The organism is Microbacterium sp. bgisy203 (genome assembly GCF_965345155.1).
Classification (GTDB): domain Bacteria; phylum Actinomycetota; class Actinomycetes; order Actinomycetales; family Microbacteriaceae; genus Microbacterium.
This window is the reverse complement of sequence record NZ_CBDRLZ010000001.1, coordinates 620,914-677,673: the sequence shown is the minus strand read 5'-3', so window position 1 is coordinate 677,673 and position 56,760 is coordinate 620,914. Positions and strand designations below refer to the sequence as shown.

Annotated in this window: 52 protein-coding genes (2 of these 52 cut by a window edge); 27 read left to right on the top strand and 25 right to left on the bottom strand. The window is 70.7% G+C overall.

Annotation, left to right across the window (positions count from 1 at the left end; translation table 11 throughout):
• Positions 1-356, bottom strand: the beginning of a protein-coding gene (locus ACRVYW_RS03260; RefSeq protein WP_431801624.1) for a sugar ABC transporter substrate-binding protein. The gene continues 898 nt to the left of window position 1, outside the view; 356 of the gene's 1,254 nt are visible here — the first part of the coding sequence; the start codon lies at positions 354-356; its stop codon lies beyond the left edge, outside the window.
• A 184-nt stretch (positions 357-540) separates the two neighbouring features.
• Between ACRVYW_RS03260 and ACRVYW_RS03255 the strand changes: the two genes are divergently transcribed.
• Positions 541-1,542 (top strand): LacI family DNA-binding transcriptional regulator, encoded by a 1,002-nt coding sequence (locus tag ACRVYW_RS03255; protein WP_431801622.1) that lies wholly within the window; start codon positions 541-543, stop codon positions 1,540-1,542.
• A 10-nt stretch (positions 1,543-1,552) separates the two neighbouring features.
• Here the strand turns inward: ACRVYW_RS03255 and ACRVYW_RS03250 are convergent, their stop codons facing one another.
• Positions 1,553-2,338: an IclR family transcriptional regulator gene (locus tag ACRVYW_RS03250; protein ID WP_431801620.1), complete on the bottom strand. Its 786-nt coding sequence runs from the start codon at positions 2,336-2,338 to the stop codon at positions 1,553-1,555.
• A 52-nt stretch (positions 2,339-2,390) separates the two neighbouring features.
• Between ACRVYW_RS03250 and hutH the strand changes: the two genes are divergently transcribed.
• The 4 genes from hutH (at position 2,391) to ACRVYW_RS03230 (ending at position 7,528) form a co-directional block, all read left to right on the top strand.
• The gene (hutH, locus tag ACRVYW_RS03245; protein WP_431801618.1) at positions 2,391-4,013 is read left to right on the top strand and encodes a histidine ammonia-lyase; all 1,623 of its coding nucleotides are present in this window, start codon (positions 2,391-2,393) and stop codon (positions 4,011-4,013) included.
• Positions 4,010-5,713 carry a urocanate hydratase gene (hutU, locus tag ACRVYW_RS03240; protein ID WP_431801617.1) on the top strand — a complete coding sequence of 568 codons (1,704 nt, stop codon included), beginning with the start codon at positions 4,010-4,012 and terminating at the stop codon, positions 5,711-5,713. Before hutH ends, hutU begins: the two co-directional genes overlap by 4 nt.
• On the top strand, positions 5,710-6,981 hold the full coding sequence (gene hutI, locus ACRVYW_RS03235; RefSeq protein WP_431801615.1) for an imidazolonepropionase: 1,272 nt from the start codon (positions 5,710-5,712) through the stop codon (positions 6,979-6,981). Before hutU ends, hutI begins: the two co-directional genes overlap by 4 nt.
• A 100-nt stretch (positions 6,982-7,081) precedes the next feature.
• Positions 7,082-7,528, top strand: coding sequence for a hypothetical protein (locus tag ACRVYW_RS03230; RefSeq protein WP_431801613.1), 447 nt, complete (start codon positions 7,082-7,084; stop codon positions 7,526-7,528).
• Positions 7,529-7,565: 37 nt separating this feature from the next.
• On the opposite strand, the gene ACRVYW_RS03225 is transcribed toward ACRVYW_RS03230, so the two are convergent.
• From ACRVYW_RS03225 to ACRVYW_RS03210, 4 genes are read right to left on the bottom strand one after another with little or no spacing between them, the layout of a single operon-like run.
• Positions 7,566-8,033, bottom strand: coding sequence for a SixA phosphatase family protein (locus tag ACRVYW_RS03225; protein WP_431801611.1), 468 nt, complete (start codon positions 8,031-8,033; stop codon positions 7,566-7,568).
• A complete protein-coding gene (locus ACRVYW_RS03220; RefSeq protein WP_431801609.1) occupies positions 8,030-9,004 on the bottom strand; it encodes an arginase family protein in 975 nt (324 codons plus the stop codon). Before ACRVYW_RS03220 ends, ACRVYW_RS03225 begins: the two co-directional genes overlap by 4 nt.
• Positions 9,001-9,348: a gamma-glutamylcyclotransferase family protein gene (locus ACRVYW_RS03215; protein ID WP_431801607.1), complete on the bottom strand. Its 348-nt coding sequence runs from the start codon at positions 9,346-9,348 to the stop codon at positions 9,001-9,003. Before ACRVYW_RS03215 ends, ACRVYW_RS03220 begins: the two co-directional genes overlap by 4 nt.
• Positions 9,349-9,399: 51 nt before the next feature.
• The gene (locus ACRVYW_RS03210) at positions 9,400-10,671 is read right to left on the bottom strand and encodes a DUF445 domain-containing protein (RefSeq protein ID WP_431801605.1); all 1,272 of its coding nucleotides are present in this window, start codon (positions 10,669-10,671) and stop codon (positions 9,400-9,402) included.
• A gap of 32 nt (positions 10,672-10,703) precedes the next feature.
• Here ACRVYW_RS03210 and ACRVYW_RS03205 point away from each other — a divergent pair, with 32 nt between their 5' ends.
• Positions 10,704-10,976 carry a metal-sensitive transcriptional regulator gene (locus ACRVYW_RS03205; RefSeq protein ID WP_431801603.1) on the top strand — a complete coding sequence of 91 codons (273 nt, stop codon included), beginning with the start codon at positions 10,704-10,706 and terminating at the stop codon, positions 10,974-10,976.
• Positions 10,977-11,339: 363 nt separating this feature from the next.
• Here ACRVYW_RS03205 and ACRVYW_RS03200 read toward each other — a convergent pair whose 3' ends face one another.
• A complete protein-coding gene (locus ACRVYW_RS03200; RefSeq protein WP_431801601.1) occupies positions 11,340-12,503 on the bottom strand; it encodes an acyl-CoA dehydrogenase family protein in 1,164 nt (387 codons plus the stop codon).
• Between the two features lie 48 nt (positions 12,504-12,551).
• Here ACRVYW_RS03200 and ACRVYW_RS03195 point away from each other — a divergent pair, with 48 nt between their 5' ends.
• Positions 12,552-12,956: a pilus assembly protein CpaE gene (locus ACRVYW_RS03195; protein ID WP_431801599.1), complete on the top strand. Its 405-nt coding sequence runs from the start codon at positions 12,552-12,554 to the stop codon at positions 12,954-12,956.
• Positions 12,957-12,966: 10 nt separating this feature from the next.
• Here the strand turns inward: ACRVYW_RS03195 and ACRVYW_RS03190 are convergent, their stop codons facing one another.
• Both ACRVYW_RS03190 and ACRVYW_RS03185 read right to left on the bottom strand, forming a co-directional pair.
• Positions 12,967-13,722, bottom strand: a complete 756-nt coding sequence (locus ACRVYW_RS03190; RefSeq protein ID WP_431801597.1) for an alpha/beta fold hydrolase — start codon at positions 13,720-13,722, stop codon at positions 12,967-12,969.
• Positions 13,723-13,756: 34 nt separating this feature from the next.
• On the bottom strand, positions 13,757-14,998 hold the full coding sequence (locus ACRVYW_RS03185; RefSeq protein ID WP_431801595.1) for an MFS transporter: 1,242 nt from the start codon (positions 14,996-14,998) through the stop codon (positions 13,757-13,759).
• A gap of 429 nt (positions 14,999-15,427) precedes the next feature.
• Here ACRVYW_RS03185 and nrdH point away from each other — a divergent pair, with 429 nt between their 5' ends.
• The 7 genes from nrdH (at position 15,428) to ACRVYW_RS03150 (ending at position 20,741) form a co-directional block, all read left to right on the top strand.
• The gene (gene nrdH / locus ACRVYW_RS03180; protein ID WP_005052310.1) at positions 15,428-15,661 is read left to right on the top strand and encodes a glutaredoxin-like protein NrdH; all 234 of its coding nucleotides are present in this window, start codon (positions 15,428-15,430) and stop codon (positions 15,659-15,661) included.
• A 1-nt stretch (position 15,662) separates the two neighbouring features.
• Positions 15,663-16,094 (top strand): class Ib ribonucleoside-diphosphate reductase assembly flavoprotein NrdI, encoded by a 432-nt coding sequence (gene nrdI / locus ACRVYW_RS03175; RefSeq protein WP_431801593.1) that lies wholly within the window; start codon positions 15,663-15,665, stop codon positions 16,092-16,094.
• Positions 16,076-18,232: a class 1b ribonucleoside-diphosphate reductase subunit alpha gene (gene nrdE, locus ACRVYW_RS03170; RefSeq protein ID WP_431801591.1), complete on the top strand. Its 2,157-nt coding sequence runs from the start codon at positions 16,076-16,078 to the stop codon at positions 18,230-18,232. The genes nrdI and nrdE overlap by 19 nt, the downstream gene beginning before the upstream one ends.
• A gap of 70 nt (positions 18,233-18,302) precedes the next feature.
• Positions 18,303-19,283: a class 1b ribonucleoside-diphosphate reductase subunit beta gene (nrdF, locus tag ACRVYW_RS03165; RefSeq protein WP_431801589.1), complete on the top strand. Its 981-nt coding sequence runs from the start codon at positions 18,303-18,305 to the stop codon at positions 19,281-19,283.
• A 116-nt stretch (positions 19,284-19,399) separates the two neighbouring features.
• Positions 19,400-19,864, top strand: a complete 465-nt coding sequence (locus ACRVYW_RS03160; RefSeq protein ID WP_431801587.1) for a DUF3817 domain-containing protein — start codon at positions 19,400-19,402, stop codon at positions 19,862-19,864.
• Positions 19,865-19,944: 80 nt separating this feature from the next.
• Positions 19,945-20,355, top strand: coding sequence for a MarR family winged helix-turn-helix transcriptional regulator (locus tag ACRVYW_RS03155; RefSeq protein ID WP_431801585.1), 411 nt, complete (start codon positions 19,945-19,947; stop codon positions 20,353-20,355).
• Positions 20,355-20,741 (top strand): DoxX family protein, encoded by a 387-nt coding sequence (locus ACRVYW_RS03150; RefSeq protein ID WP_431801583.1) that lies wholly within the window; start codon positions 20,355-20,357, stop codon positions 20,739-20,741. The genes ACRVYW_RS03155 and ACRVYW_RS03150 overlap by 1 nt, the downstream gene beginning before the upstream one ends.
• 22 nt (positions 20,742-20,763) lie before the next feature.
• Here the strand turns inward: ACRVYW_RS03150 and ACRVYW_RS03145 are convergent, their stop codons facing one another.
• Entirely contained in the window at positions 20,764-21,903 is a 1,140-nt protein-coding gene (locus ACRVYW_RS03145; RefSeq protein ID WP_431801581.1) for a class I SAM-dependent methyltransferase, read from the bottom strand.
• Positions 21,897-23,225 (bottom strand): DUF4921 family protein, encoded by a 1,329-nt coding sequence (locus ACRVYW_RS03140; protein WP_431801579.1) that lies wholly within the window; start codon positions 23,223-23,225, stop codon positions 21,897-21,899. The genes ACRVYW_RS03145 and ACRVYW_RS03140 overlap by 7 nt, the downstream gene beginning before the upstream one ends.
• 73 nt (positions 23,226-23,298) lie before the next feature.
• Between ACRVYW_RS03140 and ACRVYW_RS03135 the strand changes: the two genes are divergently transcribed.
• Both ACRVYW_RS03135 and ACRVYW_RS03130 read left to right on the top strand, forming a co-directional pair.
• A complete protein-coding gene (locus ACRVYW_RS03135) occupies positions 23,299-24,648 on the top strand; it encodes a DUF222 domain-containing protein (RefSeq protein ID WP_431801577.1) in 1,350 nt (449 codons plus the stop codon).
• 250 nt (positions 24,649-24,898) lie between these two features.
• Positions 24,899-25,279, top strand: a complete 381-nt coding sequence (locus ACRVYW_RS03130; protein WP_431801575.1) for a DoxX family protein — start codon at positions 24,899-24,901, stop codon at positions 25,277-25,279.
• 54 nt (positions 25,280-25,333) lie between these two features.
• On the opposite strand, the gene ACRVYW_RS03125 is transcribed toward ACRVYW_RS03130, so the two are convergent.
• The 4 genes from ACRVYW_RS03125 to ACRVYW_RS03110 form a co-directional block, all read right to left on the bottom strand.
• Positions 25,334-25,684 carry a helix-turn-helix domain-containing protein gene (locus ACRVYW_RS03125; RefSeq protein WP_431801573.1) on the bottom strand — a complete coding sequence of 117 codons (351 nt, stop codon included), beginning with the start codon at positions 25,682-25,684 and terminating at the stop codon, positions 25,334-25,336.
• Between the two features lie 129 nt (positions 25,685-25,813).
• Entirely contained in the window at positions 25,814-27,217 is a 1,404-nt protein-coding gene (locus ACRVYW_RS03120) for an MFS transporter (RefSeq protein ID WP_431801571.1), read from the bottom strand.
• 151 nt (positions 27,218-27,368) lie between these two features.
• The gene (locus tag ACRVYW_RS03115) at positions 27,369-28,265 is read right to left on the bottom strand and encodes an NYN domain-containing protein (protein WP_431801569.1); all 897 of its coding nucleotides are present in this window, start codon (positions 28,263-28,265) and stop codon (positions 27,369-27,371) included.
• Positions 28,266-28,267: 2 nt separating this feature from the next.
• The gene (locus ACRVYW_RS03110) at positions 28,268-29,278 is read right to left on the bottom strand and encodes a Gfo/Idh/MocA family protein (RefSeq protein WP_431801567.1); all 1,011 of its coding nucleotides are present in this window, start codon (positions 29,276-29,278) and stop codon (positions 28,268-28,270) included.
• A gap of 72 nt (positions 29,279-29,350) precedes the next feature.
• Here ACRVYW_RS03110 and ACRVYW_RS03105 point away from each other — a divergent pair, with 72 nt between their 5' ends.
• A complete protein-coding gene (locus tag ACRVYW_RS03105; protein ID WP_431801565.1) occupies positions 29,351-30,700 on the top strand; it encodes a M20/M25/M40 family metallo-hydrolase in 1,350 nt (449 codons plus the stop codon).
• Between the two features lie 34 nt (positions 30,701-30,734).
• On the opposite strand, the gene ACRVYW_RS03100 is transcribed toward ACRVYW_RS03105, so the two are convergent.
• From ACRVYW_RS03100 to ACRVYW_RS03090, 3 genes are all read right to left on the bottom strand, one after another.
• Complete coding sequence (locus tag ACRVYW_RS03100) at positions 30,735-31,676, bottom strand: quinone oxidoreductase family protein (protein WP_431801563.1); 942 nt, start codon at positions 31,674-31,676, stop codon at positions 30,735-30,737.
• A 64-nt stretch (positions 31,677-31,740) separates the two neighbouring features.
• On the bottom strand, positions 31,741-35,667 hold the full coding sequence (gene hrpA / locus ACRVYW_RS03095) for an ATP-dependent RNA helicase HrpA (RefSeq protein WP_431801561.1): 3,927 nt from the start codon (positions 35,665-35,667) through the stop codon (positions 31,741-31,743).
• A gap of 39 nt (positions 35,668-35,706) precedes the next feature.
• On the bottom strand, positions 35,707-37,356 hold the full coding sequence (locus tag ACRVYW_RS03090; protein ID WP_431801559.1) for a dolichyl-phosphate-mannose--protein mannosyltransferase: 1,650 nt from the start codon (positions 37,354-37,356) through the stop codon (positions 35,707-35,709).
• A 23-nt stretch (positions 37,357-37,379) separates the two neighbouring features.
• Between ACRVYW_RS03090 and rsmI the strand changes: the two genes are divergently transcribed.
• Positions 37,380-38,195 (top strand): 16S rRNA (cytidine(1402)-2'-O)-methyltransferase, encoded by an 816-nt coding sequence (gene rsmI / locus ACRVYW_RS03085; protein ID WP_431801557.1) that lies wholly within the window; start codon positions 37,380-37,382, stop codon positions 38,193-38,195.
• A gap of 31 nt (positions 38,196-38,226) precedes the next feature.
• Here the strand turns inward: rsmI and ACRVYW_RS03080 are convergent, their stop codons facing one another.
• The 5 genes from ACRVYW_RS03080 to ACRVYW_RS03060 form a co-directional block, all read right to left on the bottom strand.
• Complete coding sequence (locus ACRVYW_RS03080; RefSeq protein WP_431801555.1) at positions 38,227-40,191, bottom strand: glycoside hydrolase family 13 protein; 1,965 nt, start codon at positions 40,189-40,191, stop codon at positions 38,227-38,229.
• 110 nt (positions 40,192-40,301) lie between these two features.
• On the bottom strand, positions 40,302-41,771 hold the full coding sequence (locus tag ACRVYW_RS03075) for an alpha-amylase (RefSeq protein ID WP_431801553.1): 1,470 nt from the start codon (positions 41,769-41,771) through the stop codon (positions 40,302-40,304).
• Between the two features lie 34 nt (positions 41,772-41,805).
• Positions 41,806-42,753 carry a sugar ABC transporter permease gene (locus ACRVYW_RS03070; RefSeq protein WP_431801551.1) on the bottom strand — a complete coding sequence of 316 codons (948 nt, stop codon included), beginning with the start codon at positions 42,751-42,753 and terminating at the stop codon, positions 41,806-41,808.
• Positions 42,754-42,778: 25 nt separating this feature from the next.
• Positions 42,779-44,407 (bottom strand): ABC transporter permease subunit, encoded by a 1,629-nt coding sequence (locus ACRVYW_RS03065; protein ID WP_431801549.1) that lies wholly within the window; start codon positions 44,405-44,407, stop codon positions 42,779-42,781.
• Between the two features lie 93 nt (positions 44,408-44,500).
• On the bottom strand, positions 44,501-45,745 hold the full coding sequence (locus tag ACRVYW_RS03060) for a sugar ABC transporter substrate-binding protein (protein WP_431801547.1): 1,245 nt from the start codon (positions 45,743-45,745) through the stop codon (positions 44,501-44,503).
• Between the two features lie 202 nt (positions 45,746-45,947).
• On the opposite strand from ACRVYW_RS03060, the gene ACRVYW_RS03055 reads away from it, so the two are divergent.
• The 5 genes from ACRVYW_RS03055 (at position 45,948) to ACRVYW_RS03035 (ending at position 50,988) form a co-directional block, all read left to right on the top strand.
• Positions 45,948-46,961: a LacI family DNA-binding transcriptional regulator gene (locus tag ACRVYW_RS03055; RefSeq protein ID WP_431801545.1), complete on the top strand. Its 1,014-nt coding sequence runs from the start codon at positions 45,948-45,950 to the stop codon at positions 46,959-46,961.
• Between the two features lie 511 nt (positions 46,962-47,472).
• A complete protein-coding gene (locus ACRVYW_RS03050; RefSeq protein WP_431801543.1) occupies positions 47,473-48,006 on the top strand; it encodes an ArsR/SmtB family transcription factor in 534 nt (177 codons plus the stop codon).
• The gene (metG, locus tag ACRVYW_RS03045; protein ID WP_431801541.1) at positions 48,003-49,565 is read left to right on the top strand and encodes a methionine--tRNA ligase; all 1,563 of its coding nucleotides are present in this window, start codon (positions 48,003-48,005) and stop codon (positions 49,563-49,565) included. Before ACRVYW_RS03050 ends, metG begins: the two co-directional genes overlap by 4 nt.
• An 8-nt stretch (positions 49,566-49,573) precedes the next feature.
• A complete protein-coding gene (locus ACRVYW_RS03040) occupies positions 49,574-50,473 on the top strand; it encodes a TatD family hydrolase (protein ID WP_431801539.1) in 900 nt (299 codons plus the stop codon).
• Between the two features lie 2 nt (positions 50,474-50,475).
• A complete protein-coding gene (locus ACRVYW_RS03035) occupies positions 50,476-50,988 on the top strand; it encodes an NUDIX hydrolase (RefSeq protein WP_431801537.1) in 513 nt (170 codons plus the stop codon).
• Between the two features lie 71 nt (positions 50,989-51,059).
• Here ACRVYW_RS03035 and ACRVYW_RS03030 read toward each other — a convergent pair whose 3' ends face one another.
• Together ACRVYW_RS03030 and ACRVYW_RS03025 are read right to left on the bottom strand one after the other, a co-directional pair.
• Complete coding sequence (locus tag ACRVYW_RS03030) at positions 51,060-52,052, bottom strand: LacI family DNA-binding transcriptional regulator (RefSeq protein ID WP_431801535.1); 993 nt, start codon at positions 52,050-52,052, stop codon at positions 51,060-51,062.
• Between the two features lie 13 nt (positions 52,053-52,065).
• The gene (locus tag ACRVYW_RS03025) at positions 52,066-53,355 is read right to left on the bottom strand and encodes a glutamyl-tRNA reductase (protein ID WP_431801533.1); all 1,290 of its coding nucleotides are present in this window, start codon (positions 53,353-53,355) and stop codon (positions 52,066-52,068) included.
• Positions 53,356-53,500: 145 nt separating this feature from the next.
• On the opposite strand from ACRVYW_RS03025, the gene hemE reads away from it, so the two are divergent.
• The 4 genes in view from hemE to ACRVYW_RS03005 are tightly spaced (at most 10 nt apart) and all read left to right on the top strand, a layout consistent with a single transcriptional unit that may run on beyond the window.
• Positions 53,501-54,583, top strand: a complete 1,083-nt coding sequence (hemE, locus tag ACRVYW_RS03020; RefSeq protein ID WP_431801766.1) for a uroporphyrinogen decarboxylase — start codon at positions 53,501-53,503, stop codon at positions 54,581-54,583.
• Positions 54,580-56,028 (top strand): protoporphyrinogen/coproporphyrinogen oxidase, encoded by a 1,449-nt coding sequence (locus ACRVYW_RS03015; RefSeq protein WP_431801531.1) that lies wholly within the window; start codon positions 54,580-54,582, stop codon positions 56,026-56,028. Before hemE ends, ACRVYW_RS03015 begins: the two co-directional genes overlap by 4 nt.
• 10 nt (positions 56,029-56,038) lie before the next feature.
• Positions 56,039-56,728 (top strand): hydrogen peroxide-dependent heme synthase, encoded by a 690-nt coding sequence (hemQ, locus tag ACRVYW_RS03010; protein ID WP_431801529.1) that lies wholly within the window; start codon positions 56,039-56,041, stop codon positions 56,726-56,728.
• Positions 56,728-56,760, top strand: partial view of a ferrochelatase gene (locus ACRVYW_RS03005; protein WP_431801527.1) — the start only. The gene runs 1,215 nt beyond the window's last position; 33 of the gene's 1,248 nt are visible here — the first part of the coding sequence; it begins with the start codon at positions 56,728-56,730; the stop codon falls past the right edge of the window. The genes hemQ and ACRVYW_RS03005 overlap by 1 nt, the downstream gene beginning before the upstream one ends.

The following is a 56,760-nucleotide window of genomic DNA, read 5'->3' as shown; positions in this document are numbered from 1 at the left end:
GACCCGTTGTCGGCGTAGCCGGCCAGCGCCTCGGTCGACAGGTAGAAGAGGTCGGGCGGAGAACCCGCCGCGAATCCCTGGGAGAGCTGCTGGGTGAGGTCGGTCGCGGCGACCACCTTCGCGTCGACGCCGGAATCCTTCGACCAGGCGGCGACGGCGTCGGTGACGGCCTTCGTCTCGGCATCCCCGCTGGAGCCGATCATGATCGTCAGGGCGTCGTCGGACGAGGTGAGCTCTCCGCTGGCGCCCCCCGATCCCGAGTCGTCGAACCCCGATCCGCATCCGGTGAGGACCAGCGCGGCGGATGCCGCGAGCCCTCCCGCCGCGAGCAGCGTGCGTGCTGTGTGTCGCTTCATCGCATCTCCTTCGATCCTGCGAAGCCGGAGAGGGAACCGGCCCCGTCGTGACGTGACACCCCGTGGGCAGTTTCCATCGCTGGATCCGCCGCAAGAATTTGATCGTTCAAATTCGTGGGTTGGAAGATAACGTAGACGTCGACGCGAAGTGCGTCAAGACGGCGCAGGTCAAGATCAGGACACGATGAACCGGGCAGCGACGATCGAGGACGTCGCCCGCGAGGCGGGCGTCTCTCGGCAGACGGTGAGCAATGTGCTCAACGCACCGGACGTCGTGCGCGCGCAGACGCGCGAACGCGTGCAGGCGGCTATCGATCTGCTCGGCTACTCGCCGCACGTTGCGGCCCGGCGCCTGCGCACGCGCCGCAGTTCGACGATCGGCGTGCACCTGGATCCGTATGCCGGGGGCATCTCCGGTGTCGTGCTCGACCGCTTCGTGCACGCGCTCACCGAGCGCGCCGGCGAGCGGGGCCTGCGGGTCGCCCTGTATGCGGCGCGAACTCCCGAGGAGGAGATCCGCCGCATGGCCGACCTCCGCGACGGTGCGGAGGTCGACGCGATCGTCATCACCGGCACGTTCGCGGGTGACCCGCGCACGCGCTGGCTCCTCGACCATCGCGTCCCGTTCGTCTCCTTCGGGCGCCCCTGGGGCGAGGACGACTACGCGGAGCCCGCGCACCTGTGGGTCGACGTCGACGGGGCGGCGGGCACGGAGCAGGCCACGCGGCACGCCGTCGCCTCCGCGGGACCCCGCGTCGGCTTCCTCGGGTGGCCGGAAGGGTCGGGGACCGGTGACGACCGTGAGACCGGATGGCGGCGCTCGCTGCCGCGCGGCGCGGACGCCGTGCGCCTCGTCGCCCCGGAGAGCGTGGCGACGGCCCGTGAGGTGGTCGCCGACGCGCTCGCGCATCACGACCTCGACGCGCTCGTGTGCGCGAGTGACTCGCTCGCCGTCGGCGCGCACCTGGCCGCCGTGACGAGCGGGCGCACCGACCTCGAGGTCATCGGGTTCGACAACACCCCCGCCGCCGAGGCCCTCGGCCTTTCGAGCGTCGAGCAGCGCCCCGAGGATGTCGCATCGGGAGCGCTCGACCTCCTGATGGGCGCGGGGAGCGTCATCGCTCCGCGCGCGGCGGAGCCGGGCGGCGCGCACGTGCTCGTCGAGCCGCGCCTCGTCGTGCGCTGAGGATCGATCGTCAGCGGATCCGGCGGGCGAGTTCCGCGGCGGCGTCGGCGACGAGCGGCCTGATCGCCTCGGCCCGTGCCTCGTCGTCGGGCCACGTCACGGCGATCGCCGCCGCGGGCCACCCGGCGTGGTCGCGGACGGCGACGCCCACCGACCGGAAGCCGAGGGTGACCTCGCCGTCCTCGCTCGCGTACCCCTCCGCCCGCACGACGCGCAGCAGCTCGCGCAGCTCGGCGGGTCGGCGGGGGCCACGCCCGGTGCGGTCGGCGAACGCCGCGGCATCCGGATACAGCGCCCGCACCTGCGCGCGGGGGAGCGCGGCAAGCATCGCGCGCCCCGTCGCGGTGAGGTGCGCGGGAAGGCGGACGCCCACGTCGCTGACGAGGGCCGGGCGGCGCGGCGCCCGCTCCTCGACGATGTACACGACGTCGCGGCCGCTCATGACCGCGAGGTGCGCGCTCTGCCCGGTCGCGTCGGCGAGCGCGGCGACGAGCGGCCGGCCGAGACGCGCGAGGGGCTGTTGGCGCGTGTAGCCGCCGGCGAGCTCGAACGCCGCGGTGCCGAGCCCCCAGCGCCGGGCGTCGGTCAGGTGCACGACGAACCCGTGCGCCGCCATCGCGGAGAGCAGGTGGTAGACGCTCGAACGCGGGATGCCGAGCTGCTCCGCGATCGTCCGCGCCGCGACGGGACCCCGCTGACGCCCGAGGAACGACAGGATCCGGAGCGTCTGGTCGGCGGCGGGAACCTGCGGGGCGCCGGCCTCCTGCGGAAGATCGCTGTCTGGTATCACAGACACATACTGCCAGGGATGCCTGTGCGCAGCGGGCCGTGCGCGCTGGAATCGGATCATGACGACCGTTCCCGACACCGCACGCGACACCGCGTCCGACTCTGCGCGCACACGCCGCACCGCCCCCGTCCGCCTGGGCGAGCGTCCCCTGACGCCCGCCGAGGTCGTCGCCGTCGCGCGACACGGGGCGACTGTCGAGATCGCGGATGCCGCGCACGAGCGGGTCGCCGCGACGCGCGCCCTCATCGAGCGTCTCGCCGACGATCCGCAGCCGCACTACGGCATCTCGACGGGGTTCGGCGCGCTCGCGACGACGTTCATCGCGCCCGAACGGCGCCGCCAGCTGCAGGCATCCCTCATCCGCTCGCACGCCGCCGGCACCGGCGCGGAGGTCGAGCGCGAGGTCGTTCGCGCCCTCATGCTCCTGCGCCTGCAGACGCTGGCGACCGGCCACACGGGCGTGCGACCGGTCGTCGTCGACACCTACGCCGCGATGCTCAACGCCGGGATCACCCCCGTCGTCCGCGAGTACGGCTCGCTCGGGTGCTCGGGCGACCTCGCACCGCTCTCGCACGTCGCGCTCGCCGCGCTCGGGGAAGGCGACGTGCGCGACGGCTCGGGCGAGCTCCTCCCGGCATCCCTCGCCCTCGCGGAGGCCGGGATCGCGCCGCTCGTCCTCGAGGAGAAGGAAGGTCTCGCCCTCATCAACGGGACCGACGGCATGCTGGGCATGCTCCTGCTCGCCCTCCACGACCTCACGGTCCTTCTCGACACCGCCGACGTCGCGGCGGCGCTGTCGGTCGAGAGCCAGCTGGGGACGGATGCCGTGTTCGCCGCCGACCTCATGGCGCTTCGTCCCCAGATCGGGCAGGCCGACTCGGCCGCGCGCCTGCGGGCTCTGCTCGCCGGCTCGGAGATCACGGCGAGCCACCGCGACCCGGCCGTCTGCACGCGCGTGCAGGATGCCTACTCGCTCCGCTGCACGCCGCAGGTGCACGGCGCCGCGCGCGACACCCACGCCCACGCCGCGCTCATCGCCGCGCGGGAGCTCGCCGCGGCGGTCGACAATCCCGTCGTCACCTCCGACGGGCGGGTCGAATCCAACGGCAACTTCCACGGCGCGTCCGTCGCGTACGTCCTCGACTTCCTCGCGATCGCGGTCGCCGATGTCGCCTCGATCTCGGAGCGGCGCACCGACCGGGCGCTCGATCGCACCCGCAGCCACGGGCTGCCGCCGTTCCTCGCCGACGAGGTCGGGGTCGATTCGGGGCTCATGATCGCGCAGTACGCCGCGGCGGGGATCGTCTCCGAGCTCAAGCGCCTGGCTGTGCCGGCCTCGGTCGATTCGATCCCGTCATCGGCGATGCAGGAGGATCACGTCTCGATGGGTTGGGCAGCGGCCCGGAAGCTCCGCCGCGGTGTCGACGGCCTCGCGCGCGTGCTCGCGATCGAAATCGTGACGGGATGCCGCGCGCTGGAGCTCCGCGCCCCGCTCGCGCCCGCGTCCGCGACGGCGGCCGTCCGTGACCTCGTCCGCGCCGCCGGCGTCGACGGGCCCGGTCCCGACCGGTTCGTGAGCCCGAACATCGAGACGGTGACCGCTCTGGTGCTCGCGGGGGAGATCGCGTGCGCCGCGGCATCCGCGACGGCGTCGGAGGACGCACGAGGAGGACGGCGATGAGGGAACCGATTCGGGCGCCGCGCGGCGCCCAGCGCACCGCGAAGAGCTGGGGGGCCGAAGCCGCCAAGCGCATGCTGATGAACAACCTCGACCCCGAGGTCGCCGAGCACCCCGAGGATCTCGTCGTCTACGGCGGCACGGGGCGTGCCGCGCGCTCGTGGGAGGCGTACGACGCGATCGTCCGCACCCTCGACGCACTGGAGCCCGATGAGACGCTTCTCGTGCAGTCGGGGAAGCCGGTCGGCGTCTTCCGCACCCACGAGTGGGCGCCGCGGGTGCTGATCGCGAACGCGAACCTCGTCGGCGACTGGGCGACCTGGCCCGAGTTCCGCCGACTGGAGGAGCTCGGCCTCACGATGTACGGGCAGATGACCGCGGGGTCGTGGATCTACATCGGTACGCAGGGGATCCTCCAGGGGACGTACGAGACGTTCGCCGCGGTCGCGCGATCGCTGCCGCACCGCGAGGGGCACGACTCTCTCGCCGGGACCCTGACCCTCACCGCAGGGGCGGGCGGGATGGGCGGCGCGCAACCGCTCGCGGTGACCCTCAACGGCGGCGCGGTGCTGATCGTCGACGTCGACGCGTCCCGCCTCGAGCGTCGCGTCGCGCACGGCTACCTCGACGAGTACACGACCGACCTCGACGCGGCTCTCGCGCGCGTGACCTCGGCGCAGGCGGCGGGGGAGGCGCTGTCGGTGGGTGTCGTGGGGAACGCCGCCGAGGTCTTCCCCGAGGTGCTCCGCCGCCACCTCGCGGGCACGGTGCGCATCGACATCGTCACCGACCAGACGAGTGCGCACGACCCGCTGGCGTACCTCCCGATCGGCGTGTCCGTCGCGGAGTGGAAGGATGCCGCGGCATCCGACCCCGCCTCCTTCACCGATCGTGCGCGCGCCTCGATGGCGCAGCATGTCGCGGCTATGGTGGGGTTCCAGGATGCCGGGGCGGCGGTCTTCGACTACGGCAACTCGATCCGGCGCGAAGCGGAGCTCGGCGGGTACGACCGCGCGTTCGCGTTCCCCGGGTTCGTCCCGGCGTACATCCGGCCGCTGTTCGCGGAGGGGCGCGGGCCCTTCCGCTGGGTCGCGCTCTCGGGCGATCCCGAGGACATCGCGAAGACCGACCGCGCCGTCCGCGAGCTCTTCCCCGAGGACGCGGCCCTCGGCCGGTGGCTCGAGAAGGCCGGCGAGGCCGTGCACTTCGAGGGGCTGCCGGCGCGCATCTGCTGGCTCGGCTACAAGGAGCGCCACCTCGCGGGCCTGCGCTTCAACGAGATGGTCGCCTCGGGCGAGCTGAAGGGCCCGATCGTGATCGGCCGCGACCACCTCGACGCGGGATCGGTCGCGAGTCCCTACCGCGAGACCGAGGCGATGGCCGACGGGTCGGACGCGATCGCCGACTGGCCGCTGCTGAACGCGCTCCTCAACACCGCGTCGGGGGCGTCGTGGGTGTCGATCCACCACGGCGGCGGCGTCGGCATCGGGCGGTCGATCCACGCCGGGCAGGTGACCGTCGCCGACGGAACGGCGCTCGCGGCCGAGAAGCTCGAGCGCGTGCTGACGAACGACCCGGGAACGGGTGTCATGCGACACGTGGATGCCGGGTACGAGCGCGCCCGCGAGGTCGCGCGCGAGCGGGGGCTGCAGGTGCCGATGCTGAGCGAGCGTGCCCCGAGCGCGGAGCGGGGCGCGTCGTGACCGGTGTCGTCATCACGAACATCGGCGAGCTGACGACCAACGTCCTCGGGGCGGGCGACGACCCCGACGACCCGACCGGCCTCATCCGCGACGCCGTCCTCCGCCTCCCCCCACTCCCGCCCCCCACCCTCACCCACACCCCCACTCACCCCACCACCGGCCGCGAGACTGCATCTGCAGGTCGAGACAGCGGTCACTACCCGCTGTTTGGTCGCGCAGATGCAGTCTCGCGGTCATGGGTGGGGGAGGGGAGCGAGGTTGTGGATGCCGGAGGGCGCGCGGTCATGCCGGGGTTCGTCGACGCGCACACCCACCTCGTGTTCGGCGGGGATCGGGCGGACGAGTTCGAGGCGCGGATGGCCGGGATGCCGTATGCCGCCGGCGGCATCCGGCGGACGGTCGCCGCGACGCGCGCGGCGACCGAGGACGAGCTGCGCGCGCGGCTTGCCGGGTTCGTCGCCGAACTGCGCGCCCAGGGCACGACGACGTTCGAGATCAAGACCGGGTACGACCTCACGGTCGCGGGCGAGGAGCGTCTGGCGCGCCTCGCCCGCGAGGTCACGGGCGAAGTCACCTATCTCGGCGCGCACGTGGTGCCGGCCAAGTATGCCGACGACCGCGACGCGTACGTCGACCTCGTCTGCGGCGAGATGCTCGACGCCGTCCGCCCGCACGCGCGATGGATCGACGTCTTCTGCGAGACGGGTGCTTTCACCCCGGCCGAGACCGAGCGGATCCTCGCCGCCGGCGCGGCGGCCGGCCTCGGCGTGCGCCTGCACGGCAACCAGCTCGGCGAGGGCGAGGGCGTGCGGATCGCCGTCGCGCACGGCGCGGCATCCGTCGACCACTGCACGTATCTCTCCGATGACGATGTCGCGGCGCTCGCCGCGAGCGACACCGTCGCGACGCTGCTACCGGGGGTCGAGTTCTCGACGCGGCATCCGTATCCCGACGCGCGGCGCCTGATCGACGCGGGCGTCACCGTCGCCCTCGCAAGCGACGCCAACCCGGGCACGAGCTTCACCACCTCGATGCCGCTCATGATCGCCCTCGCCGTCCGTGAGATGGGCATGACCGTCGCCGAAGCGGTCTGGGCGGCCACCGCCGGGGGAGCGCGCGCGCTGCGCCGAACGGATGTCGGCCACCTCGGCCCGGGCGCGCGCGGCGACGTGATCGTGCTCGAGGCGCCGACGCGCACCCACCTGGCTTACCGCCCCGGCGTGCCGCTGATCCACGCGGTATATCGCGGGGGGATGCCGGCGCGCTGAGCGATCATCGTCTCCTCCACAGGCGACGAAACCTCGCGATCCATCCACAGATGGGCGAAACCGCACCTCCGCGCCTGCATCGGCCTGCAGGCTGGCCGGCATGACACCTTCCGACCTGCACACCCTCCCGCTCACCGACGACGACACTCTCGAGCGCGGTCTGTCGGTCCTCCTCGCGCCCGTCGTGCGGCGCCAGCTGTGGATCCTGTTCCTCGACGACCGCGACATCCTCAGCGGGCCGCTCATGCCCTCGGATGACCTGCCGCGCAGCCCCTACGCGCTCTACCCGGGCGCAGCGAAGTCGGGCGACGACCGCACCGCAGGGGAATCGATCGCCGAATGCTTCGCCCGCGTGCACGAGGAGTTCGACTTCGCCGCGCTCGTCCTGGTGTGGGAGCGGTGCGGCTCTGCGCGTCTCGATGACGAGACCCGCGTCTGGGCGCGCGAGTTGCACCGGCTGTTCCGTGCGCACGGCACCCCGGTCCGCGCGCAGTGCCTGCTCAGCGATCGCGGGGTGCGGGTCATTCCGCCGGACGATCTCGTGTGAGAACCGAGCCGCGTCGGGGATCAGCGCGCGCCGCGGATCAGGGCGCGTCGAACGCCCAGCTATCGGGGTCGGTCGCGGTGGCGACATCCCAGTCGTCCGTCTCCCAGCGGAACGTCGCGACGGCGCACGTGGGCATGTGCCCGATGCCGCCGCCGGAGAGATGCTCAGCGAGGATCGTCATGCCCGGGTCGTGCGCGACGACGAGGACCCGGTCGACGCCGCGCGCGGCGGCCGTCTCGAGCAGCAGCCGCGCCGGTGCGCCGTAGAGCTCCGGATCGAGTTCGGGCGCGACCCCCAGCGCGGCGCCGAAGAGGCTCGCGGTCGTCCGTGCGCGCAGCGCCGTCGACGACAGCAGCGCGTCGATCTCGAGCCCCGTGGCCGCGAGCTTCTCGGCCTGCGCCGGCGCATCGCGCAGCCCGCGCGCGTTGAGGGGACGGTCGTGGTCGGCGAGGAGGGGGCTTCCCCAATCGCTCTTCGCGTGCCGCACGAGGACGAGCGTGGTCATGAAGACTCCTTTCGCGCGTACAGCCCCGCGAGCAGTTCCAGCACGCAGAGCGCGGCAAGGCGCACGGTGCGCCCGTCGGGGGCATCGGCGGTCGCGTCGACCTCGACGATGTCGGCCGAGCCGACGCGCGGGTCGGCGGCGATCGCGCGGACGAGTGCACGCAGCTCCCACGCCGCGAAACCTCCGGGCACCGACGCGGGGCAGCCCGGCGCGACCGCGCGGTCGCAGACGTCGACATCGATGTCGAGGTGGATGCTGGAGGCATGCGCGCCACCGGTAGCGCCGGCACCCGCCCCCGCCACCTCGCGCGCCTCGGCGACGACATCCGCGATTCCGCGGCGGCGGAGTTCGTCGAGCGTGACGACGCGGATGCCGAGATCGGCGGCCCGCTGGGCATACGCGACCGAGTTCGCGAAGTCGGCGATGCCGATCTGCACGATGCGTGCCGGATCGAGGCCGCCTTCGATGAGGCGGCGCACCGGCGATCCGTTCGACTCGCCGTCGCGCAGGTCGAGGTGGGCGTCGAGCGTGACGAGCCCCGAGGCTCCGGCGCCCTGGGCGACGGAGAGTGTGATCGAGTTGTCCCCGCCCAGGGCGACGACGAGGTCGCTGCGCGCGGCGAGTCCGGCCGTCCGCTCCCGAAGGCGGCGCTCGCCGTCCGGCCCGTCGGGGTCGGCGACGTCTCCCGCGTCGGCGATGCGCAGGGCTTCGGCGAGATCGACGGGCGGGGGCCCGAGAAGGGTCGGGCTGTAGCGGCGGAGAGCCTCGCGGACGGCCGCGGGCGTCGCGTCGGCACCGGTGGGGGAGAGGGAGGTGCGCGCCGCGGGGGCGCCGAGGATCACGGCATCCCACCGGCCGGCATCCGGCGCCGCGTCGTCGGCGGACGGCCACGAGCCCGCGCGGGGCCAGAGTGGGTCGTGGGCCAAGAGGGGGTCGTGCGCCAAAGAGGCGCCGTGCGACAGAGGGGTCATCCGACGTAGACCCACGCGGTGCGACCGCTCGTCAGGGTCACCGCGATGCGCCGGTAGAGGGCGACCTCGTACTCGTCGGCGGCATCCACCTCCCCCTGCGTGACATGCAGGACGACGCCGGTCACCTTGTCGAGCGGATTCCCGGTCTCGCGGAGGATCGGGTGGACCGAGAGTCCCGAGACGTCGACGACGCGCTGGTCCTCGATCTCGGCGTAGTCGACCGTGTAGCCGGGCAGACTGTCGGGCTCGCCCGCGACGAGACGCCCGAACGTGTCGAGCTGCACCTCGGCGTGCTGCAGGGTGCCGTAGGTGAACAGCAGCTGGTCGGGCGCGGCGTCGCTCACCCTTCCACGCTAGCGCTCGCCCCTCGAGCGGGAAAGGCTGCGAGCCGCAGCTCAGCGGATGAGCGCGTGCGCGATCGTGTAGATGAGCAGGCCCGCGAGCGCGCCGACGAACGTGCCGTTCAAGCGGATGTACTGCAGGTCGCGGCCGACCAGTAGCTCGATCTTCTCGGTGGTCTCGTCGGCATCCCACTTCTCGACCGTGTCCGTGATGATCGAGGCGATGTCGTGGCGGTAGCGGTCGACGAGGAAGACCGCGGCATCCGCGACGCGGCCGTCGACGCGCTCCTGCAGGGCGGTGTCGGTCGCGAGGCGGTCGCCGATCTCGACGAGCGCCGCACCGAGGCGGTGTCGCAGGGGGCTCTCGGGGTCGTTCAGCGCGGTGAGGAGCCCCGCCTTCGCGGTGTTCCAGGCGTCGGCGGCGAGCTCGCGCACCCGCGGGCTGTCGAACACGGCGCTCTTGGCGTCTTCGAGCTTCGCGATCGTCGCGGGATCGTGCTGCAGGTTCTCGGCGAGGCGTTCGAGATAGCGGTCGATCGCGTGCCGCGCCGGATGGTCGGGGTCGGCCTGGACCGCCGCGACGAACTTCATGGCCTCGTGGTAGACCGTGTCGTCGACGAGGCGCATCGCGACCGACGGCACCCACGAGGGCAGGCGCCGCGAGACGAGACCGGAGAACGACGAGCGGTTCGCGGCGAGCCAGGCGGCGATGCTGTCGATGCCGAGATTTACGGCGCCGCGGTGCGCCCCGGCATCCACGACATGCCCCAGCCATCCGCCGACGGTGGGGCCCCACTCGGGGTCGAGGAAGTGCTCGCGCGCGAGGTCGCTGATGAGGTCCTGCACCTCGTCGTCGCTGAGTGCGGTGAGGATGCCGGAGGCCATCGTCGCCGCCTCGCGCCCCACGATCTCGGCGTGCTCGCTCTCGCGCAGCCACGCGCCCGCCGTTGCGGCGATCGGCGTCGACCGGAGCTTGTCGCGCACGACGTCGCCGGCGAGGAAGTTCGTCTCGATGAACTCCCCGAGGCTCTTGCCGATTTCGTCTTTGCGGTTCGGGATGATCGCCGTGTGCGGGATGGGGATGCCGAGCGGATGCCGGAACAGCGCCGTGACCGCGAACCAGTCGGCCAAGGCGCCGACCATGCCGCCCTCGGCGGCGGCGCGGACGTACCCCATTGCGGGATAGCGGGGCTCCAGTGCGAACGCGACGATGAACAGGATCGCCATGAAGACGAGCGCGCCGAGCGCGACACCCTTCATGAACCGCAGCGACCGACGACGCTCCTGGTCGGCGGGGCTCAGCAGTTCGGTGGGCGTGCGGGGCATGCCGTCAGTCTCGCACGGCGTATCCTTGCCGCGTGATCGACGACATCAAGAAGCGCGCCCTGCACCGCACCGCCATCATCGAGGGGCAGATCCGAGGGCTCGCGAAGATGATCGAGAACGAGGACTACTGCATGGACATGATCGCGCAGTCCCGCGCGATCCAGAAGGCGCTCACCTCGCTCGACAAGCTGCTCATCGAGAACCACCTGCGCACGCACGTGGCGCACATGTTCGCCGAAGGCGGCGCCGAGCGCGACCAGGCCGTCGCCGAGCTGCTGAAGGCATACGACCTCGAGGCGGGCTGAGTTTCGGCATCCTGTCGCGCGGAGGGGGGGCGTCGGGTGGGTCGTCCGTCGGGTGGGTTGCGGGCGTGCCGGCGGTCGGGTTCGCTGCGGGTCGGGCGGGTCGCGGTCGTGGCGGGCGCGCCGCCGCTACGCCCGTCCGGTTCGGGCGCCAGGAATCTGTTCGGGCGCTAGAAAACTGTGGCGCCCGAACAGGGATGTGGCGCCCGAGTTCCGGAGCGTGCAGGGAAATGGCGCCCGAACAGGAATGTGGCGCCCGAGTTTCGGAGCCTGCAGAGAAGCGGCGCCCGAGTTCCGGAGCGTGGGGCAAAGTGGCGCCCGAGTTCCGGAGCATGCAGGGAAATGGCGCCCGTTGCTGCGCCCCGCCTACGAGCCCGAGACCGGCCCGAGCCACGCCGCGGCGACCGTGGAGTGCGCCGACTCGGGATCGGACGGGTGGAACATCCCCGCGAGGACGTCGCGGTACAGGCGCGACAACTCGTTACGGGTGAAGTACGACGACCCGCCCGCGACGAGCATCGCCTCGTCGACGATCTGCTTCGCGGCGACGACGGCGCGGTGCTTGAGGCCCGAGAGCTTCGCGAACCACAGCGCCCCGTGGTCGGCGGCGGCGTCGACGTCCGCGGCGAGCGCGGCGATCTGGGGGAGGAGGGCGTCGTAGGCGAGCGCCATCTCGGCGATGCGCCAGCGGATGTCGGGGTCGTCGCTGTATGCGAGACCCGTTTTCTTCGAGGTGCGCTTCTTCGCCGTCTCGACCGCGAGGTCGAGCGCGCGGCGCGCGACCCCGGTGTACACCGAGGCCAGGAGGATCTCGAAGACGCTGAAGATACCGAAGACGATCGGGTCGGGGTTCGGGCCCGGCGCGACGCGGCGGACCACGCGATCTTCCGGCGCGACGGCACCGTGGAGCTCCGTCGTCCGCGACTGGGTGCCGCGCATGCCGACGGTGTCCCCGTCGTCGCGGGTGATCACGGCATCCGTCCGCGGGACGAACGCGAACACCATCTTCGGGGCGTCGGGCGAGGTCTCGTCGAGTCCGTGGAGGCCGAGCTGCGTCCAGACCGGGGCGAGCGACGTGAAGATCTTCGTCCCCGTGAACGCGTACGAGCCATCGCCCTGGGGAACGGCCGCGGTGTCGCTGCCGAAGAGGACGAGGTCGTTCCCGGCCTCGCTGATCCCGAAGGCGAACACCTCGCCGGCCGCCGCCCCCGTCTGCACGAACTCGAGCCCCGGGATCGCGCGGTCGGAGAATACCTTCGCGACGCCCGTCCACACGAGGTGCATGTTGATCGCGAGCGCCGTCGCAGGGGAGGCAGAGGCGAGCCGCTGCTGCAGAAGGGATGCCTCGGCGAGCGCGAGCCCGGCACCGCCGAGCTCCTCGGGGACGAGGATCGCGAGGTAGCCGGCATCCTTCAGCTCGGCGAGGTCTTCGTCGGGGAAGCGGTTCTCGGCATCCACCTGCGCGGCGCGCGACCGGATGCGCTCGAGCAGATCGTCGGAAAGGTACGCGGCGGGGTCGAAGGCGCTCATCCCTCCATCCTGCCCCGGGGCGCCGCCGGGAGGGGCAGGATGGATGCCATGATCTCGACCGACCTCGCCGTGGCTCTGCGCGATGCGGGGCTCGTGTGGCATCCCGCCTCGGGCGACCGGTTCCAGCTCGACGAGCCGGAGTTCGAGGCCGATGTCTTCACGGTGAGCGAGATGACGATCGAGCCGCGCCGCTACCCGACGGGCACGATTCTCGCCTTCAACGGCACGACCGAGTGGGCGCTCGATTCGGTCGCCCTCGAAGACGCGCTGTGGCTGCCGCGCGAGGACCAGCTGCGCGAGCTCCTGCGCGGCGCGTTCCGGGCGCTCGTGCGCCTGCCCGACGCGCACCGCGTCGACATCCGGATCGGCGAGGCCGACCTGTCGTTCGAGCATCCCGAGCCGGCGGATGCCTATGCGCTCGCCGTCCTCGAGCTCTTGCGGCGCATCTCGTAGTCAGGCGTCGTCAGGCCAGCGCATCCGCGAGGTGTCGCATCGTGTCGTCGGGAAGGTCGCGGTGCGGGGAGTGGCCGGCGCCCGTGACGACCGAGACCGTGACGACGGGGTTCTGCCGCACCTCGTCGACGAGCGCTCCCTTGAAGATCGAGTAGACCTTCGGGTCGCTCGCGATGACGTGCGTCGGGACGCTCAGGCGGGCCGCGGCCGCGCGGACGTCCCACGGGGTGTTCTGCCGGTTCGTCTCTTCGACCGCCCAGCGGCTCGCCTGCTGCGCCGAGAGCGCCTTCAGTTCGATGTCGTTCTCATGCCATGTCGGGTGCTCGGCGCGGACGGCGGCGATGGAGGTGTCGGCGAACGAGCGCTCCTGGCTGTTGCGCACCACCTGGCGGTCGTGGTCGCCGAGGTGGATCGCCGGGTCGACGAGCACGAGCCGGCGGGTCCAGGCCGGGGCGTCGGCGCTCGCGACGGTCGACGCCGCTCCGCCGAGCGAGTGGCCGACGACGAGGTCCCAGGGGGCGTCGTCGTGCGCGCCGGTGTGGGCGAGGTCGGCGGCGTACGCGGCGATCGTGTAGTCGAGCGCGCGCGGAGCCGTGCCGTGGCCGCGGAGGTCGACGGCGGTCGCGTGCCACCCGGCATCCGCCAAGAACGTGCCGTAGCGCCACATCAGCGCGCCGTTGGATCCGAGGCCGTGGACGAGGAGTGCGCGGCGCGGCGCGGTCGTGGAGCCCCACGACAGGCGCGGGAGGGTGAGGGGAGCGGGCATGATCCCAGCCTAGGAGTGTCGCGGGTGAGGCGTGTCAGGTGATGACGTCGACCGGCACGGTGTCGGGGATCGGGGCGGCGTCGCGGCCGCGGAGGTCGGGGAATCCGCTCGCGAAGACGGTCGCCACGAGTGCGCCGACGATCGCGAAACCCGCGGCCACCGCGTATGCACCGACGGGGCCGACGCCGTCGATCATGAACCCCGCGATCGCGGAGCCGAGGGCCGCGCCGATGAGCTGCCCCGTGCCGATCCAGCCGTACGCCTCGGCGGTCTCGCTGAACTTGACGGATGCCGAGGTCGTCGCGAACATCACCGCGAGAGCCGGTGCGACGCCGATGCCCGCGACGATGAGGCACGCCCCCACCCACCACGGCGTCGCGGGGCCGACTTCGCCGACGAAGAAGACCGCCGCCGTGAGTCCGACCGCGACGACGGTGAGGCGCCGCGCCATCGCCCAGGGCCCCATCGGGAGATGACCGAACGCGAGACCGCCGGCGAGCGAGCCGACGGAGAACACCGCGAGGACGAGGCCCGCCTCGAGGCCGCCGTGCCCGCCGTCCGCGCCGTGGCCGAAGGTCGCGACGACCGCGGCCTCGACAGCGGCGCATGCGCCGATGAGGAGGAAGCCGATGACCGTCGCGAGGAGGACGACAGGCTTGCCGAGCACGCGTCCGAATCCGCGGCGGCTGCGCGGGATGCGCACGCGCCCGACCTCGGGGGAGAGGACGAACCACGCCCCGCCGAGCACCAGGATCGCGACGATCAGGATGAGCGCGACCGTCGTGCCGATCTGCGTCGCGACGAGCGTGATGACCACCGGCGCGAGGATCCAGATGATCTCCTGCAAGCTGGCGTCGAGGGAGAAGAGCGGCGTGAGCTGGCGGGCGTTGACGAGCTTCGGGTAGATCGTGCGGACCGCCGACTGGACGGGCGGGGTCGACAGTCCCGCCAGGAGTCCGAAGACCATGTAGCCGACGACGTTCATCGGCACGAGCGCGATGACGACGAGCGCGGCGGCGCACACGGCGGTCGTCAGCGTGATGACGCGGCGGATGCCCCAGATGCCCATCCACCGGCTCGTGACGGGTCCGGAGGTGGCCTGACCGATGGATGCCGCGGCCAGCACGAGCCCGGCGGCGCCGTACGACCCGGTCTGCTGCTCGACGTGCAGGAGGATCGCGAGGCTCGTCATCCCGTTGGGGAAGCGTGCGGTCAGCTGTGCCGCGATGATGCGCGCGACCCCGGGGGTGCGCAGCAAGTCCCGATATCCCGCCACCCTTCTACGGTAACGGTCGCGACAGGGTCGGTGCCGCCGCGCGGGCCGGGGCAATCGGCGAGGCCGTGCGCGACACGCCGGCGGTGTACCGCGACACGCCGAGGCGACGTATCCACAGGCAAATCGATGTCGGAGGCCCGGCGTAGCGTCGGCGCTGTGGATGGATGCCGGCATCCGTTCGGAAAAGCGCCGTGATCGCGGTGTTTCCGTGGCTCGGAATCCATGCCCGGTCTGTGGATGAAACGGTGGACAAGATGTGTTGTACCTGGGGAGAGCGGTGCAAAACTACACGGATGTAACTACTACCCCTTGTGGTGCCCCCCAATGTCGGCACCCATATGTAGTATTGGACTCCCGACGGCGCACAGCCGGTCACGGGGTTGGAACAGCGGGACTGAATCACTGGGTGAAGTGAGGGGAGCAATCGATATGGCGATCACGGTTTACACGAAGCCGTCGTGCGTGCAGTGCAACGCGACGTACCGGGCACTGGACTCGAAGGGCATCGATTACGAGGTCCTCGACCTGTCCGAAGACCCTGCCGCGCTCGAGCACGTCAAGTCGCTCGGCTACCTGCAGGCGCCGGTCGTCGTCACCGACGAGGACCACTGGTCGGGCTTCCGTCCCGACAAGATCGACGAGCTCGCGAGCCGTCTGGCCTGAGATGCAGGTACTGACGAGCGCCCCGCTGCTCGTCTACTTCTCGAGCGTGTCGGGGAACACCGCGCGCTTCATCGAGAAGTTGGGGATGCCGGCCCGCCGGATCCCCCTCACCGCTGCCGATCCCGATGTCGAGGTCGACGAGCCGTTCGTGCTCGTCACCCCGACGTACGGGGGAGGGCAGGGGCGCGGCGTCGAGAAGGGCGCCGTTCCCAAACAGGTGATCCGGTTTCTCAACGTCGAGAAGCACCGGGACCTCCTGCGCGGAGTGATCTCCGCGGGAAACACGAACTTCGGCGAGCACTTCTGCGTCGCCGGCGACATCATCAGCCGCAAGTGCACCGTGCCGCACTTGTACCGGCTCGAACTTTTCGGCACGCCAGACGATGTCGCCCGGGTGAGCGACGGATTGGAACGATGGTGGAAGCTGCAGTGACCGAGACGACGTTCAAGACGGACACGCGTTTCGAGGGGATGGACTACCACTCCCTCAACGCGATGCTCAACCTCTACGGTGCGGACGGGAAGATCCAGTTCGACGCCGACAAGCGCGCTGCGCGCGAGTACTTCCTGCAGCACGTCAACCAGAACACCGTCTTCTTCCACTCCCTCAAGGAGCGCCTCGACTACCTCGTCGAGAAGGAGTACTACGAGGGTGCGGTGCTGGAGAAGTACCCGTTCGAGTTCATCCAGGCCCTCAACGACCGCGCCTACGGTGCGAAGTTCCGGTTCGAGACCTTCCTCGGCGCGTTCAAGTACTACACGAGCTACACGCTGAAGACCTTCGACGGCAAGCGCTACCTCGAGCGCTTCGAGGACCGCGTCGTCATGACCGCCCTGGGCCTCGCCGACGGTGACCAGCGCCTCGCCGAACAGCTCGTTGACGAGATCATCTCCGGCCGCTTCCAGCCGGCGACCCCCACGTTCCTCAACACCGGCAAGGCGCAGCGCGGCGAGCTGGTGAGCTGCTTCCTGCTGCGCATCGAGGACAACATGGAGTCGATCGCCCGCGGCATCAACTCCGCGCTCCAGCTCTCCAAGCGCGGCGGCGGCGTCGCCCTCCTCCTCTCGAACATCCGCGAGGCGGGCGCCCCGATCAAGCAGATCGAGAACCAGTCGTCGGGCATCATCCCCGTCATGAAGCTGCTCGAAGACAGCTTCAGCTACGCCAACCAGCTCGGTGCGCGTCAGGGCGCCGGTGCCGTGTACCTCTCGGCGCACCACCCCGACATCCTGAAGTTCCTCGACACGAAGCGCGAGAACGCCGACGAGAAGATCCGCATCAAGACGCTGTCGCTCGGCGTCGTCATTCCCGACGTCACGTTCGAGCTCGCCCGCAAGGGTGAGGACATGTACCTCTTCTCGCCCTACGACGTGGAGAAGGTCTACGGTGTGCCCTTCGGCGACATCTCCGTCACCGAGAAGTACCACGAGATGGTCGACGACGCGCGCATCAAGAAGACGAAGATCAACGCGCGCGAGTTCTTCCAGACACTCGCCGAGATCCAGTTCGAGTCGGGCTACCCGTACATCATGTTCGAGGACACGGTGAACAAGGCGAACCCGATCAAGGGCCGCATCAACATGTCCAACCTCTGCAGCGAGATCCTGCAGGTGAACACGCCGACCACCTACAACGAGGACCTCTCGTACCAGCAGATCGGCAAGGACATCTCCTGCAACCTCGGGTCGATGAACATCGCGCTCGCGATGGACGGCAAGGACCTCGCCGGCACCGTCGAGACCTCGATCCGTGCACTGACCGCCGTGAGCGACCAGAGCCACATCCGCTCCGTGCGCTCCATCGAGGACGGCAACGACCGTTCGCACGCGATCGGCCTCGGCCAGATGAACCTGCACGGCTACCTCGCCCGCGAGCACGTGTTCTACGGGTCGGAAGAGGGCCTCGACTTCACGAACATCTACTTCTACACCGTGCTGTTTCACGCCCTCCGCGCATCGAACCAGATCGCGATCGAGCGCGGCACGGCCTTCGACGGCTTCGCCGACTCGACCTACGCGTCGGGGGAGTTCTTCGACAAGTACCTCGAGCAGGAGTGGGTGCCCCAGACGGAGCGGGTGGAGGAGCTGTTCGCCGGCATCCACATCCCCACGCAGGATGACTGGCGTGCGCTGAAGGCATCCATTCAGGAGCACGGCATCTACAACCAGAACTTGCAGGCCGTGCCGCCGACGGGCTCCATCTCGTACATCAACAACTCGACGTCGTCGATCCACCCGATCGCCTCGAAGATCGAGATCCGCAAGGAAGGCAAGATCGGCCGCGTCTACTACCCGGCGCCGTTCATGACGAACGACAACCTCGAGTACTACGAGGATGCGTACGAGATCGGCTACGAGAAGGTCATCGACACGTACGCCGCCGCGACTCAGCACGTCGACCAGGGCCTGTCGCTGACGCTGTTCTTCAAGGACACCGCCACCACGCGCGACATCAACAAGGCGCAGATCTACGCGTGGCGCAAGGGCATCAAGACGATCTACTACATCCGGCTGCGCCAGCTGGCGCTCGAGGGCACCGACATGACCGAGTGCGTCTCGTGCATGCTGTGAGCCGCTTCGACTCTGCGTTTCGACTCGCTTCGCTCGCTCAACGACCGATCTCTGTGATTGAGGAAGAATCATGACCCCTCCCGAACCGCTCAAGCTCGTCGACCACGTGCAGGCGATCAACTGGAACCGCATTCAGGACGAGAAGGACCTCGAGGTCTGGAACCGCCTCGTGAACAACTTCTGGCTGCCCGAGAAGGTGCCGCTGTCGAACGACATCCAGTCGTGGGCGACGCTCTCTCCCGAGGAGCAGACCGCCACGATGCGCGTGTTCACGGGCCTGACCCTCCTCGACACGATCCAGGGCACCGTGGGCGCCGTGTCGCTCATCCCCGACGCGATCACGCCGCACGAAGAGGCCGTCTACACGAACATCGCGTTCATGGAGTCGGTGCACGCGAAGAGCTACTCGTCGATCTTCTCGACGCTCGCCTCGACGCCCGAGATCGACGACGCGTTCCGCTGGTCGGTCGAGAACCCGAACCTGCAGAAGAAGGCCCACATCGTCATGGATTACTACCGTGGCGACGAACCGCTCAAGCGCAAGGTCGCCTCGACCCTGCTGGAGTCGTTCCTCTTCTACTCGGGCTTCTACCTGCCGCTGTACTGGTCGTCGAAGGCGAAGCTGACGAACACGGCCGACATCATCCGCCTGATCATCCGCGACGAGGCCGTGCACGGCTACTACATCGGGTACAAGTTCCAGAAGGGTCTCGAGAAGCTCTCGCAGGCCGAGCGCGACGAGCTGAAGGACTACACGTTCTCGCTGCTGTACGAGCTCTACGACAACGAGATCCAGTACACGCAGGACCTCTACGACGGCATCGGCCTGACCGAGGACGTCAAGAAGTTCCTGCACTACAACGCGAACAAGGCGCTCATGAACCTCGGTTACGAGGCGATGTTCCCCTCCACCGTGACGAACGTGAACCCGGCGATCCTGTCGGCCCTCTCGCCGAACGCGGACGAGAACCACGACTTCTTCTCGGGGTCGGGCTCGTCGTACGTCATCGGCAAGGCCGTCGCCACCGAAGACGAGGACTGGGAGTTCTGAGCCGTCGTCTTTCGTGACGGACGCGATCGGATGCCGCGGGGGTTCGCCTCCGCGGCATCCGTCGTTTCCGGCGCCCGGGCGACGGGCGTCCGTCATCCTTCAGATATGCTGAAGGTATGTTCCGTTCCCCGCTGACCCTGTTCCGCACGCTCGCCTTCGCCGAGGCGGTGTCGTGGACGCTCCTGATCGCGGGGCTCGTCGTCCGCTCGACCACGGGGTGGGCGCCGGCCGTCACGATCGGGGGAGGCATCCACGGGTTCGTCTTCCTCTCCTACGGGGCGACGGTCGTGCTCGTCGCGCTCAACAACCGGTGGAAGGCCGGTCCGACGATCGTGGCGCTCGTGAGCGCGGTCATCCCCTATGCGACCGTTCCGGCAGAGGTCTGGCTGCATCGCCGCGGTCTTCTCGAGGGCGCCTGGCGCACGAAGCCTGCTTCCGACGCCCCGGATGCGCGCTGGTACGACCGCCCGCTCGCGTGGCTGCTGCGACGGCCGTGGGTGCTCTTCCTCGCCCTTCTCGTCGTGATCGTCGCGATCTTCGCGGTCCTGCTCATCATCGGACCGCCGGTGCCGAAGAGCTGAGCGGGGACAGAGTGCCGCCGCTCGCCGAATCACGGTACGCCGCGCCTCCGACACCGGCGCGGCCCCACTAGCATTGGCGCATGAGTCAGGATGCCCCGCGCTTCAGCCCCGTCATTGCGCTTCTCGCAGTGTCGGCGATGTGGGAGGGCGAGCTGTCGGCGATCCTGCGTGACCTTGGCATCACGACACGCAAGTTCGGACTGCTCGGACACATCTACGCCGAGCCGGGTATCTCGTTCTCCGAGCTGGCGCGCCGTTCGCACATCACGGTGCAGTCCGCGCACACCGCCGTCCGGACGCTGGTCGACGACGGGCTCGTCGAAGACGCGACGGCCCACGCCGGGGCGGCGAGCGACCTCCACGTGACGCCCAAGGGCGCGCTGGTGCTCCAGACGGCGCGCGACCGTCTGTTCGAACTCGACGGGGCGCTCTCGCAGCGGTTGCCGAACGTCGCCGCGTCACTCGACGGCATCCGTGCGGGGATCGTCTGATGCGCGCCGTCGCGCGATGGCTGCTGGCGCTCCTGCTCGGCGCTGCCGGCGTCGGTCACCTCACGCCGTCGGGCCGCCGCGGCTTCCGTATCGTCGTCCCGCCGTGGGCGACGACGCTGCTGCGCACCGACAAGGACACGATCGTCGTCGCCTCGGGTGTCGTCGAGATCATGCTCGCGCTCGGGCTCGTGCTGTTGCCGAAGGAGAAGCGCCGGATCGGCTTCGCCGTCGCGGCCTTCTTCGTCGCGGTGTTCCCCGGCAACGTCTACCAGTGGCAGCAGAAGCGTGACGCCCCGGGGCTCGACACCGACACGAAGCGCCTCGTGCGCCTGTTCCTGCAGCCGGTGCTCGTCGCGTGGGCGGTCTGGTCGACGTCGGGCGACTGATCCGCAGCCGCCGGCGCCGCCGTCAGCGGCGCGTCGACACCGTCACGGTGAATCGAGCGTCGCGGGCGACCTGTCGCGTCGGGCCGATGATGCGCTCCAGTGCGGGCCGGTAGCGGAGCGGCGAGTTCCACACGCACCAGAGCTCACCGCCCGGGCGGAGCACGCGGGCGATGTCGGCGAACATCCGCGGGGCGATCTGGTCGGTCACCGCGGCGCCGGAGTGGAACGGCGGGTTCAGCGCGACGAACGACGCCGACGCGTCGGGGCGGAGCGTGAGCAGGTCGTCGCGCACGACGCGCATCCGGTCGCCCACACCGTTCGCGTCGGCGGTCGCCCGCGCGGACGCGACGGCGGATGCCGACTGGTCGCTGGACCAGATCTCGGCGGCAGGATGCCGCAGCGCAAGCCACGCGCCGACGGAGCCGTTGCCGCACGCCAGGTCGACGAGCGGGTCGTCGGCCGCGCCTCCCGCAAGGTCGGCGGGAAGGTGTGCAAGGAGGAGCCGGGTGCCGTGATCGAGCCGGGCCCCGCCGAAGGTACCGCCGAATGCGCGCAGTTCGACGCCCTCGTCGCGGCCTGCCGCCGGCACCGGCTCCCACCCCACGCGAGGTGTGCGGGCGACGAGCACGCGGGACTTCTGGCGGGCGTGCGTGACGTCCACACGGTCGAACGCCTCGGCGAGCACGTCGTTCATGGCGACGCTCATGTGCTTGATGCGACCGCCGGCGTAGACGACGACGTCGCGGTCGGCGTGCGCGGCGATGAGGCCGGCGATGTCGCGCAGCGTGTCGAGCGAGCGCGGCAGGCGGAGGAGGACGAGCCGCGCGCCCCGGAGGAGCGAGGCGTCGAGCTCCGCGAGCGAGACCACACGGCCCTCCAGATCGAGGCGGGCCGCGTTCTCTGCGAGCGCGCGCTCGCCCGTGAGCGCGTCCTGATGTACGCGGATCCGTTCCGCGCCGTCGCCGGCCCCGGCGTCCCAGGCGGCGCCGAGAGCAAGGGCGCCGTACGCGTCGCTGATGACCACGGTGTCTCCCGCGCGAATGCCTGCGCGTGCGGCGGCCGACTCGTCGAGGATGAGACGATCTGCGGCATCCGATGCGACGAGCCCCGCGCCCTCGATGTCGGGGAAGCGGCGGAGGCGTTCGAAGGGGAAGGTCACCATTCCCCGTCCGGGTCGTCGGGCGCGGCGCCGTCGTCGGATTCGGCGTAGCGCAGGTGAGCGTCTTCGGGCGTGCACGCGTCGCCGACGCGGATGCCGGGGGCGATGAGTCCCTCGGCCTGCAGGCGTTCGAGCTCGGCGACGGTGCGGCGGCGCAGCTCCCACGGGTCGATCGTGTTGACGTAGATCTTCGTGCCGCCCTCGAAGCCGGCAGGTGTCGAGACGCGCCACTTCAGCATGATGCGCCACGGCATCGGCCATGGGGCACCGGGCGGGCGGTAGTGCCACTCCTCGTTCGTCGGCACGAGGGGGCCTGTGGCGGCGTGCAGCGCGTGGACGAGGTCGGAGACGGCGCGGATGCCGGCGGGCGAGTGCTCTTGGGGCAGGTTCGCCGTCGAGGTCGAGTAGACCTCGAGCGTGGGATATCGGTGGCCGACGCCCGCGAAGGCGACCGCGCCGTCGGTCGCCGCGACGACGAGCCCCTCGGCGACCGCGAGATCGGCGATCTCATGCTGGTAGAGGAGCCGGTCGTGGCTCAGCAGGCGCAGTTCGTGGTCGACCTGGGGCCCGTGTTCGTCGATCGCGACGAGCTGCTTGTGCAGGTGCTCGAACGATGCACCCGCCGGGCGCAGCCAGTTCTGGAACACCGCGACGTACGCCGCGTGGGGCTGTGCCGCTTGGATCTCGGCGAGGGAGCGCACCGTGAAGGCGGTGTAGGCGGCGTGCTCGTCGGGGGTGAGCGTGCCCGACGAGGCGAGCTGATCGTCGGTCGTGGCACCGTCGAGCACGTGCCTCCGGGCGACGATGACGTCGTGCGAGCCGCCGAGGAGATCGAGAGCCGCCTCCTCGAGCGACACCGCCACTCCCGAGGCGGCGGCGCGGATGTCGGCGAGCGCCGCGATGTGCGCGCGACCCTCGGCGGTCGACAGGTATTCGCGCGCCCATTCGACGATCGTCGACGGCTGACGGAAGCCGTGGTTCTCACGCCAATACTCGGCCGAGACGATCTCGAAGAGGTTGCCGAACCGCCGGAACTCGGGGGTCGTGTCGCGCAGCCGTGCGGGCGGCACATGGGTGATGGGGGTGAAATCCGGCCCGACCAGGCGGACCTTTTCGGGGGTCGTCTCGAGCTGGCGATCGACGCAGAACGCACAGAGCCGGTCCGACTCGCCCGGCGCGAGGTGCCGCGGCTCGGTGCGCGCCGCGGCGAGCGGGCGGTTCGCGCGGCCCGGAACCGTCCATACCCGGGTGCCCGTGAGGGGGCCGAGCTGTTTGACGGTGCCATCCGGCAGCCGTCGGATCGGGGGAGGTGCACCGGTACTCACTCCTTCACTCTATCGATGATTTCTGCGAAGAAAGATACTAGCCAGAGCCGCACATAGCCCCTAATATGGGAACATGAGTTCCCCTGTCGATGCGCTGACCGACGCGGTCGCCGCTCTCGCGGGCGTGTGGCCCGATGAGCATGTCGAGGGGTGCGAGGCGGGCAGACTCGTCGAGATGAACCGGCTGGTCGGGCAGGTGCGGCGCCTGGTGGATGCCGCCGCTGTGCAGGTGGCCTCGGAGATCTCGCGGCAGTCACGACCCGAACTGGGAGCCGATTCCCTCGCCAAGCGGCAGGGGCATCGCAACGCGACCGTGATGCTCGCCACGACGCTCGGCACCACGACGGGAGAGGCGTCGAAGCTCATCGACGTCGGCGCGGCGACCGTGCCACAGTTGCGCCTCTCCGGCGAGGCCGCGCCAGCCCGGCATCCGCACGTCGGCGCCGGGGTCGCGTCCGGGCGGATCGGGCGCGATGCGGCCGCGGCGATCATCCGCATGCTCGATGGAGTCGAGCAACGGGTGGGCTCTTCGCGCCTCGACGAGGCCGAGGAGCATCTCGCCGCGCAAGCTCCGGGCTTGGATCTGCCGTCGCTGCAGCGATTGCTCGTGCGCATGGAGGCGCACCTCGATCCCGACGGCGTCGCGCCGAAGGAGGAGGATCTGCGCGCCCGCACGTTCCTCTCCGCGCGGCAGGATGCCTCGGGCGGCGTGACGTTGAAGGGATTCTTCGACCCGAGTCGCGGCGCGGTGGTGCTGAACCTCGTCGACGCGATGGTCACGGCCGAACTCCATCGACAGCGCGATGCCGAGACGAGGGGCAACGGTCTCCCGCCGCGTCCCATCCCGGAGATGCAGGCCGACGCCTTGATCGCGATCTGCGCGCACTACTCGGGGTGCACGGCAACGAATCAGACGTTGCCCGGCGCGACCGTCGTGGTGCGCGTCGCCTTCGACGACCTCCAGTCCGGCGCGGGTGTCGGGCTGATCGACGGCATCGACCAGCCGGTGTGTATCTCGACGGTGCGGCGGATGGCGGCGGGCGGCGGCGTCATTCCCGCGGTCCTCGGCGGTGAGTCGGAGATCCTCGACTGGGGGCGGGAGAAGAGGCTGTTCACGACGGCGCAGAAGCGCGCGATCACGACACGCGACGGCGGATGCATCGGGTGCGGCGCCCCGCCGGGAAGATCGCGGGTGCACCACATCGACTGGTGGTCGCACGGCGGACGAACAGACGCCGCGAACGGATGCCTGCTCTGCGACGCGTGTCATCATCTGATCCACGATCAGGGCTGGGAGATTCGGATCGACGGGCCAGGGATCGCGGCGGCGGTGTGGCTCATCCCACCCCCGCACGTGGATGCCGCGCGCACGCCACGACCTGCGGCGGCGACGTCGGCGCGGATGCCCGAAGCGGCAGCGTGAGGGCGGGCGGGTTCGTGCGCGGGGCGCGGGGGTACGGGGGCACGGGGTGCGGGTTCGTGCGCGGGGCGCGTGCCGTGCAGTGGGGGCGCCGGGGCACGGGGGCACGGGGTGCGGGTTCGTGCGCGGGGCGCGTGCCGTGCAGTGGGGGCGCCGGGGCGCGTGCGGGTGCGCCTGAAGCGGAGCGGTTAGTGCCGCCGAGGCGGCGCGCAAGGGGGAGACGCCGAGGGGTCAGCACGGGCACACTGGACACATGAAGACATTCGCGCGGTGGCTGCTCGGCGGCGCCATGGTATTCGCCGGCCTGAGTCACCTCTTCTGGGCGCGGAAGGACTTCCAGGCGCAGGTGCCCGACGCCGTGACCGACCTCCTGCCGATCGACACCGACGGCGTCGTCGTCGCGTCGGGGGCCGTCGAGATCATGCTCGGTGCGGCTCTCGTCGCTCTGCCGAAAGAGCGACGCCGGATCGGGAACATCCTCGCGGCGTTCTTCGTCGCCGTCTTCCCGGGCAACATCGAGCAGGCGGTGAAGCATCGCTCGGCGTTCGGTCTCGACACCGACCAGAAGCGGATCGTGCGCCTCTTCTTCCAACCGCTGCTGGTCGCGTGGGCGCTCTGGTCGACCCGCGACTGATCTGCCCACCACGCGAGTGACGCCGATCCCGCCCACATGGCGGCATGGCGGGCGTCAGCGCACCGCCGCGTAGAGGTGCTCCGGGCGGCCGGTCGAGCCGTACCGGAGGCGCACCTCGACCTGTCCGCGGGTGGCGAGCGCCGAGAGGTGACGCTGTGCGGTCGCCCGCGACACCCCGGCGCGGTCGGCGATCTCCGTCGACGACGCCTCGTCGTCGCCGAGCGCGTCGAGGACGACCTGTTCGGTCACCGAGCGCGATACGCTCGCCCGCGCGGCGTCTGCCAGCACGGCGAGAGCGCGGTCCACGTCGCCCTGCCGCAGCGCGTGGTCGCCGCTCACGAGGTTCCGGAACCGCACGTACCGGTCGAGCCGCTCGACGAGCTCGCGCTTCTCGAACGGCTTCATCAGGTACCCCCGTTCATGGCCTGACGACCGCCCCGCCCGATACACCGGCGGGCACGGCGAGCGGACCTGAGAAGGGGACCGGATGCCGAGGCATCCGGTCCCCTCTGTGCGGGTGTCAGCGCCGAGCGGTCAGCTCTTCGCCTCGGCCTTCGCGTCGACCGTGACGGTGCCGGTCTCGGCGGCGAGACGCTCGCGGTCGACCCGGTCGAGCTCGCGCAGCGAGATGCCCTTCGTCTCCCGCATGGAGATCACGGCGACGAGGGTGATGGCCGCGGCGATCGCCAGATACACGGCGATTGGTACGTAGCTCGCGTACGCCGACAGGAGCGCCGTCGCGATGATCGGTGCGAGCGAGCCCGCGACGATCGACGTGACCTGGTAGCCGATCGAGACGCCCGAGTAGCGCATGCGCGTCGGGAACATCTCGGCCATGATCGCCGGCTGCGGCGCGTACATGAAGGAGTGGATCACCAGGCCCAGGCAGATCGCCAGGATGATGATGACCGGTTCCTTCGTGTTGAACATCGGGAAGGCGATGAAGCCCCACGCAGCCGCGCCGATCGTGCCGATCGTGTAGACCGGCTTGCGTCCCACGACATCCGCGAGGCGACCGACGATCGGGATCACGATCATGTGCACGACGTGGGCGATCGCGATCATCGCGAGCACGGAGGCCGTGTCCATCTCGAGGTACTTCTGCAGGTACACGATCGAGAACGTCACCACGAGGTAGTACATGATGTTCTCCGCGAAGCGCAGGCCCATCGCCGTCACGACACCGCGGGGGTAGCGCTTGATGACCTCGAACACGCCGTAGCTGACGTGCTCCTTGGCCTGCACCTCCTCCTGCGCCTCGAGGAAGATCGGGGCGTCGGAGACCTTCGTGCGGATGTAGTACCCGATCGCGACGATCACGACCGAGAGCCAGAACGCGACGCGCCAGCCCCAGGCGAGGAAGGCGTCGGCCGGGAGCGACCAGTTCAGCACGAGCAGCACGATCGTCGCGATCAGGTTGCCGATCGGTACCGCCGCCTGGGGGAACGACGACCAGAAGCCGCGCGACTTGTCGGGGGAGTGCTCGGCGACCAGCAGCACGCCCCCGCCCCACTCGCCGCCGACCGCGAAGCCCTGCGCGAAGCGGAGGACGACGAGGAGGATGGGCGCGAGGTAGCCGACCTGCTGGAACGTCGGGAGGCATCCCATGAGGAACGTCGCGACGCCGACGAGCACGATCGCGACCTGCAGGAGCTTCTTGCGTCCGTACTTGTCGCCGAAGTGGCCGAACACGATGCCGCCGAGCGGGCGCGCGACGAAGCCGACCGCGTAGGTGACGAACGCCGCGATGATGCCGGCGTAGGGGTCGTCGGACGGCGGGAACATGATGAGGCCGAAGACCAGGGTTGCGGCGGTGGCGTAGAGGAAGAACTCGTACCATTCGACGATCGTCCCGGCCATCGCCGCGGTGACGACGCGACGCAGACTCGACTCTTTGTACTCTGCGTAAACGCTGTCGGGGGGTGTGGCTGTAGCCATGCGCTGATACCTCCTTGTAGAGCGCGAAGTGGCACAGGGGGAGTGCCGATGAGTGACGGTACCTGAAACGTGATTCAGGTACAAGACCCACGCCTGCACACTCCCTGTGCGGGCGCGCACAGGAGAGACCGAGACGAGCGCCCCGCGGGAGTCAGGAGGAGGTCGCGGGCGTGTCGGTGTGCAGGCGCACGCGGACGATGTTCGTCGACTCGTCGATGTCGGCGACGTCGGGGTGGGCCTTCACGAAATCGGAGAACGATCGGTGTCCGAGCGCCTTCTCGCTGAAGGACGGGTCCATGCGCTTGAGCAGGTTCTTCACTGCCGACAGGTGCACCCACTCCTCGTCGGTGCGCTCGCGCTCGAGGATGAGCGCGCGACGGAGGAGGTCGGCCGAGGGATCTTCGGCCTTCTTGCGCCGGCGCGCCCCGGAGGCGGGTGCGGATGCCGCGGCATCCGCCTTCTTCGGGGCGGTGGATGCCGGCGGCACCACGCCGGGGAGCGAGTCGTAGGAGTCGAACTGGTCGCACGCCGCGGCGAGCGACTTCGCCGTGGACCCGGCGACCCCGACGCCCACGACGACCCGGCCGAGCCGCTTGCAGCGCTGCGCGAGCGGGACGTAGTCGCTGTCTCCGGCGACGATCACGACGTGCGTGAGGTCGGGCAGGCGGAACATGTCCTCGACAGTGTCGACCGCGAGGCGGATGTCGGCGCCGTTCTTCGCGTAGGCGGCGGCGGGGAAGAGCTGGACGAGGTCGACGGCGCGCGCGACGAGCTGCGAGCGGTAGAACGCGTTCACGGGCGAGGACCAGTCGGCGTAGGCGCGTGTGAGGACCAGCGTGCCGAACGACGCGGCGTAGTCGATGATCGCGCCGACGTCGATCGTCGCCTCCTTGAGCTTCCGGGCGATCTCGGGCTCGTCGGGGTCGGCGATGATCTTCTGCCGGTCACCGGCGTAGGCGTTCCGTCCGTGCACCCGGTCGTACCAGCTCATCACGATGTTGTCGAAGTCGAGGTAGACGGCGACGCGGGGGTTCTGCAGGTCGGGCACGGTCACTGGCTCCTGTCGGATGCGTTCGGGTAGACGACGCCGAGCTGCGCGCGGATGTCGTCGAGGGTCTGCATGATCGCGACCGACTCCGCGAAGGGCAGGATGTCGCCGTCGGTGCGCCCGGCGCGCAGCAGCTCTTCGGCGTAGAGCGCCTGGAACTGCATGCCGCGCCCCTCGATGCGGGAGATGTACTCCTCGCGGACATCGCCGTCCGGCCCGACGAGGCGGAACGAGGTCGGCGTGTACCAGACCCGGTCGATGTCGATGCGAGCCTCGGTGCCGACGACGTGTGCGGTGTTCGGCCCCGCTGCGCGCGAGCTCGTCGCGATCGAGGAGACCGCGCCCGAGGGGTGGCGGAGCGCGATCGACGCCTCGGTGTCGGCTCCCGTCTCACCCAGACGCCCGAGCGCCCGCGCGTCGGTCGCGGGGCCGAGGATGTCGACCGCGAACGACACCGGATAGATGCCGAGGTCGAGCAGCGCGCCGCCGCCGAGCTCGAGCGCGTTCAGGCGGTGGTTCGGGTCGTCGGTGATCCGCTGGGTGTGATCGGCGATGACCGTGCGCACCTCGCCGAGCGCCCCGGAGGCGACGAGTTCGCGGATCCGCACCATGTGCGGCAGGTAGCGCGTCCACATCGCCTCCATCGCGAGGAGTCCGCGCTCGGCGGCGGCATCGCGGATCGCGATCGCCTCCGCGGCATCCAGCGTCACGGCCTTCTCGATGAGGACGTTCTTGCCCGCCTCGAGGGCGAGCAGGGCGTGCGCCGCGTGGTGGCTGTGCGGGGAGGCGACGTAGACGATGTCGACGTCCGGATCGGCGACGAGGTCTTCGTAGGAGCCGTGCGCGCGCGGGATGCCGTACTGCTCCGCGAACTCCCGTGCGGAGTCGGCGCGGCGCGAGCCCACCGCCGCGATGTCGAGGCCCGCGGTGCGCAGGTCTTGCGTGAACGCGTGGGCGATGCCGCCCGTCGCGAGGATGCCCCATCGGATGCTGTGTGTGCCGCTGTCGCTCATGCCTCGAGCCTACCGAGCAGTGCCGTCGCGGTGCCGTTCGGACCCGTGCCGTCGAGCGCCTAGTCTCGATGCGTGAGCACTCCCGCCGACGAAGATCGTGCCGCCCTCGATCGTTTCCGTGAACTCCTCCGGATTCCCACCGTGTCGCACGCCGATGAGTCGATCATCGACTGGCAGGCCTACGAGCAGTTCCGCACGGCGCTCGAGCGGCTCTACCCCCGCACCCACGAGGTGCTCACGCGCGAGGTGATCGACGGGCACTCGCTCCTGTACCGCTGGGAAGGGCTGTCACAGGCCGACCCGCTTGTCCTCATGGCGCATCTGGACGTCGTGCCGGTGAAGCCCGAGGAGTGGGAGTACGACCCGTTCGCCGCCGAGATCGTCGGCGCGGGGGCGGATGCCGCAATCCATGCGCGCGGCGCGATCGACGACAAGGGGTCACTCGTCGCGATCATGGAGGCGATCGAGCATCTCGTCGCCGAGGGTTTCACCCCTGCGCGCGACGTCTACCTGTCTTTCGGGCACAACGAGGAGACCGCCGGCGGCGGCGCGCGGGCGATCGTCGCGGCGCTGGCGCAGCGCGGCGTGACACCCGGGCTCGTCCTCGACGAGGGCGGCGCGGTCGTCGACGGCGCCGTGCCGGGCGTTGCGACTCAGACCGCCATGGTGGGCGTTGCCGAACGCGGCGTCATGACGATCATCCTCACGGCCCGTGAGGCCGGGGGGCACGCCTCGACGCCGCCCGCCATGCCCGCGACCGCCCGGCTCGCACGGGCCATCGATCGGCTGCGGAGGCATCCGTTCCCCACGCGGATCACTCCGCCGGTCCGCGCCCTCTTCGCGACCGTCGCCCCGCACACGGACGGGGCCCTCGGGTGGGTGTTCGGGAACCTCCGGCTCACTGGGCCCCTCCTCGCGAAGGTGTTCCCGTTCCTCGGGCCCGAGATGAACGCGATGGTGCGGACGACGGTCGTGGCGACGGAGCTCTCCGGCGCGCCCGGCGAGAACGTCCTCGCCACGCGGGCGCAGGCCTCGCTCAACATCCGGCTGCTGACCGGCGACACGGTCGACGGCGCCGCGGCGCGCGTCCGCCGCGTGATCGCCGACCCCGAGGTGGAGATCGAGGTGCGGCACGGATCCGACCCGTCGCCCGTGTCGCCGTGGCGCGGCGAACCGTGGCGCCGGATCGCAGGAGCGGTGGCGAGCTCCCTCGGAGGCGACGTCGTGACCACCCCGTACATCCAGCTGGGCGCGAGCGACAGTCGCTGGTTCACGGCGATCTCATCGCACGTCTACCGCTTCACGCCGTTCCACCTGACGCCGTCCGAGCGCGAGGCGCTGCACGCGCACAACGAGCGCATCCGCGTCGACTCGTGGCTCGCCGGGATCGGGTTCTACCGCGATCTCGTGCGGGCGAGCTGACCCGCGGACACCCGGCGTCGACACCCGGCGCCGCTCAGGGGACGAGAACGATCTTCCCGTCGGTGCCCGCCTCGACGAGGCGATGCGCCTCGGCGGCGTCGGTGAGAGGCAGCTCCGGGCCGAGGTCGACCGAGAAGGCGCCGGCCGCCATCAGGGCGATGGTCACGGGCATCGCCTCGGCTCGCCACGCCTGCTCCGCCGCGGTGAGGGGCACGGGACTGCCGCCCATGAAGGCGCGGATGCCGAGACCCGCCGCATCGGCGCCGCGCACGAGGGTCGCGATGCGGGTCTTGTCGGCGACGAGCTCGATCGACTGAGCGAGCGCCTCGTCGGTGCCCGCGAGGTCGATCGCGACCGTGACACTGTCGGGCGCGAGCTCTCGCACGCGCGCGACGACGCCGTCGCCGTAGGGGATCGGCGTCGCACCGAGCTCGGCGACGCGCGCGGCGCGGCGGTCGCTCGTCGTTGCGATGACGCGTGCTCCGGCGAGGACGGCGAACTGGATGACGGCCTGGCCGACCGACCCCGACCCGCCGTGGACGAGCACCGTGTCGTGGGCGCCGACAGCGAGCGAGCGGACGGTCTGGTAGGCCGTGCCGACGGGAACGCCGAGGGCCGCGCCCTGAGCCGCGGACACCTGCGGCGGACGCGGCTCGAGGTGCTCGGGGGTGGTGACGAGGTCGGTCGCGTAGGCGCCGGTCGCGCCGAAGACGACGACGGTATCTCCCACGCGGAAGCCTTCGACGCCCTCGCCGACGGCGGTCACGACGCCCGCGGCATCCGAACCGACGCCGCGCGGTGCGGTGATGGGCGGCGACGGGCGCTTTCCGGAGCGGAGCTTCGCGTCGATCGGGTTGACGCCGACGGCCTCGATGCGAACGGCGACCTCGCCCGCGCCGGCGGCAGGGGTGTCGATCTCGGTGGCGGTGAGGACCTCGGGTCCTCCGACGGCGGTGTAGGTGATCGCGGTGCTCATAGTGGGGTCAACACTACGGACTCGGGATTCTTCCCGGGCAGTGCCGACCAGTGGGGTGGGTAGGTCAGCGCGCTTCGGCGAGCGCCTTCACGATGCGCGGCAGCGAGACGGGTTCGGCGGTGCCGAGCTGCTGGGCGAACAGGCTCACGCGGTACTCCTCGAGAAGCCACCGCGCGTGGGCGAGGCCGGGCGCGGCATCGGAGCCGGCGGGGATCGTGCCGCCGGCATCCGTGTACGCTGCGGCGGCGCGTTCGTATTCCGTCAGCCGCTGCCGGTCGCGTCCGGGGGCATCGGCGAGTGTCTGCACGCGCAGGAGCGCGCCCTGCAGGTAGCGGGGGAGATGCGCGAGGCGGGCGAGGCCCGTCTGCGAGACGAATCCGGGGTGGATGAGTCCCGCGAGCTGGGACTTGGTGTCGCCGAGCGCGGCGAGGAGGGTCATCGAGTTCTGACCCTTGATCGCCCGTTCGACGTCGCGCTGTGCCGTGAGGATGCGGGCCGTGAGCGACACGGCCTGGAAGAGGTCGTCGACGACGGAGGCTGAGAACGCGTCGCGCGCCGCGGCGAACTGCGCGGCCGTGCGCACGCCGTCCGGTGCGACGCGCGCGAGCACGGCGTCGGCGACGGCGACGCGCGCGTCTTCGATGAGCGCCTTCGCCGACGGATAGGGGGATGCCGCGAGCGACAGCTTCTCGGCCGCCGTGAGGTGATCGAGGACGTACGCGGCCGGCGAGGGCACGGCGAGCAGGAGCAGCCGTCGCACGCCCGCGTGGGTGAGGCGCGCGGCACGCTCGGGCGTCGCCTCGATGCGGAGGGCGACGGCATCCTTCTCGTCGACGAGCGCCGGGTAGCCGCGGACGACGCCGCCGGCGACCTTCGTGTCGATGACGGCCGGCAGTTCCTCGGGCAGCGCGGTGAGGTCCCACGTCGTGAGACCGGTGCGTTCGGTCAGCGCCGGGCCGGCGGGGTTGACGGGAGCGGGGCTGCTGCCCGGCGTGCGCGCCGCCGCGACCCGGTCGGTCGGTCGCGGCTCGCGCGTGAGCGTGCGGGCGACCGGCTCGCGCGCCCGGCCCGCGAGCCGGGCCTGCAGGTCGGCGAGGTCGCGCGAAGTGCCGGCCGTGCGCCCGCGGTGGTCGACGGCGCGGAAGGTCACGAGCAGGTGCGGCGGTACCCGTTCGAGCTCGAAGTCGGCGGCGGTCACGGGCTGATTGGCGACGCGCTGGATGCGCGCGGCGAGGGCTGCGGTCAGCGACTGCGTGGGGAGGCCCCGGTGGTGCTCGGGACCATCGCCGGCGAGCTCGTCGCCGAGCTTCGCGGCCCAGTCCGCGGCGGGGACGACGTGCCGCCGGATGCTCTTCGGCAGCGCGCGCAGGAGCGCCGTGATCAGTTCCGCGCGGAGCCCGGGCACCTGCCAGTCGAACCCGTCGGGGCGGAGCGCCGCGAGAAGCGGCAGCGGCACGACGACGCTGACGCCGTCTTCCGGGTCGCCCGGCTCGAAGCGGTAGGCGAGCGAGAGCGTCTGGTCGCCCTGCTCCCAGCGTCCCGGGAAGGCGCTCTCGTCGGTGCGCGACGAGGCGTCGAGCAGATCGGCCTCCGACATGTCCAGCAGGCGCGGGGTGCGCGCGGATGCCTCTCGCCACCACGCCTCGAAGGAGCGCACGTCGACGACGTCCGGCGGGATGCGCGCGTCGTAGAAGCGGAAGACGGCCTCGTCGCCGACGAGGATGTCGCGCCGACGCTCGCGTTCCTCGACCTTCTCGAGGCGTCGGCGCAGCTCCAGGTTCCGCCGCTCGAACGCCGTCAGCTTCTTGTCGAGGTACTGGACGTTCCACTCGCCGTCGACGAGCGCGTGGCGGAGGAACAGCTCGCGCGCCTGATCGCGGTCGATGCGGGCGAGCTGCACGCGCCGGCGCGGGATGATCTCGACGCCGAAGAGCGTGACCTTCTCCGCGGCGACGGCGGCGCCGGCATCCTTCGACCAGTGCGGGTCGCTGAGCGTGCGGTGCGCGAGGTCTCCTGCGGGTTCCTCCGCCCACGCGGGGTCGATCGCGGCGACCGTGCGGCCGTACAGGCGCGAGGTCTCCACGAGCTCGGCGGCCATGACGGCGTCAGGGGACGCTTTGCGCAGGGCCGATCCGGGGAAGATCGCAAAGTTCGCTCCGCGTGCGCCGCGGTAGGCGGCGAGGGGTTTGCGCTTGTCACCGGGCTTGGTCTTGGAGGTCGAGCGCGTGTCGAGGACGCCGATGTGGGAGAGGAGCCCCGCGAGGATCGCGCGGTGCACGAGGGCGGGGTCGGCGGTGACCTCGCTCGGCGCGCCCTTCACACCGAGCAGCTGGCGCAGCTGACGGTGCACGTCGAACCATTCGCGCACGCGCACGTAGTTCAGGAACTCGGCGCGGCACAGGCGCCGGAACGCGCTCGAGCCGAGATCGCGCTGCTGCTCCTGCAGGTGGTTCCAGAGGTTCAGCAGCGTGAGGAAGTCGCTCGTGGGGTCGGCGAACCGCGCGTGCGCCCGGTCGGCCTGCTCGCGCGCCGCGCCGTCCTCGGCGGACGGCCGCTCGCGGACATCCTGGATCGACAGTCCCGCCACGATCGCGAGGACGGGCGCGAGGACGTCGAGGCGGCGCGCCTCGAGCAGCATGCGGGCGAAGCGCGGGTCGATCGGGAGGCGCGCGATCTCGCGCCCGATCTTCGTGAGGCGCCGCTCGCGCGTGCCCGTCTTCACGCCCGCGCCGGTGACGGCGCGGAGCTCCGTCAGCAGCTCGAAGGCCGCTTTGACGCCCCGGCTGTCGGGCTTCGTGAGGAAGGGGAACTCCTCGATGTCGCCGAATCCGAGGGCGAGCATCTGCAAGATGACCGAGGCGAGCGAGGTGCGCAGGATCTCCGGCTCGGTGTACTCGGGCCGCGAGGCGAAATCCTCCTCGGAGTACAGCCGGATCGCGATGCCGTCGGAGGTGCGGCCCGCGCGCCCCGAGCGCTGCTGGGCGGATGCCTGCGAGATCGCCTCGATCGGCAGTCGCTGCACCTTGGAGCGCACGCTGTACCGCGAGATGCGGGCGGTGCCGGCATCCACCACGTAGCGGATGCCGGCGACCGTCAGGCTCGTCTCGGCGACGTTCGTCGCGAGGATCACGCGACGGCGCACTCCCGCGACGCGCGACGGCTCGAACACCCGGTGCTGCTCGGCCGCCGAGAGCCGTCCGTACAGGGGGAGGACCTCGGTCGGGCGGGTGTCCTTCGCGTACATGCCGCGGACGGCATCCATCGCATCGCGGATCTCCGCCTCGCCCGGCAGGAAGACGAGCACGTCGCCGTCGGCCTCGCGGTCGAGTTCGCGCAGCGCCGCGAGGAGGGTGTCGACGTCGTCTTCCGAGCCCTCCTCGGCGACGGGGGAGCGGTAGCGGATCTCGACCGGGTACGTCCGGCCCGAGACCTCGACGATGGGGGCGGGCGTGCCCTCGGCATCCGCGAAGTGACGCGCGAAGCTCTCCGGGTCGATCGTCGCCGAGGTGATGATGACCTTCAGGTCGGGGCGTTCGGGGAGGATCCGCGCGAGGTAGCCGAGCAGGAAGTCGATGTTGAGCGAGCGCTCGTGCGCCTCGTCGACGATGATCGTGTCGTAACGGCGCAGCAGCCGGTCGCGGTGGATCTCGTTGAGCAGGATGCCGTCGGTCAGAAGCGCGATCTTCGTGTCGGCGGAGACCTGATCGGTGAAGCGCACTTTGTAGCCGACGGCGCCGCCGAGCGGCACCTGCAGCTCCTCGGCGATGCGCTCGGCGATCGTCCGCGCCGCGATCCGCCGGGGCTGGGTGTGGGCGATCTTCGTGCGGCCGAGTTCGAGGCAGATCTTCGGCAGCTGCGTCGTCTTGCCCGACCCGGTCGCGCCCGCGACGATCACGACCTGATGCCCCTCGATCGCGCGCGCGATCTCGCCGCGGGCCGCGCTGACGGGCAGCTCCGGCGGGTAGGAGATCACGGGTTCGGCGGAAGGCATAGCCCTCCATCGTAACCGCGCGCGGTCACTGTCAGGTCGTCAGACCCATCCCTGCATCCAGTTGTGCAGGCGGTAGAACTCGTACGGCACCTGCATGCCCGACCACAGCGGATACCAGAAGATCGACAGCAGCACCGCGACGGCGAGGAAGACGATCACGATCCGCTGGCCGACGAGGCGACGGCGCACCGAGCGGGCGACGGATGCCGCGGCATCCGCGGCGGTCAGCGGCGGCGCCGGGTCGTCGAGACGCTGCGGCGACGCGATCTGCCGCAGCGCGAACGTGAGGGCGAGCAGCAGGAACGGCCAGATGACGATCGTGTAGAACTGGAAGATCGTCCGCTCGGGGTACACGAACCACGGCAACCACGTCGACGCGATGCCGACCAGGACGAGTGCCTTCCGCCAGTCCCGGTCGAGCACGAACCGGTAGATGAGGTAGATCATCGCCGCGATCGACGCGTACCAGAGGAGCGGGTTGGGCATGGAGTAGAGGATCTCGAGGCATCCCCCATGGCCTGTCGCCGGGCACCCACCCTGGCCGTTCTCGGTGGCATTGGCGTACATCGAGGTCGGCCGCCACAGCAGCGCCCACTGCCAGGCGGGACTCTCGTAGCTGTGCGGCGAGGTCATGCTCGTCATCGAGTTGTAGATCGTCTGGTGGTACTTCCAGAGGCTCTGCAGGCTCAGCGGCACCCAGCTGAACACGCCCGTCGCGGGGTTCGCGTCGGCCGCGTGACGGTCGTAGCCGCCATCGCTCGTGAGCCACCCGATCCACGACGCGAGGTACACGACGAGGGCGACGGGCACGAGCAGGACGAAGGAGACGAGGCCCTGCCGCACGGCATCCGTGGGCCAGAACGTGACGCCCAGGCGCCGCCGCTCGAGCGCATCGGTGACGACGAGGTACAGACCGATGGCGGCGAGCACCCAGACGCCCGACCACTTCACGGCCGTCGCCGCACCCGCCGCGGCTCCCGCGGCGATCACCCACGGGCGGTTCCAGACGATCGCCCCCCACGGCACAGGCTCGCCGTCGGCGCTGCGCGCGACGGTCGCGGCGGCCAATCGGTCGAGCGCCTGTCGTCGGTCGAGCGCCGTGAACCAGAACGCGAGCAGGATGAAGAACGCCAGAAAGATGTCGAGCAGCGACACCCGGCTCATGACGATGCCGAGTCCGTCGATCGCGAGGAGGAACGCGGCGACGCTCGCGAACACCGTCGAGCGCGTCAGCGTCCTCGCGAAGAGGAAGAGCAGCAGCACCAGCGCCGTGCCGAACAGCGCCGCCGAGAAGCGCCAGCCGAAGGAGTTCTCCGGGCCGAACAGCGCCATTCCCGCTCCGATCAGGAACTTGCCGAGCGGGGGGTGCACGACGAAGCTCGGATCGGTGAGGAAGATGTCCGTCTCGCCCGCGGCGAAGCGTGCGTCGGCGCCCGCCGGCCACTGCGCGGCGTAGCCGAGGTTCCACTGGCTCCAGGCATCCTTCACGTAGTACGTCTCGTCGAAGACCAGGGCGTGGGGGTGGCCCAGATTCCAGAAGCGCAGGATGCCGGCGAGCGCCGTGATGAGTGTCGGCGCCAGCCAGGCGTAGAGGCGCTCGAGGCGAGGGTCGGCGGCGACCCGTGCGCGCCACCGGTCGTAGCGCGATCCGCGCGCGGCCGGGAGGAGGGGCGGGGCGGTCGTCGTCACGGGCACCAGCCTATGCTGGGGCCGTGATCATCCTCGCTGCAACCCCGATCGGGAACCTCGGGGACGCGTCGGCCCGTCTCGTTTCGGCCCTCGAATCGGCGACGGCGGTGGCCGCGGAGGACACCCGCACGACCCAGCGCCTGCTGCGCGCGCTCGACATCGCCAATCGGCCGACCCTCATCGCGCTGCACGACCACAATGAGCGCCAGCGTGCGGCGGAACTCGTCGCCCGCGCGCGGGACGAAGATCTGCTCGTCCTCTCCGACGCGGGGATGCCGACGGTCTCCGACCCGGGATACGCGCTCGTCACCGAGGCCATCGCGCAGGGCGTCGAGGTCACGGCGATCCCGGGACCGAGCGCGGTCGTCACGGCGCTCGCCATCGCCGGGCTGCCGACCGACCGGTTCACCTTCGAGGGTTTCCTGCCTCGGAAAGGCGGCGACCGGCGCCGCGCGCTCGGCGCGCTCGCGGCCGAGCCCCGGACGATGGTCTTCTTCGAGGCGCCGTCGCGCCTCGCCGAGACCCTCACCGCGATGGCGGACGCGTTCGGCGCCGAGCGGCCCGCCGCCGTCTGCCGCGAGCTGACCAAGCTCCACGAGGAGGTCGTCCGCGGCGGGCTCGGAGAGCTCGCGGCGTGGGCCGCGGAGGGCGTCCGCGGCGAGATCGTCGTCGTCGTGGGCGGCGCCGTCGCCCGCGCAGTGTCGGCGGACGACGCGCTCGTGCAGGTGCAAGCGCTCGTCGCGTCGGGCGTGCGGTTGAAGGATGCCGCGGCAGAGGTCGCCGCACAGACCGGGTTGAGCTCGCGCGACCTGTACCAGGCGGCGCTCGCCGCTCGGTGACCGGGGGCGAGTCGAGACGGCGTCCGCGGGGTCACTCGGGCGGGGCGCCGAGGGCGGTGAAGGCCTCGGGGTCGAGGTCCTCCGACGCGGTGGACGCGGGCGGCGCCGAGACGCCGGGGAGGGCGAACGCGGCGAACGCCGTGCCCTCGGCACGCACGCGCACGGCGCCGTCCGGCTCGACGCTCACAGATGCCTCGCCGAACAGCGACTGCGCGGCATCCGCGCCCACGATCAGCGGCGCAGGGATCACGGCATCCACCCCGCCCCGCGTCGCGACGACGAGGACGCTCTCGTCGGCGCTCTCGCGCACGAACACGACGGCGTTATCGTCGACGTGGAGCCACCGGAGGCCTCCCGTCGACAGCGCCGAGTGCCCGCGTCGCAGCGCGATCAGGTCGCGGTACAGCGCGATGCGCTCCGCGACCTCGGGCTCGCCGGCACGCTCCCAGGGGATCGGGGTCCGGCTCATCTCACCGTCGACGGCCTCGAGACCGAACTCGTCTCCCGCGTAGACGACCGGGATGCCGGGGAGCGTCATCGACAGCCCGAGGGCGAGGGGCACGGCGCCCGGGGACGCATACGTCGCGAAGCGTGCGGTATCGTGCGTGTCGAGGGCCGACATCGTTCCGCGCTGCACACGCCACGGGATCTGGCTCGTGAACCGGCGGAACTGGTCCACGAACTGGCGTGCGCTGTACCGCGGCATCCCGGTCGGCAGCCCGAAGAACCACATGTCCTCGCTGAGCTCGCCGTGGAAGCCGTAGTGCGGGATGCGCCGCGGGTCGGCCAGCCACGCCCACACGCCGCGGGTGAAGGCCGGGTACGTCATGCCGCCGTGCCACGCGTCGCCCTGCAGATCGGATGCCGCATCGTTCGTCGACTCCGCGAGCAGCAGCGTCTCGGGATTCACGTCGATCATCGTCTGCCGGAGCGCCTGACGGACCTCGGCGTTGTGGTCGATCCGGCCGAGGCGGCCGGTCATGTTCGCGACGTCGATGCGCCACCCGTCGATCCCGTACGGCGGCTGCAACCACCGGGCGACGACCGAGCCCTCACCGTCGACGAAGCGGCGACGCAGCTCGTCGCTCGACCAGTCGAACTTCGGCAGCGTGTCGGCGTCGAGCCACGTCTCGTACGTCTCGTTCGCGTCGTCGTGGAAGTAGTAGAACGCGCTCTCGGGAGCTTCGGGATGGCGGTGCGCGGCGCGGAACCACTCGTGCGCGATGCCGGAGTGGTTCGTCGTGAGGTCGCCGATGATCCGGATGCCCCGGGCGTGCGCCGCCTCGATGAGCCGGCGGTATGCGTCGTCGCCGCCGAGGACGGGGTCGATGGCGTCGAAGCGCGAGGCGTCGTAGCGATGGTTCGACTCCGCGGGGAAGATCGGCGTGTGGTAGAGCGCCGTGACCCCGAGAGCGGTGAGGTGGTCGAGCTTCTCGGCGGCGCCGTCGAGGTCGCCGCCGTAGAACTGGTGGCCCCGCCCGGGGTGCACCGGGTCGAGCGGCTCGTCCCACGCCGCGGGGATCGCCCACGCGGGCGTGGGCCGCTCATCCGCCGCGGCCGAGCGCGCGAAGCGGTCGGGGAAGATCTGGTAGAGGATCGTGTCCTCCATCCAGGCGGGCGGCGCGTTCTCGGCGACGAGGGCGAAGTCCTGCCCGTCGAGCGCGTCGATGTCGGTGAGGCCGGCCTGGTTCAGGATCTCGACGCGCCCGTCGGCGAGGACCAAGTGGAACCGGTAACCGTGCCGGGGGTTCGCGACGACGATGCGTGCCGTCCACCACTCCCACCCGTCGACCGCGCCGTCGCGGGACGCCTCGACCCACGCCGGTTCGTGATCGGGGTTCGAGCGGACGAGGACGCGCTCGACCGGGCCGTAGCCCCCGCGCGGCGACACGGGGACGCGCAGGCGGACGGCGACGTCGTCGCCGATCGCGGGTGCGGCATGCGAGACGTACAGGGGCGAGCCGTCGTGGTGCGGGCGGCGTGCGGCATCCATCATGAGAGGACCTCCGGGTAGGTGCCGACTCCGACGTCGGCGAGATGCGACGTGGTTGCACGCGACCGCGTGACAGAGCCCCTCAGTTGTGGTTCCAGTCTACCGCCGAGCGGTCACCGGCGCGCCCCGACGTGGATGGCGACCGCGCCGTCGGCAGGCACCGTCGTCGTGACTTCGCCGCCCGACACCGTGACGGTCGCGCCCGCGCAGCCGGATGCCGAGGCAGCGCCGGCACCGCCCGAGACGACGTCGCAGTACTCGCCGTCGGGAAGGCCGGCGGGAATGGTGGCGTCGGCATCTTCACCCGACGGGTTCACGAGCAGAAGCGCCCGTCCGTCACGCTCGAACCCGTACACGTCGCCGTCGGAGACACCCGCGAGGCGGGGCGCGTCGCCGGCAAAGCGGCGAAGTTCGAGGAGGCCCGCGATCGCCGTCCACGCCTCGGTGCAGATGCCCTCGCCGTCGGCGTAGGAGTCTTTCGGCCCGCTCACCCCGGCGCAGTCCCACCCGAGCGCGCGCCCCGAGGCATCCTGCGCCGGTCCTGCGTCGCGGTCGGTGAAGGCGTAGCCCGAAAAGACGACGGGAGTGCCGTAGTCGTCGGCGAGCATGAGCGCGTTCGCAATCAGGTAGAGGCCGCCGTCGCGGTACGTGAGGGATGCCTCGCCGCGTTCGGTGTCGTGGTTGTCGATGAAGACCACGGCGCTCTCGGACGGCACGTGCAGCGGGCGCTCGTCGCCGAGCTCCGGATCGGTGACGACCCCCGCCTTCAGGCCCGGACCGAGGTCGCGCGCGTACTGGAACTCGAACACCTCACCGAAGCCCGTGTACTCCTCGGGCTGAATGGGCTCCGAGCCCGCCCCGCGGATCACCTCGCTCATGATGACGGTGCCCTCGGGCGGTGCCGACACGATCGCCTCGACGTCCTCCGCGGCCATGTGCTTGGCGGCGTCGATGCGGAAGCCCGCGACGCCGAGGTCGAGCAGGTGCGTCAGGTACCCGTCGATCGTCTGCCGGACGGATGCCGAGGACGTGTCGAGGTCGGCGAGGTTCACCAGCTCGCACGTCTGCACCTGCTCGCGGGACGAATAGTCGGCGATGTCGTCGTCGGCGGTCAGGCCGCAGTGGTGAAAGTCGCCGTCCTCGTAGAGGCCGGGGTAGGAGTAGTGCGTGAACGCCGTGCCGCCCGTGCCCGTTCCCGACTCGATGCCGGCCATGTGATTGATGACCGCGTCGGCGATGACGTCGACGCCCGCCGCATCGCAGCGCGCGACCATGTCGGCGAACTCCGCCTCTGTGCCCAGGCGCGAGTCGAGGTCGTACGAGACGGGCTGGTAGCTCGTCCACCAGGCATCCCCCGTGATGTGCTCCTGCGGGGGAGAGGTCAGCACCCACGCGAACCCCGCGGGGCCGATCGTCGTCTCGCAGTCCTCCGCGATCGAGATCCACGGCCGCTGGAACAGCTGCACCCCGACGTCGGGCGCGGAGGGCGCAGCGGCGTCGCCGCCTCCTGGCGTGCACGCCGCGAACCCGCCGACGCCGAGGATCAGCACCCCCGCCGCGGCGAGCGCGCGCGTACCTCTCATCGCGTCACTCCAGGCACCGGACGGCGTGCAGCGGTCACTTCACCGAACCGGCGGTCAGGCCGCCGACGATGAAGCGCTGGAGCGACAGGAACAGGGCCATCGGCAGGATCGCGGCGAGGACGGCGCCGGCGGCGAAGACGCTCCAGTTGCGCGCGGTCTCCTGCGACACGAACTGGTAGAGCCCGACCGCGAGGGTCTGCTTGTCGGGGTCGACGAGGATGACCGAGGCGATCAGGTAGTCGTTCATCGTGCCGATGAACGAGAGCAGGCCGATGACCGCGAGCACGGGGGCGACCAGGCGCAGGATGATCGTGAAGAAGATGCGCGCGTGCCCCGCGCCGTCGATCTTCGCCGCTTCGTCGATGGATGCCGGAACCGTGTTGAAGAACCCGTACATGAGGAACGTGTTCACGCCCAGCGCGCCGCCGAGATAGACCATGATGAGGCCGATCTGCGAGTTGAGCCCGAGCGCAGGGAACACCTCGCTGATCGCCGACATCAGCAGGAAGATCGCGACGACCGCGAGCAGCTGCGGGAACATCTGCACGAGGAGGAGAGTCAGCAGGCCCGCCCGGCGACCGCGGAAGCGCATGCGCGAGAACGCGTACGCGGCGAGCGCGCAGAGGACGACCGTGAAGAACGACGTCGTCAGCCCGATGAAGATCGAGTTCACGAACCACGCGCCGTAGGGGCGCAGCGGGTCCTGGAAGAGGGCGATGTAGCTGCCGATGTCGAAGTTCGAGAACAGGCTGTTCGCCGTCAGCAGGGTGCCGCCGGGGTTGAGTGACGCGGACAGCACGTAGACCAGCGGGAACCCCGAGAAGACGATCATGACGATGCCGACGAGGTGGCGCCACCCGGTCTCGCGGAACCAGCGACCGAGCGGGCGGCGGGGCTCCTTGGCGCCGGGGACACCGGCATCCCCCCACTTCTTCTTGCCCGCGTCGCCGCCGTCGCCGGCGGACGCGGTCACGGGTGCCACGGGGACAGCTTCTTGGATGCTCATGTCAGTTCAGCTCCTCGAGGACCTTGGTCTGGCGGAAGCTCAGGTACGAGATGACAGCGACCAGCACGAAGATGATGATCGAGAACGCACTCGCGAGCCCGTAGTCGCGCTCGGCTCCCACGAACGCCACCTTGTAGACCATCGAGATCAGGATGTCGCTGTGTCCGACGTTGATCGAGGCGTCGGGGATCCGGGGGCCTCCGCCGGTCAGCATGTAGATCAGGTTGAAGTTGTTGAAGTTGAACGCGAACGACGAGATCAGCAGGGGCGCGACCGCCACCAGCAGCAGCGGGAACTTGATGTAGCGGAAGATCTGCCACACCCCCGCGCCGTCGACCTTGCCGGCCTCCTGGATGTCCTCGGGGATCGACTGGATCGCACCGGTCGTCACGAGGAACATGTAGGGGTAGCCGAGCCAGAGGTTGACGATCAGGATCGACACCTTCGCGAGGAAGGGGTCTTGCAGCCAGGGGATGGATGCCCCGCCGAGCAGCGTCTGGTTGATGAATCCGAAGTCCTGGTTGAACATGCCCGCCCACACGAGCGCCGACAGGAACGCCGGGAACGCGTACGGGAGGATCATCACCACCCGGTAGTACTTCTTGCTCTTCATCCGCGGGTCATTGAAGACGATCGCGAGGAACAGGCCCAGGACGAAGGTCGTCGCGACCGACAGGATCGCGAAGGCGAACGTCCAGATCGTGACGGCGATGAACGGCCCGCGAATCGACTCGGTCGTGAAGGCGCGGACGAAGTTGTCCATGCCGACCCACACCTGCCAGCCCGTCGCGAGGGTCTGCCCGTCGTCGGATTCGAACGACCCGTTGCCGTTGTCGTGGTAGACGACGTCCGTGTCGGTGTTCGTCATGGTCCCGGCGTCCGCGTCCCACACGAGGGTCGAGATGTACTGGTAGGCGACGGAGCCGTCGCGCGTCTGCAGCGTGCCGTCGTTCGGATCGTCGGAGAAGGGGACGGCGAGGGTCGTGATCGCACCCTGGTTGGCGACGATCTGCCCGAAGTCCAGCGTCGTGTAGCCGGGGAGCGAGACCGCCTTGTCGCCGCTGAACTCGGCGTCGGCGGCGGGTTCGAGCGGGCGCTCCTCGCCGCCGATGAGCGCATCGCCGTCGGGGTCGGTGACGAGGAAGAAGTACGTGCCGTTCTGCTCGACGATCGACAGCGGGTAGGTGGGGGAGTCCTCGACGCGCTGCTGGTTCTGGATGAGGAGGGCGTTGACGGCATCCTCCTTCGTGGAGATGTGCCCGGACCCGTAGTTGGTGAAGGCGATGTAGATGCAGAAGAGCACCACGAAAATCTGGAAGACGAAGAGGAAGACGAGGCCGGGCGTCAGGTACTTGGCGGGGAGGAGGCCCGGCTTCAGGTAGATGACGTTGATGGCGAGGATCGCTGCGGCGATCAGGAGCGGTACGAGAAAGCCCGAGCCGATGAGGACGAGGATCGCGTAGATGCCCATCGCGTCGATGATGCCGAGGCAGACGATCTTGACGAGCCAGACCTTCCAGCCGGCGCCTGCGGCTTCGGCCCAGGCCTCAGCGCGCTTGCGCTTGCGGCGGGCGGCGCGCTCTTCGGCGGTGGTGTGAGTGCGCTCGGTCTCGAGCGTGGGGCCGGTCATCGTCGTCGACTCCTGTCGGGCGGATTCATGCTTCTGCGGGTAAGAGTGCAAGAGAGGGGGCGGCGTCCGCAAGGGACGCCGCCCCCGTCAGGTTCAGCCGAGCTTGGACTTGATGGACTCGGCCATCTTGACCCAATCACCGGCCGGGTCGGACGAGCCCTTGATGAGCGCGGCCTCGGTCTTGCCCCAGTCGTCCCACACCGAACCCATCTCGGGGATGCTCGGCATCGGGACGGCGTTCTGGCCCACCGCGGCGAAGCCCGCGATGATCGGGTCGGACTGCGCCGCCTCGAACGACTCGGTCAGTGCCGGCGGACGGCCGCCGGCCTCGAACAGCTTCGTCTGCACGTCGGCAGTCGCGATGTAGTTCACGAGGAACTCGTTCGCGATGAGCGCGTTGTTGCTCTTCGCGGACAGGAAGAACGCCTGCACGCCGGCGAACGGTGCGGCCGTCTCGCCGCCCGCGCTCGGGATCGCGTCGACCGAGACGTCGATGCCGGCCGACTGCGCGTCCGCGACGTTCCACGGACCGGTGAGGAAGTACGGCGACTTGCCGGCGTTGAAGGCTTCCTTGGCGAGGTCGCCCGAGAGGTTCAGGTTCAGCACCTTCGTGCCGGTGTCACCCTGCGCCGTCAGCCACGTCGCGAAGTTTTGGCCCGCCTCGTCGCCGATGGTCAGCTGCGACGCGTCGTAGGAGCCGTCGTCGTTGCGCGCGAAGACCGAGTTCCCGAAGGAGGTCTGGAACGGGTAGAGGTGGTACGGGTCGGATGCCTGGGGGTCGAGGCCCACGACGAACGGGTACTCGGTGCCTGCGGCCTGGCCCTTCGCGATCATCTCGTCGAAGGTGGCCGGCGTCGAGTCGGCGAGCGCCGTGTTGCGGAGGATCGCGATGTTCTCGATCGCGTAGGGGAGGCCGTACGTCTTGCCCTCGTAGGTGACGGCCTCGACGGTGACCTTCTCGAAGTCCGCCGACTTGTCGCCGAGCTCGACGGGCGCGACGATGCCGTCCTTGACGAACGCGCCGATCCAGTCGTGTCCGCCGATCGTGATGTCGGGGCCCTTGCCGGTCGGGACCTGCGCCGTGAACTCGTCACGGATCTTGCCGTAGTCCTTGACGACGAGGTTGACCTTGACGCCCTTCTCCTGCTCGAACGTCTTCGCGACGTCTTCGAGCGCGCGGGCGCGGTCGGCGTCGACCCAGACGGTCAGCGAGCCGCTCGCGGGCCCTTCGTCGGTCGGGGAGGTCGTGCCGCCGCTGCTCGAGCAGCCGGCCAGGGCGAGGATGCTCGCCGCCACGACCATGCCCGTCGCGAGCATGCCCTTCTTCTTCACCTTCATCGGTGTGCCTCTCTTCATAGTGGCGGCAGGCCGATGGTGCATCGGCCGCGTCGCCTGTGCTGTCACCGCGCAGAATGCGCGCAGTGTCATTCTGCGCTCCGTGAGCCGATCGGTGGTGCGTTCGTTACCGAACTGTGACCGGTCACAGTATTTGTGGTCTGACCAAGATACCACGCCGACTCTCCGGGTAGAGTCTGCTCTCGTGGGATCTACCGAGAGCACGCGAAAACCGACCATCCGCGACGTCGCGGCGGTGGCAGGTGTGTCGCACGGGACGGTCTCGCGAGTGATCAACGGCGGTCACTGGGTGTCGACGGAGGCGCGCGCGGCGGTCGAAGAGGCGATCCGTACGACCGGGTACACGGCCAACCACGCCGCGCGGAGCCTCGCGACGGGGCGGTCCAACTCGCTCGCGTTCCTCCTCACCGAATCACAGCAGCTGCTCTTCTCCGACCCGACCTTCGCGCTGCTGCTCCGCGGCGCGACGACGGCGCTCGCCGAGCGGTCGATGACGCTCGTGCTCCTGATCGCCGACACGGCCGATGAGCAGCGCAACGTCGAGTGCTACGTGCGTGCGGGGCACGTGGACGGGGTGCTCCTGGTGTCCTCCCACGCCTCGGACGCGCTGCTCGCCTCTCTCGTCGCGGCGGGTATCCCGACGGTGTGCTCGGGCATCCCGCAGCGCGACGACGTCGCCGTCCCGCACGTCGCGATCGACGAGGTCGGGGCTGCGCGCATGATGACGCGGTACCTCGCCGAGCGTGGACACCGTCGCATCGGCCTCATCACCGGCCCCCTCGACACGCCGGGCGGAGTGCTCCGCCTCGAGGGGTTCCGTGCGGAACTCGGCGACCGCTTCGACCCCGAGCTCGTCGAGACCGGCAGCTATCAGGCGGCGAGCGGGGATGCCGCGATGGAGCGTCTGCTCCAGAGAACGCCCGACATCGACGCGGTATTCGCGGCGAGCGACGTCATGGCCGTCGGCGCGATCACTGCTCTGCGCCGGGCCGGCAAGCGCGTGCCCGACGACGTCGCCGTCGCCGGGTTCGACGACTCGGGTCTCGCGGAGACGCACCGCCCGGCGCTCACGACGGTCCGTCAGCCGTGGCCGGAGATCAGCGCGACGATGGTGGACATGCTGCTCGACCTCATTCGCGGCATCCCGCGCGAGGACGTCGTGCTCCCGACGACGCTCGTGGTCCGCGAGACCGCCTGACCCACCGCCGCCTGACCACCGGCCCGCCTGACCCAAGGCCCGTGGCTCGACCGCGCGGATCGGCTGGCGGTCGGCCGCTACGGCTCGTGATTCTGGATTCGTGATTCGGGACGCGTGGGAACGGGGAACGACTTTCGATGCTCTCTCAAAACGTCATTGAACTTCCCGTTCACACATCACTCGAGGTTTTCGGCGTGAATGCGGCGCCGATGCGGTGGGCGACGGGGCAGGTCGGAAGGTCGTGTGAGCGGGAGGTTCATCGACGTTCTCTGGGAGGGTGCCGCGCCGATGTGGTGGGCGACGGGCCAGGTGCGGGAGGTCGTGTGAGCGGGAAGTTCATCGGCGTTCTGGGAGAAGGTGCAAAAGTCGCGCGGGCGCTCACTGCGACCGCGACCGCGACGACGAGGACAATCCCGACGATGAGGACAATCCCGAGGGTGGGGCGAGGGGTGGCCGGGGGACGGGATGGCCGGGGGGACGGGATGTCGGGGGTCGGTCGTAGGGTCCGAGCATGGCTGAGCCGATGCATCCCTTCGCCGTCATGGCCGATCCCGTCCGCCGGCGGATCGTCGAGATCCTCGCGAGCGGCGAGCACACCTCCGGCAACATCGCCGAGGCGATCGGGGTGGAGTTCCGCATCAGCCGGACGGCGGTGTCGAAGCACCTGCGCATCCTGCGAGACGCCGGCTTCGTCGATGTCGTCGCCGATGAGCGGTGGCGCTGGTACTACTTCACGGCGGAGGGGTTCCAGCACCTCGATGACTGTCTGGACGAGCTGTTCACCAAGATGCTCGGCGGCGTGGGGCGGGATCCGTTCGGATCGGGATGGCGCGATCCTCTGCACCAGCCGCCCTTCGGATCGGTCGTCCGCCGCAAGGGGCCCTCGCGCGATCCTCGTCCGGGCATGCGCGGGAGGCAGACGTCGACGCCGCTCGCTGCCGAGCCCGAGACCGGCCTGTACCCCGTGCGCACGGTCTACGCCTGGCCGGTCGATCCCGTCACAGACGAGGACGAGGACCTCCGCCCGCCTAGAATCGGGGGGTGAGCACCGGTCAGTCCTTCTACATCACGACCCCGATCTACTACCCCTCGGACCTTCCCCACATCGGCCACGGGTACACGACGGTGGCGGTCGACGCGCTCGCGCGCTGGCACCGCCAGGCGGGCGACGACACCTGGATGCTCACCGGCACCGACGAGCACGGGCAGAAGATGCTCCGCGCCGCCGCCGCCAACGGGGTCACGCCGCAGGAGTGGGTCGACAAGCTCGTCACCGAGTCGTGGTTCCCGCTGCTGGAAACCCTCGGCGTCGCAAACGACGACTTCATCCGCACGACCCAGTCACGCCACGAGGAGAGCGTGCAGAAGTTCGTGCAGGCGCTGTACGACCGCGGGTACATCTATGCGGGCGAGTACGAGGCGCTCTACTGCGTGGGCTGCGAAGAGTTCAAGCCCGAGTCCGAGATCGTTGACGGCACCGGCGCGTTCGAGGGACTCAAGGTCTGCGCGATCCACTCGAAGCCGCTCGAGCTCCTTCAGGAGAAGAACTACTTCTTCAAGCTGAGCGAGTTCCAAGATCGCCTCCTCGAGCTCTACAAGACCGAGCCCGACTTCGTTCGGCCCGAGTCCGCGCGCAACGAGGTCGTCTCGTTCGTCCGCTCGGGACTGAAGGACCTGTCGATCTCGCGCTCCGCGTTCGATTGGGGCATCACCGTCCCCTGGGACTCTTCGCACGTCATCTACGTGTGGGTCGACGCGCTGCTCAACTACGCGACCGCCATCGGCTACGGCACCGACCCGGAGCAGTTCGCGCGTCGCTGGCCGGCGTTCCACATCGTCGGGAAGGACATCCTGCGCTTCCACGCCGTCATCTGGCCGGCGATGCTGATGGCCGCGGGCCTCGACGTGCCGCGCGGCGTCTTCGCACACGGCTGGCTGCTCGTCGGCGGCGAGAAGATGTCGAAGTCCAAGCTCACCGGCATCGCCCCGACCGAGATCACGGACGTCTTCGGATCGGATGCCTACCGGTTCTACTTCCTCTCCGCGATCGCGTTCGGTCAGGACGGCTCCTTCTCGTGGGAGGACCTTTCCGCGCGCTACCAGGCGGAGCTCGCGAACGGGTTCGGGAACCTCGCGTCCCGGACGACCGCGATGATCGAGAAGTACTTCGAGGGGATCGTGCCCCCGGCATCCGACTACACCGACGGCGACCTCGAGATCCAGAGAATCGTCGCGGCTGCCGCGGCGAACGCCGACGCGGCCATCGACCGGTTCCGGCCGGACGAGGCGATCTCGTCGATCTGGACGATCGTCGACGCGCTCAACGGTTACATCACCGACAACGAGCCCTGGGCGCTCGCGAAGGACGACGCGCAGCGCGCGCGTCTCGGGACGGTGCTGTACACGGCGGCCGAGGGTCTGCGCGCGCTCGCCGTGCTCCTCAGCCCCTTCATGCCGGAGGCGACCGAGAAGCTCTGGATCGCCCTCGGCCACCCCGGGCGCCTGCAGGATCAGCCGGTGCGCGAGGCGGGTGAGTGGGGGCAGCTCGCGCCCGGCTCGAGCGTCAACGGGCTCGCGCCGCTCTTCCCCCGCGTCGAGCAGTAGGTCGCGCGATGACCGATCCGTCGAACTACGTCCGGCAGCGGGAGAAGGGCGCGCGCGACGTCTCGTACCCGATCTCGCCCGAGCCGCTCGCGGTGCCGGTGTACGACAACCACGCGCACCTCGAGATCGAAGACGGCCCCTCGTCAGGGTCGGAGCCCGGGGGCATGTCCCTCGACGAGCACCTGCTGCGTGCGAGCGAAGTGGGTGTCCTGGGCGTCGTGCAGGCGGGCGGCGACATCGACTCGAGTCGATGGTCGGCGTGGGCTGCGGCATCCCACCCGCGCGTCCTCGCGGCGGTGGCGATCCATCCCAACGAGGCGCCGGCGTATGCCGCGCAGGGAATGCTCGACGAGGCGATCGCCGTGATCGACGACCTCGCGACGCAGCCGCGCGTCCGCGCGATCGGGGAGACCGGGCTCGACTTCTTCCGTACGGAGGGCGACGGACTCCCCGCGCAGTTCGAGAGCTTCGAAGCGCACATCGCGCTCGCGAAGAAGCATGACCTCGCCATGCAGATCCACGACCGCGATGCGCACGACGCGGTGCTGGAGACCCTCGAGCGCGTCGGCGCGCCGGAGCGAACCGTCTTCCACTGCTTCTCGGGCGACGAGGAGATGGCGCGCATCGCCGCCGACCGCGGCTACTGGCTGAGCTTCGCGGGGAACGTGACGTTCAAGAACGCGCAAAACCTGCGCGACGCGCTGCGCGTGACCCCCCGCGAGCGCATCCTCGTCGAGACCGACGCGCCGTTCCTCACGCCCACGCCGTTCCGGGGGCGACCGAACGCCCCGTACCTCATCCCCGTGACGGTGCGCTTCATGGCCGAGGAGCTCGGCGCCGACCTCGACGAGTTCTGCGCTCAGCTCGCCGCCAACACGCTCACCGTCTACGGCGCGTTCGAGGACTGACGGTGTCGGACGACGAGCGCTGGGATCTGACGGATGCCGCCGGCGCGCCCCTCGGCCGGACGCATCGCCGCGGAGACCCGGTGCCGGAGGGCTCCTTCCACGTGGTCGCGTCGGTGTGCGTCGTGCGCGGCGACGGGCTCGTCCTCATGACGCGCCGGTCGGCCGCGAAGGACTGGCCGCTCGCCTGGGAGTTTCCCGCGGGAAGCATCCTCACGGGCGAGACGAGCGCCGAGGGCGCCGTCCGCGAGCTCGCGGAGGAGGCCGGCGTGCGGGCGGCGGCATCCGACCTCCGGCTCGCGGGGCGCGTGACGGAGGATCGCGCGCTCTTCGACCTCTACGTCGCGCGTGTGGCTGACGACCCGGCCGTCACCCTCGACCCCGCCGAGGTCTCGGAAAGCAGATGGGTGAGCCTCGACGAGGCGTTCCGCCGATGCGCGCGCGGCGAGATGGCCGGGCCCTGGGTGCGGCGGCTCGACGAACTCGGACGCCCGCTCGCAACGCTCGTGGCGGGATGAACGTCCCGCAAGCGCAGGCACAGGCGTCGTCGGCAGCGCAGCCGCGGAAGGTGAGCGGCCGCGGAGCGTGATCAGCGGGTCGACGAGCCGCGGACGAGCTCCCACGGGAGATCGGCGACGAGCGGGTCGCCCGCGAGCGTCGCCGACGGCGAATGCGTGAGTGCGCCGAGCGAGCGGAACGCCGCTTCCGCGGCGAGTTCGGGGTGCACGCACACGTGGGTCACGCCGAGGCGTTCGTTGAGCGCACAGTCGGTGACGCAGAGGGCGAGCAGCTGCACGTCGCGCGGGATGACGAGGGGCGAGGCTTCGAGCTGCAGGTAGATCTCCGGGCCGTCCTCGCAGAAGGCGAGGATCGCGTCGGCCCCGGCATCCAACGCCTCGCGGACACGCCTAGGGAGCGCGCGGTGGGCGAGATCGACCTCGAAGACGAGGGGCTCCCGGCCGCGGACGGTCGACCAACCGTGGTAACCCGTGCGGGCGATTTCGTCGCGCGGGTGGTCGCCCTCGTCGACGAGGAGCGCGATGCGCTCGGCGCCGCTCGCGGCGAGGTGCTCGAGACTCGCGCGGAGGACCGCGTCGTACCCGGTGCGGACGCTGAGGGAGCGGTCGACGTCGACGTACAGGTCGCGGGCGACGACGGGGATGCCGCGCGTCGCCGCGGCGCGGACGACGTCGAGCCCGGAGCGAGCGTCGGAGACGTACAGGACGTCGAGCTGGGTGGCTTCGAGCAGGTCGGGGCGGGATGCCGGAAGCACCGTGACGGTGAACCCGTGCTCCGCAGACGCCCGCACGAGCGCGTTCAGCTGCCGGTTGTGGTCGAACGCCCAGCGCTTCGCGCCGTCGTCGTCCTCGGTATCGGGCATGACGAACCCGATCGACATCGTCCGGCCGCTCCGGAGCGCGGCGGCGTGCTTGTTGGGGGAGTAGCCGAGCTCGGCGGCGATCGCCTTGATGCGCTCGCGCGTCTCCGGTCGGAGGTTGCCGCGGTCGTTGAGCGCTTGGCTCGTGGCCGCGGTGGACACGCCGGCGCGCTCCGCGACGTCGCGGAGGGTCACCCGGGTCACGGCGCGGCCTCGCTCATCCGAGATCGCGCTCCACGTCGCGTTCGCGCGGCGCCGCGGAGGTGTCGGCGGCAGGCGGCACGACGAGCCCGATCGCGTCGGACCAGAGCGGTCCCGATCCCGCCGCGGCGAGCGCGTGGCCCTGTGCGATGAGGCCGTGCAGCAACGCACCGGAGAAGTGCCGGAGCGCCGCCTCGGTCTCGGCGGGATCGGCGCCCCGGGTGCGGGCGCGGGCGATCTCGGCATCCAGCACCGACTGCACGTGCCTGCGCAGATCGACGACCGCGGGGGCGACCTCGTGCACGCGACGCGCGGCGGCGTGGCGCTGAGCGGCGGTCTGCACGATGAGGCGGGCCTCATCGATCGTCGCGAACTCGTCGATCGGCGCGTGCACGCGGATCGTGTCGAGGTCGAGCACTTCGACGCCGGGGAGCGACCTGAGGCCGGGGTCGACGTTCCGGGGCATGCCGAGGTCGATGACCAGCTGCGACGACTCCACGCCGAGGCGGGCCATGCCGTGCTCCTCGGCGGTGAGGGCGTACGTGTCGGTCGTCGTGGTGCAGGTGACGATAACGTCGGCGCGTGCGGCTTCGTCCGCGAAGTCGGCGATCGAGACGGGGCGGAGGTTCTCGCGCTGCGCGAACTTCTTCCGCCCCGACCGGGAGTGCACCCGGATGTCGGTCGCGCCGACGGCGCGCAGGGCGGCGAGGGATGCCGCGGCGTAGCGCCCGGTGCCGACGAGGAGGACCCGGGCATCCTCCCACTCGCCCACGCGGGAGCCGGCGAGCTCGACCGCGAGGCGCACGAGAGAACGCCCGGACTCGCCGAGACGGGTCGAGTTCTTGACGGCGCGGGAGGTCTCGGTGGCGCGCTGGAAGAGGTGCTCGAGAGGCGCGGTCGTCGCCCCCTCGCGGCGGGCGGTCTCGAGGGCGCGCTTGACCTGGCCGGCGATCTCGTCCTCGCCGACGGCGACCGAGTCGAGACCCGACGCGACGGAGAACAGGTGCTGGGCCACGCCGTTGCCGTGGGCGAAGTCGACGGTCTCGCGCACCTGACGGAAGGGGAGGTCGGTGAGGCCAGCGATCCGCTCCATCGCGGCATCCATCGCGGGGATCGGCGAGGCGTCGGGCGCGTCGGCGACATCGAAATAGGCCTCGAACCGGTTGCAGGTCGCGAGGACGACGGCGCCGCGGATCGCGTCGTGCGCGGCGGCGAGCTCGGTCGCGGCGGCGTCGCCGATGACCGACAGCCGCTCGAGGTCTTCGAGGGAGGTCGTGCGTTGGTGGGCGGTGAGACAGACGAGCATCAGGGGTTAGTATAACGATTAACTCCGCCCGCGCTCCGGCCGCACTCCGCGCCGTCGTCGGCGCTGCCCGCCGCTCCTTCCGAAGGCTTCGCTCTTGCACGCAACGCACCCCCTCGTCCAGCACGGCACCGCCTCTTCGCGCCTCATTCGGGCGCTGCGCGGCGACCGTCCCGAGGTGACGCCGGTGTGGTTCATGCGCCAGGCCGGGCGGTCGCTGCCCGAGTACCGCGCGCTCCGCGCGACGGGCGGCACGATGCTCGAGGCGTGCCTCGACCCCGCGATGGCGAGCGAGATTACGCTGCAGCCGGTGCGGCGCCACCAGGTGGATGCCGCGGTGTTCTTCAGCGACATCGTCGTGCCGCTGAAGCTCGTGGGTCTCGGTGTCGAGATCGTCGCCGGCCGCGGTCCGGTGTTCTCCGAGCCCGTCCGCACCGCGGCGCAGATCGCCGACCTCGTCCGCATCGACCCGGCGCTCGTCGACGAGCGCGGCGAGCAGGTCGCTGCCGCCGTCGCGCGGACGACCGAGATGCTCGCCGAAGAGGGCGAGCGCCGCGGCGAGGCGCTGCCGCTCATCGGGTTCGCCGGAGCGCCGTTCACGCTCGCCGCGTACCTCGTCGAGGGCGGCCCGTCGAAGGACCACCTCGGCGCGCGGAGCCTCATCCACTCCGACCCCGCCGCCTGGTCGGACCTCGTCGCGTGGCTCGCGGAGGTGACCGGGCGCTTCCTCGCGCTGCAGGTGCGCGCGGGCGCGAGCGCCGGCCAGCTCTTCGATTCGTGGGCGGGAGCCGTGAACCCCGAGGACTATCGCCGCGCCGTCCTCCCCGCCTCCGCTGCGGCCTTCGAACCGGTGCGCGCTCTCGAGATCGCGGGGGTTCCCTCTGTCTCCGGGGTGGCGGATGTGCCCCTCATCCACTTCGGCGTCGGCACCGGAGAGATCCTCGCCGACATGGCATCCATCGGCGTCGACGCGCTCGGCGTCGACTACCGGGTGCCGCTCGACGTCGCCCGCGCCCGCATCGCGGAGGACCTGACGCTGCAGGGGAACCTCGACCCCGCCCTCCTGTTCGCCCCCGACGGCGCGCGCCGCGCCGGCGTCGACGCCGTCCTCCGGGCCGGCACGGCCGCCCGCGCGCACGTCTTCAACCTCGGCCACGGCGTGCCGATGGACACCGACCCCGACGTCCTCACCGACGTCGTCCGACAGGTGCACGAGTGGCGGATGCCGTGAGCGACGTCGACCTGGCGGCGAATGTCGTCGTCGTGGGCGCGGGGATCGCCGGTCTCGTCGTCGCGCACGACCTCGCCCGCGCCGGCGCGGATGTGACCGTGCTCGAGGCATCCGATCGCGTCGGCGGACTCCTCCGTCGCGGCACGCTGGGGGGTCTCGCTCTCGACCTCGGTGCCGAGTCGTTCGCGACCCGCACGGATGCCGTCTCCGCCCTCCTCGCCGACGCCGACCTCGTCCTCGAGACGACCTCCCCGCGACCCGGCGGCGCACACCTCGTCGTCGCGACCCCGGACGGACCCGTCCGTGCGCCGCTCCCGCGGCGCACCGTCCTCGGCATCCCCGCCGACCCGCTCGCGGACGACGTCGTCGCGCTGATCGGCACCGAGGGTGCCGCACGCGCCGCGGCGGAACGCGACCTCCCGCCGCTCGATGCCGCCGCGCTCGCGGACGCCGAATCCTCGCTCGCCGACCTCGTCACCGAGCGCCTCGGCGCCTCGGTCGCGGGCCGTCTCGTCGACACGCTGTGCCGGAGCGTCTACTCGCGCCCCGCGGCGGCGGCGCGCCTGTCGGAACTCCACCCGGGCCTGTGGGCCGCGGCCCTCTCGCGCGGATACCTGACCGATGCCGCCGGCGACATCGCCCAGAACACCCGCGCGGGCGCCGCCGTCGGCGGGATCGTCGGCGGCATGTGGCGCCTGCCGGTCGCGCTCGCCGAGGCGGCGCGCGCGCACGGCGCCGAGATCCGCACCGGCGTGCGCGTCGACGGCATCCAGGGTGATGCCGACACGGGCTTCACCCTGACGACGGATGCCGGGACCTTCCGCGCCGGGCGGGTCGTCGTCGCGGCCTCGCCCGCCGAGGCCGCGCGGCTTCTCGCGGGGGCGGCCCCGGTTCCCGGGCGCCGATCTGCGGGTGCCGCCGCGGACGACCCGCATAACGGCGCCCCGGAATCCGCACCTTCGCCCGCCGCGGGCGTCCGCGTCGTCGCCGCCGCGATCGACCACCCCGGCCTCGACGCGTTCCCGGTCGGCTCCGGGGTCATCGTCGACCCGGCTCTCGATACCGCCGCGAAGGCCCTCACGCACGTCACCGCCAAGTGGCCCTGGGCGGGAGAATACGCACCCGCCCACCGTCACCTCGTGCGTCTGTCGGCACGTGACACCGCGGCCCCCGGCCTCGAGACCGCCGCCGACATCGCCCGCGAGGTCGCCCTGCTCACCGGCATCCCCCTCACCGCGGCCGACGTCGTCGAGATCGCGGTGCAGGACTGGCCGGATGCCGTCGCCGCCCCCGCCGGACCCAACACGCTCCCGGAGGGCGTGCACCAGGTCGGCGCCGCCGCGGCGGGCACGGGCCTCGCCTCCGTCATCCCGCACGCCCGCGCCGTCGCCGCGCGGCTGTCCGCACAGCTCTCGTCCACTGCCCCCCTTCCACAGCACAACTGAGGAGCCCCGCATGACCGACACCACCCCGCTCGGCTACACCCTGTTCGCCGTCCTGGCCGGGCCTCGCCCGCGCACGTCGACGCCCGATGAGGCGGCGATCGCCGAGGTCCAGGATGCCGTCGACGCGCTCGCCGGCACCGGCGTCACCCTCCGCGGTCTCTACGACGTCACCGGCATGCGCGCCGAAGCCGACCTCATGATCTGGCTCCACACGTCGCCCGGCTCCGCCGACGACCCGGCCTCGCTGCAGGCGGCGCTCCGCTCGCTTCGGCGCACGCGCGTCCTCGCCGCGTACGACAACGTGTGGAGCGCGATGGGCGTGCACCGCGAAGCCGAGTTCAACAAGCGCCACGTGCCCGGCTACCTCCGCGGCGAGCACGCGCGCGGCTGGCTGTGCCTGTACCCATTCGTCCGGAGCTACGAGTGGTACCTCCTGCCCGACGACGAGCGCGCCGGCATGCTCGCCGAGCACGGCCGCAAGGGCGCGCGCTTCACCGAAGTCGTCGCCAACACCGTCTCGACCTTCGGCCTCAGCGACTACGAATGGCTGCTGCCGCTCGAATCCGACGACCCCATCCACCTCGTCGACATGATGCGCGACCTCCGCGCGACGGGCGCGCGCCGCCACGTGCGCGAGGAGGTGCCGTTCTACACGGGGCGGCGCATCGAGCTCTCCGAGCTCGCGGAGGTGCTGGACTGATGGCCGCGCAGAACATCGGGTTCCGTCCGAAG

Excerpts from the sequence above, each read along its gene's own strand:
- ACRVYW_RS03230 (WP_431801613.1), top strand. The coding sequence starts at position 7,082 with ATGACACCTTCCGACCTGCACACCCTCCCGCTCACCGACGACGACACT.
- hutU (WP_431801617.1), top strand. The coding sequence starts at position 4,010 with ATGAGGGAACCGATTCGGGCGCCGCGCGGCGCCCAGCGCACCGCGAAG.
- ACRVYW_RS03150 (WP_431801583.1), top strand. The coding sequence starts at position 20,355 with ATGCGCGCCGTCGCGCGATGGCTGCTGGCGCTCCTGCTCGGCGCTGCC.
- ACRVYW_RS03255 (WP_431801622.1), top strand. The coding sequence starts at position 541 with ATGAACCGGGCAGCGACGATCGAGGACGTCGCCCGCGAGGCGGGCGTC.
- hemQ (WP_431801529.1), top strand. The coding sequence starts at position 56,039 with ATGACCGACACCACCCCGCTCGGCTACACCCTGTTCGCCGTCCTGGCC.
- ACRVYW_RS03220 (WP_431801609.1), bottom strand. The coding sequence starts at position 9,004 with ATGACCCCTCTGTCGCACGGCGCCTCTTTGGCGCACGACCCCCTCTTG.
- ACRVYW_RS03120 (WP_431801571.1), bottom strand. The coding sequence starts at position 27,217 with ATGGCTACAGCCACACCCCCCGACAGCGTTTACGCAGAGTACAAAGAG.
- ACRVYW_RS03065 (WP_431801549.1), bottom strand. The coding sequence starts at position 44,407 with ATGACCGGCCCCACGCTCGAGACCGAGCGCACTCACACCACCGCCGAA.
- nrdF (WP_431801589.1), top strand. The coding sequence starts at position 18,303 with ATGACCCCTCCCGAACCGCTCAAGCTCGTCGACCACGTGCAGGCGATC.
- ACRVYW_RS03040 (WP_431801539.1), top strand. The coding sequence starts at position 49,574 with ATGACCGATCCGTCGAACTACGTCCGGCAGCGGGAGAAGGGCGCGCGC.
- ACRVYW_RS03075 (WP_431801553.1), bottom strand. The coding sequence starts at position 41,771 with ATGAGAGGTACGCGCGCGCTCGCCGCGGCGGGGGTGCTGATCCTCGGC.
- nrdH (WP_005052310.1), top strand. The coding sequence starts at position 15,428 with ATGGCGATCACGGTTTACACGAAGCCGTCGTGCGTGCAGTGCAACGCG.
- ACRVYW_RS03100 (WP_431801563.1), bottom strand. The coding sequence starts at position 31,676 with ATGAGCACCGCGATCACCTACACCGCCGTCGGAGGACCCGAGGTCCTC.
- hutH (WP_431801618.1), top strand. The coding sequence starts at position 2,391 with ATGACGACCGTTCCCGACACCGCACGCGACACCGCGTCCGACTCTGCG.
- ACRVYW_RS03225 (WP_431801611.1), bottom strand. The coding sequence starts at position 8,033 with ATGACCACGCTCGTCCTCGTGCGGCACGCGAAGAGCGATTGGGGAAGC.
- nrdE (WP_431801591.1), top strand. The coding sequence starts at position 16,076 with ATGGTGGAAGCTGCAGTGACCGAGACGACGTTCAAGACGGACACGCGT.
- ACRVYW_RS03145 (WP_431801581.1), bottom strand. The coding sequence starts at position 21,903 with ATGGTGACCTTCCCCTTCGAACGCCTCCGCCGCTTCCCCGACATCGAG.
- ACRVYW_RS03155 (WP_431801585.1), top strand. The coding sequence starts at position 19,945 with ATGAGTCAGGATGCCCCGCGCTTCAGCCCCGTCATTGCGCTTCTCGCA.
- ACRVYW_RS03110 (WP_431801567.1), bottom strand. The coding sequence starts at position 29,278 with ATGAGCGACAGCGGCACACACAGCATCCGATGGGGCATCCTCGCGACG.
- ACRVYW_RS03130 (WP_431801575.1), top strand. The coding sequence starts at position 24,899 with ATGAAGACATTCGCGCGGTGGCTGCTCGGCGGCGCCATGGTATTCGCC.
- hrpA (WP_431801561.1), bottom strand. The coding sequence starts at position 35,667 with ATGCCTTCCGCCGAACCCGTGATCTCCTACCCGCCGGAGCTGCCCGTC.
- ACRVYW_RS03210 (WP_431801605.1), bottom strand. The coding sequence starts at position 10,671 with ATGCCCCGCACGCCCACCGAACTGCTGAGCCCCGCCGACCAGGAGCGT.
- nrdI (WP_431801593.1), top strand. The coding sequence starts at position 15,663 with ATGCAGGTACTGACGAGCGCCCCGCTGCTCGTCTACTTCTCGAGCGTG.
- ACRVYW_RS03200 (WP_431801601.1), bottom strand. The coding sequence starts at position 12,503 with ATGAGCGCCTTCGACCCCGCCGCGTACCTTTCCGACGATCTGCTCGAG.
- ACRVYW_RS03060 (WP_431801547.1), bottom strand. The coding sequence starts at position 45,745 with ATGAAGGTGAAGAAGAAGGGCATGCTCGCGACGGGCATGGTCGTGGCG.
- ACRVYW_RS03190 (WP_431801597.1), bottom strand. The coding sequence starts at position 13,722 with ATGCCCGCTCCCCTCACCCTCCCGCGCCTGTCGTGGGGCTCCACGACC.
- ACRVYW_RS03135 (WP_431801577.1), top strand. The coding sequence starts at position 23,299 with ATGAGTTCCCCTGTCGATGCGCTGACCGACGCGGTCGCCGCTCTCGCG.
- ACRVYW_RS03195 (WP_431801599.1), top strand. The coding sequence starts at position 12,552 with ATGATCTCGACCGACCTCGCCGTGGCTCTGCGCGATGCGGGGCTCGTG.
- ACRVYW_RS03080 (WP_431801555.1), bottom strand. The coding sequence starts at position 40,191 with ATGATGGATGCCGCACGCCGCCCGCACCACGACGGCTCGCCCCTGTAC.
- ACRVYW_RS03025 (WP_431801533.1), bottom strand. The coding sequence starts at position 53,355 with ATGCTCGTCTGTCTCACCGCCCACCAACGCACGACCTCCCTCGAAGAC.
- ACRVYW_RS03125 (WP_431801573.1), bottom strand. The coding sequence starts at position 25,684 with ATGAAGCCGTTCGAGAAGCGCGAGCTCGTCGAGCGGCTCGACCGGTAC.
- ACRVYW_RS03050 (WP_431801543.1), top strand. The coding sequence starts at position 47,473 with ATGGCTGAGCCGATGCATCCCTTCGCCGTCATGGCCGATCCCGTCCGC.
- ACRVYW_RS03160 (WP_431801587.1), top strand. The coding sequence starts at position 19,400 with ATGTTCCGTTCCCCGCTGACCCTGTTCCGCACGCTCGCCTTCGCCGAG.